This window comes from Micromonospora siamensis (assembly GCF_900090305.1).
Classification (GTDB): Bacteria; Actinomycetota; Actinomycetes; order Mycobacteriales; family Micromonosporaceae; genus Micromonospora; species Micromonospora siamensis.
Genome location: NZ_LT607751.1, coordinates 1,075,344 through 1,130,655 on the forward strand (window position 1 = coordinate 1,075,344; position 55,312 = coordinate 1,130,655).

A 55,312-nucleotide genomic window follows, 5' to 3' on the forward strand; every position below is an offset into this window, starting at 1 on the left:
GCGCGGCGACGGCCCGCAGCTGGTCGGCGGCGAGCGCCTTGGTCGGCGCCAGGTAGAGCACGGTGGCCCGGGGGTCGGCGAGCAGGGTGGCCAGCGCCGGGAGCTGGTAGGCCAGCGACTTGCCGGACGCCGTCCCGGTGGCGACCACCACGTGCCGCCCGGCGTACGCGAGCTCGGCGGCCTCGGCCTGGTGCCGCCACGGCGTGACGACGCCGCGCCGGTCGAGCGCCGCGCGCAGCTCGTCGGGGGTCCAGGCCGGCCAGGGCGCGGTGACCCCGGCCCGGGCGGGCACCCGCTCGACGTGGGTGACCGGGTCGGCGGTGGACCGGGCGCGCAGCCGGCGCAGCAGGTCGGCCGGCGCGCTCTGCGGGCTCCGACCTGCGGCTGACGACGGCTTCTGGGCGCTGCGCGGCGGCAGCCGCGCCGCGCTGAAGCTGTCGAGGTTCACGTCCTGCACTCTCGCGCTGGTGTTCGGGATGAAACCCCGGGGCCCGGGGTAAGGGGTTGGCTCGGCCGGTGACCTTCGGGCTCGTCCCACCCGGGATGGTTAGATGCCCAGGAGAGTTTACGGCTCTTGCGAGGGAGGAGACCGATGGAGCTGTCGCTGGCGACCCGCACCGTGGGGGAGCACACGGTGCTCGAGGTCGGCGGTGAGGTGGACGTCTACACCGCCCCCCGCCTGCGCGAACGGCTCCTGGAGTTGATCGACGGTGGGGCCCGGAAGGTCGTCGTCGACCTGGGCCGGGTGGACTTCCTCGACTCGACCGGTCTCGGCGTGCTGGTCGGCGCGCTCAAGCGCCTGCGTACCGCCGGGGGAACCTTCGCCCTGGTCTGCGACAAGGAGCCGCTGCTCAAGATCTTCCGGATCACCGCCCTGGACCAGGTCTTCCCGCTGCACCCGACGGTCGACGCGGCGGTCGGCGCCGATTCGACCGGCTCGGGCGCGTGATGGCGACGGTCCGACTCTCCTTCTCGCCGGCGCCGGTGCACGTGCGTACCGCCCGGCTCGTCGGGGTGGCGGTGGCCCGCCGCGCCGGCGTACGCGAGGACCTGCTGGACGAGGTCCGGCTGGCCATCGGTGAGGCGTGCACCCGCGCGGTCGCCCTGCACCGGCAGTACGACGTGCCCGACCCGGTGCTGGTGGAGATGGACGACGCCGGCTCGTACACGGTCCGGGTGATCGACCGGGCGCCGATCGAGGCGAGCATCGGCCTGGCCGCGCTGGACGCCGACCAGCTGGCCAACGAGTCGTTGAACGAGGACGACCTGACCACCGGGGTGGGCTTCGCCCTGCTCGCCGGTTTCGTCGAGGATCTCCAGGTGCGCCCGGTGGTGGAGGGCGTCGGCACCGAGGTCCGGATGGTCTGGCCGGTCGGCCGTTGATCCGCTAGCTGTCGTCAAGGCCCACAGGCCACGTCCCGAGCAGGGGGCGTGGCCTTGTCGTGTTGGTGGCCCTCTATATCAGATTTTTCCTCATAACACAGCGACGAAGATCATCGGGACACGGTGGGCCCTGCGTGTGACCTCTGACACTGCGGAGGGCTACAGTACCCGGGTTGTCAGCAAGTGACCCGTCCCGCAGCCAGCGGGAACGGGTGTTCATCGCTGGTCCGCCGGGGTGGGTTGGCGCGCGCTTGCGAGTCCGCATCCAGGCGTCGGCCCGTGCGTCTCCACGAGTCGGCGCGAGTGTTCGGTATCAGGAGGACATAGATGTCCGGGACCTTGGCCGCCGACGGCGGCGCACTGTCCCTTACCGGAGCCAACGTGACGTACGTCGTCATCGCCGCGGTCATCGCGCTGGTGGCGCTCGTCTTCGCCGCCGCCTTGACCAAGGCCGTGCTGGCAGCCGGTAAGGGCACCACCAACATGCAGGAGATCTCCGGGGCGGTGCAGGAGGGCGCGTCGGCGTACCTGCTCCGGCAGTTCCGGACCCTGGCCATCTTCGTGGTCATCGCCGTCGTACTGCTCTTCCTGCTGCCGGTGCACGACACCGACGGCAGCGAGATCGCGGTGAAGATCGGCCGGTCCGCCTTCTTCGTGGTGGGCGCCCTGTTCAGCGCGTTCATCGGCGGCGCCGGCATGTGGCTGGCCACCCGCGCCAACCTGCGGGTCGCCGCGGCGGCCCGGGAACGCCAGGGTGGCCGCGAGGCCGCCATGCGGATCGCCTTCCGCACCGGCGGCGTGGTCGGCTTCCTCACCGTCGGCCTGGGCCTGTTCGGGGCGGCGCTGGTGGTGCTGCTCTTCCGCGGCGACGCCCCGACCGTGCTTGAGGGCTTCGGCTTCGGCGCCGCGCTGCTCGCCATGTTCATGCGGGTCGGCGGCGGCATCTTCACCAAGGCCGCCGACGTCGGCGCCGACCTGGTCGGCAAGGTCGAGCAGGGCATCCCCGAGGACGACCCGCGCAACGCCGCCACCATCGCCGACAACGTGGGCGACAACGTCGGTGACTGCGCCGGCATGGCCGCCGACCTGTTCGAGTCGTACGCGGTCACCCTGGTCGCCGCGCTGATCCTGGGCCGGGCCGCGTTCGGCGTGGACGGCCTGGTCTTCCCGCTGGTGATCTCCACCATCGGCGTGCTGGTCGCCATCGTCGGCGTCTTCATCACCCGGCTTCGGGCCAGTGACCGCAACGGCCTGACCGCGATCAACCGGGCCTTCTACGTCTCCGCGCTGATCTCGGCGGTGCTGGTGGCGGTCGCCGCGTTCGCGTACCTGCCGGCGACCTTCGCCGAGCTGGAGGGCGGGCTGACCGGCGTCGACCGCAACCCGCGGCTGGTGGCCATCGGCGCGGTGGTGATCGGCATCGTGCTGGCCGCCGCGATCCAGGCGCTGACCGGCTACTTCACCGAGACCAACAAGCGCCCGGTGCAGGACATCGGCAAGAGCTCGCAGACCGGCGCGGCCACCGTCATCCTCGCCGGCATCAGTGTCGGCCTGGAGTCGGCGGTCTACTCGGCGCTGCTGATCGGCGCCGGCGTCTTCGGCGCGTTCCTGCTCGGCGGCAGCTCCATCACGCTGTCGCTGTTCGCGGTGGCGCTGGCCGGCACCGGCCTGCTCACCACCGTCGGCGTGATCGTCGCGATGGACACCTTCGGGCCGATCTCCGACAACGCCCAGGGCGTCGCGGAGATGTCCGGCGACATCGACGAGCACGGCGCGCGGACGCTCACCGAGCTGGACGCGGTCGGCAACACCACCAAGGCGATCACCAAGGGCATCGCGATCGCCACCGCGGTGCTGGCCGCGACCGCGCTGTTCGGCTCGTACACCGACACGCTGACCACCGCGTACGGCGACGCGAAGGTGCCGAACGTTGAGGCCGCCATCGCGGACCTGCTGAACGTGGCGAACCCGCGCAACCTGGTCGGCCTGATCATCGGTGCCGCCGTGGTCTTCCTCTTCTCCGGCCTCGCCATCAACGCGGTCTCCCGTTCGGCGGGCGCTGTGGTGATGGAGGTCCGCCGGCAGTTCCGCGAGCTGCCCGGGATCATGGACCGGACCCAGCGCCCGGAGTACGGCAAGGTCGTCGACATCTGCACCCGGGACGCGCAGCGCGAGCTGATGACCCCCGGCCTGCTGGCGATCATGGCGCCGATCGCGGTCGGCTTCGGCCTCGGGCCCGGCGCGCTGGCGTCGTACCTGGCCGGGGCGATCGGGGCCGGCACGCTGATGGCGGTCTTCCTGGCCAACTCCGGTGGCGCCTGGGACAACGCGAAGAAGCTGGTCGAGGACGGCGCGTACGGCGGCAAGGGCTCCGAGTCGCACTCCGCCACGGTCATCGGTGACACCGTCGGTGACCCGTTCAAGGACACCGCCGGCCCGGCGATCAACCCGCTGATCAAGGTGATGAACCTGGTCTCGCTGCTGATCGCGCCGGCCGTGGTGGCCTGGAACGTCGGCGAGGACGCCAACACCCCGCTGCGGGTGGCGGTCGCCGTGGTGGCGGCGCTGATCATCGTCGCCGCGGTGGTGTGGAGCAAGCGCAAGGGCGTGGCGATGGAGTCCGACGCCGGGGCGAACACCCCCGACCAGCGGCCCGAGACGATCAACGCCTGACCCGTTCGACGGTCCACGGTCCCGGTCGGCGCCCGCCGGCCGGGACCGTCCCGTGGACGAAACCTGACCGGTGGCGGTTCGCCCGGAAGGCCGTACGCTGCAACGCATGCGTACGTGCCGGGCGTCTGCCGCCGGAAAGCTCACGGTGGTCCTGGCCACGCTCCTGCTCACGGTGACCGCCTGCGGTGGCGGCGGTCCCAGCCCTCGGGCCTGGGCCGCCTCGGTCTGCGAGGCGCTCACCCCGTGGCGGGCCGAGATCAGCAAGCTGACCAGCAGCACCCGTCAGCAGATGACCGCGCAGACCACCCCGGCGCAGGCCAGGGAGAACCTGGTCCGGCTCTTCGACGGGGCCCGGCAGGCCAGCGAGACGGCCCGCCGGGAGGTGGAGCGGGCCGGGGTGCCGGAGACCACCGGCGGCGACCAGATCTCGGCCGGGTTCCGCGGCTCGCTGAGCCGGATGCGGGACGCGTACGGCCGGGCTCGGGACACCATCCGCGGGCTCGACACCAGCCAGCCGGCCACCTTCTACGACGGCGTGCAGACCGCGGTGGAGAGCCTGAACAAGGAGTACGACGCGAGCGCGCTGGACACCAGCCGGCTCAGCTCCACAGAGCTCAAGGCCGCCTTCGACGAGGTCCCGGAGTGTCGCTGAGCCCACCCCACCCACCCCCCGACCCGGGCCGGCAGCTGTCGCTGTTCGGCACCGAGGCGGCCGACCCGTCCGTGGCGGACCTGGCCGGCCTGCTCGCCGGGCCGGGGGAGGTGGTCCGGATGGGCGGCACGGCGCGGCTGTCGGTGGTGGTGGACGCCGGCTGGCGGGTGCACGTGCTGGTGGCGGAGCTGACCGCGCGGGGGTTGCCGCCGACCTGGGAGGCGGTCGGGGAGCCGGACGGCCCGCGGCGGCACCTGATCCGCACCGCGTACGCCAGCACCCTGGCGCCGCTGGCCCGGGCCTGGGCGCGGGGGCCGGTGAAGCGGCCACCGGCCGGCTTCCACCTCAACGGCCGGCGGCTGCGGATCTGGTTGGCCGCGGCGGGCCGCGCCGACCCGTCGGGTTTCCTGCTCGGGCTGGGCGACGGCGACAGCGAGTGCTGGGGGCCGGTGGGCCGGGCGCTCGCGGCGGTCGGCCTCGCCGGGGCGTTGCTGGAGGCGGGGGCGGGCGGGCCGGCGTACCGGATCTCGGGCCGGCGGCGGCTGGCCCGGCTCGCGGAGCTGGTGGGTGACCGGCCCGCCGCCGCGCCGGCGGCCGACTGGCCGGGGAGCCCCTGACGACCCACCGGGTGTCCGATCGCGGACAGCTCGCGTGGACGCCCGGTTGCGGAAAACGGCTCGATCAACCCTCCACCGAGGGTGCGCCATCGTCACAGTGACCCACTTCCCGGCCTACCCACGGTGTACGGTGGCGCCGTCCGGCACAACCGCCAGCGCGCGGGCCGCCCCCGGAGCGCCGCGCCGGGGCCGTCCGCCGACCATGCCACCGTGAGAAGCGGGGCGGCGCGTTACGTTGGACATCCGGACCGCCGCCGGTCCGGCCGGTGCGACACGGCCGGAAACGGGCATGGAGCAGGAGTGGGGTCGAAGAGAGACGTGCCGAGCAAAGCTGGAACCACCCGTCTGGTCATCGTCGAGTCTCCGGCGAAGGCCAAGACGATCTCGGGCTACCTCGGCCCGGGGTACGTCGTGGAGGCCAGCTTCGGCCACGTCCGGGACCTCCCGCGCAACGCCGCCGACGTGCCGGCGAAGTACAAGGGCGAGCCGTGGGCCCGGCTCGGGGTGGACGTCGACAACGGCTTCCACGCCCTCTACGTGGTCTCCGCCGACCGTAGGCAGCAGATCAGCAAGCTGGTGAAGCTGGCCAAGGAGGTCGACGAGATCTTCCTGGCGACGGACGAGGACCGCGAGGGCGAGGCCATCGCCTGGCACCTGGTCGAGACGCTGAAGCCCAAGGTGCCGGTCAAGCGGATGGTCTTCCACGAGATCACCAAGCCGGCCATCCAGGCCGCCGTGGCCAACCCGCGCGAGATCGACCGGGACCTGGTCGACGCCCAGGAGGCCCGGCGCATCCTCGACCGGCTGTACGGCTACGAGGTCTCCCCGGTGCTGTGGAAGAAGGTCATGCCGAAGCTCTCGGCGGGCCGGGTGCAGTCCGTGGCGACCCGGATCGTGGTCGAGCGGGAGCGCCAGCGGATGGCGTTCCGCACCGCCGAGTACTGGGACATCCTGGCCACCCTGGCCGTGGCGAACCCGGGCGAGGGGCCGCGCGCCTTCAACTCCACCCTGGTCGCGCTGAACGGCGACCGGATCGCCTCCGGCAAGGACTTCGAGCCGACCACCGGCCGGGTGAAGCCCGGCGCCGGCGTGGTGCACCTCGACGAGAGCGGTGCGCGGGGTCTGGCCGCCCGCCTTCAGGGGCGGCCGTTCGCCGTCACCCGGGTCGAGGAGAAGCCCTACCGTCGCCGCCCGTACGCGCCGTTCATCACCTCCACCCTCCAGCAGGAGGCGGCCCGTAAGCTGCGCTTCTCGTCGCAGCAGACGATGCGTACCGCGCAGCGCCTGTACGAGAACGGCTACATCACCTACATGCGTACCGACTCGGTGAACCTGTCGGAGACCGCCATCGCGGCGGCCCGTCGGCAGATCGTCGAGCTGTACGGCGAGCGCAGCGTGCCGCCGGAGCCGCGCCGCTACACCGGCAAGGTGAAGAACGCGCAGGAGGCGCACGAGGCGATCCGTCCCGCCGGGGACAACTTCCGCACCCCGGGCGACGTGGCCAAGGAGTTGTCGGCCGAGGAGTTCAAGCTCTACGAGCTGATCTGGCGGCGGACCATCGCCTCGCAGATGACCGACGCGGTCGGCTCCAGCGTCTCGGTGCGGATCCGGGCGACCTCCACCGCCGGGGAGGAGGCCGACTTCGGCTCCACCGGCAAGACGATCACCGACCCGGGCTTCCTGCGGGCGTACGTCGAGTCGTCCGACGACGAGAACGCCGAGGCGGAGGACGCCGAGCGGCGGCTGCCGACCCTGGTCAAGGGGCAGCCGCTGACCGCCGACGAGCTGGCCGCGCAGGGGCACCACACCCAGCCGCCGTCGCGCTACACCGAGGCGTCGCTGGTGAAGGCCCTGGAGGAGCTGGGCATCGGCCGCCCGTCGACGTACGCGTCGATCATGCAGACCATCCAGGACCGCGGTTACGTGGTCAAGCGCGGTCAGGCGATGATCCCGTCGTTCCTGGCGTTCGCGGTGATCGGGCTGATGGAGCGGCACTACCCCCGCCTGATCGACTACGACTTCACCGCCAGCATGGAGAACGAGCTGGACGAGATCGCCGGTGGTGACCACGCCGCCGTCGACTTCCTCACCTCCTTCTACTTCGGCAGCGCCAACGGCACCGGCGACCAGGCGATCGCCCACGCCGGTGGGCTGAAGAAGCTGGTGACCGAGAACCTCAGCGAGATCGACGCGCGCAGCGTCAACTCGATCCCGCTGCACACCGACGACGAGGGCCGCGAGGTCGTCGTCCGGGTCGGCCGGTTCGGTCCCTACCTTCAGCGGGCGCTCCCGGGTGAGCAGCCGGCCCCGAAGGCCGAGGGCGAGGAGGGCGGCGCCCAGGGCGACCGGGCGCCGATCCCCGAGGGGCTGGCGCCGGACGAGCTCACCCCGGAGAAGGTGCACGAGCTGTTCCTCGGTGGCGGGGGCGAGCGCAAGCTCGGTGACGACCCGGCGACCGGCGAGCCGATCGTGCTGAAGTCCGGCCGGTTCGGCCCGTACGTGTCCAGCGGCGAGCGCAAGTCGTCGCTGTTGAAGTCCCAGTCGCCCGACTCGCTCACCTTCGACGAGGCGTTGAAGCTGCTCAGCCTGCCCCGGGTGGTCGGGGTGGGCCCGGACGGCGCCGAGGTGGTGGCCAAGAACGGCCGCTACGGCCCGTACGTCCAGCGGGGCGAGGAGTCCCGGTCGCTGGACTCCGAGGAGAAGCTCTTCACGGTCACGCTGGACGAGGCGTTGGCCCTGCTGGCCGCCCCGAAGACCCGCCAGAGTCGGGCCGCCGCGCCGCCGCTGCGGGAGATGGGCGTCGACCCGCTGACCGAGAAGCCGCTGGTGATCAAGGACGGCCGGTTCGGGCCGTACGTGACCGACGGGGAGTTCAACGCGTCGCTGCGGCGCGGGCAGACCCCGGAGGAGCTGACCATCGAGCAGGCCTCGGAGATGCTGGCGGAGAAGCGGGCGAAGGGTCCGGCGCCGAAGAAGAAGGCGGCGGCGAAGAAGGCCCCGGCCAAGAAGGCGACGGCGGCGAAGAAGACCGCCGCCGCGAAGTCCACCGTGGCCAAGAAGACCACCACCGCCAAGGCCACCACGGCGAAGAAGGCTCCGGCCAGGAAGGCCGCCCCGCGCAAGGCCACCGCGAGTCGCGGCACCGAGGAGTGATCACCCGTTAAGGGGTGATTGTCCGATCGGGGCATCCGGGCCGGCCCGGGCTGCCTAACGTGAGGGCATGTCAGATCCCGCGCTCTCGCGGCGCCGTCGGATGCTGTTCGGCGCGGCGGGGGTGGCCCTGCTGACGGCCGCCGCCGTGCTGGGCTTCCGGGTGGTGGAGCCGGGCGGCGGCACTCCGGCCGCCGTCGACGCCTCACCGTCCCGGCCGGCGTCGGTCGGGCCCACCACGGGGAACGGCGGGGCCGCCGGGCTCGCGCCGACCGCCGGCGCCACGTCGCACCGCGACCCGTCCGGCCGGCGCACCCTGCGGCTGGTCGCCGCGGGCGACGTCCTGGTCCATCCCGAGGTCACCGCGCAGGCGCGCCGGGACGCCACCCGCACCGGCCGGTCGGGTGGCCTGGACTTCGCCCCGATGTTCGCCGGGGTCGCGCCGACCGTGGCCGCCGCCGACCTGGCGCTGTGCCACCTGGAGACGCCGCTGGCCGAGCCGGGCGGGCCGTTCGCCGGCTACCCGTCGTTCAACGCGCCCCCGCAGGTGCTCGACGGGATCCGGTCGGCCGGGTTCGACGGCTGCTCGACCGCCTCCAACCACACCCTCGACCAGGGTGCCGAGGGCGTGACCCGGACCGTCGAGGCGCTCGACGCGGCCGGTCTCGGGCACACCGGCAGCGCCCGCAGCGCGGCCGAGGCGGCCACCACCCGGATCTACCGGGTCGGTGACGTCCGGGTCGCGCACCTGGCGTACAGCCTGAACTTCAACGGGCTGGACCGCCCCGCCGGCAAGCAGTGGCTGGCCAACCTGATCGACCCGCCGGAGATCCTGGCCGCCGCGCACCGGGCCCGCGCCGCCGGCGCCGACATCGTCGTGCTCAGCCTGCACTGGGGTACGGAGTACCAGCACCTGCCCGACGCCGACCAGCGGGACTGGTCCCGGCAGCTGATCGCCTCGCCCGACGTGGACCTGATCCTCGGCCACCACGCCCACGCCGTGCAGCCGTTCCAGCGGGTCGGGGACAAGTGGGTGGTCTACGGGATGGGCAACGAGCTGGCCCGGCACGCCGACCCGATCGACGACAACCGGGAGGGCGTGATGGCCCGGGCCACCTTCACCCAGGTGACGCCCGGGCGGTGGTCGGTGACCCGGATGGAGCCGCTGCCCACCTGGACCGACCTCTCACCCGACCTGCGGCTGGTGGACCTGACGGCGGCCCTCGCCGACCCGGCCACCGCCCGGCCGGAGTACCGGGCGGCGTACGACCGGGTGCTGGGTCACGTGCGGGCGCTCGGGGCTGCCTGAGGATCAGCCGGCGCCGCCGAGCACCCGGTCCAGGTAGGGGTTGGCGAGGAGCCGGTCGGGGTCGAGGCGGTCGCGGACCGCCAGGAAGTCGGCGAAGCGCGGGTACGCGGGCGCCAGCGACGCGGCGTCCCGCCAGTGCAGCTTGCCCCAGTGCGGCCGGCCGCCCAGCCCCGCGGCGACCTGCTCGAAGGCCCGGAAGTACGGCTCGTACGGCAGGCCGACGTACTGGTGGACGGCGAGGTACGCGGACTCCCGGCCGTACCCGTGCGACAACCAGATGTCGTCGGGGGCGGTGAACCGCACCTCGACCGGGAAGAGCACCTTGAAGGGCAGCCCGTCGACGATCCGCCGCAGCGCGTCGAGCGCGTCGGGGAGGGCGGCGCGTGGGAGGGCGTACTCCATCTCCACGAAGCGGACCCGGCGCGGGGTGCAGAAGACCGTGTCGGAGCGGCCGGTGTACGTCCGTTCGGTGAGCGCCCGGGCCGAGACGGCGCTGATGGTCGGGGCGAGCGCCGGCACGGCGCGGCCCAGCCGGCAGGCCCCGGCGAAGACGGTGTTGGCGAGGAACTCGTCGTCCAGCCAGCCGCGCCAGCGGGGCAGCGGCCGGTCGTCGGCGGGCACCCGGTCGTTGGTCTTCACCTGCACCCGGGCGGTGTACGGGAACCAGTAGAACTCGACGTGGTCGTGCCCGGCGACCAGTTCGGGCAGGTCGGCGAGCACCTCGGCGAGCGGGGCCGGCCGCTCGTGCGCGCGGAGGGTGAAGGCGTCGACGCAGCGCAGGGTCACCTCGACCAGCACGCCGAGCGCGCCGAGCCCGACCCGGGCGGCGGCGAAGATGTCCGGGTGCTCGTCGGCGGAGCAGCGCAGCACCTCGCCGGTGCCGGTGACCAGGGTCAACGCCTCGACGAAGGTGGAGAGGCAGCCGAGGTTGGCGCCGGTGCCGTGGGTGCCGGTGGAGATCGCCCCGGCCACGGTCTGCGCGTCGATGTCGCCCAGGTTGGGCAGGGCCAGCCCGTGCGCGGTGAGCAGCGCGTTGAGCGCTCGCAGGGTGGTGCCGGCCGGCACGGTGACCAGCCGGTCGGTCCGGTTGACCCGGATGTCGGTGCGCAGGGCGTCCAGGTTGAGCTGCCGTCCGGCGGGTAGGGCGATCGGGGTGAAGGAGTGGCCGCTGCCGACGGGGCGGATCCGTTCGCCGGCGGCGGCGGCGGCCCGGACCGCCTCGACGACGCCGTCGACGGTCTCGGGGCGACCGACGGCGGTCGGGGTGGCCTGCTGGTTGCCGGCCCAGTTGGTCCAGCCGGGCACCCGCGGCGCGGTGGGGGCCATGCACCCTCCTCGATCCGGATGTGAACTGACTTCATATCAGGAACGTTGTGCCTGGTAAATACCGCAATCGGGGTCCGATCGTTAGTACCGGTAGTCACGAACTCGTGACGTGCAGATATGTTCATCCGTCGAAGGGGGGTGGCGCCGAGTGTCCACACCAGCCGCCACGACCGGACCGCTGCGCCGCGTTCCGGTGCAGGGTCGAAGTGTCGCGCGGGTCCAGCGGATGCTGGACGCCTGCGCCGAGCTCGTCGACGAGGTCGGGTACGAGGGACTGACCACGACGCTGCTCGCCGAACGGGCCGAGGTGGCGATCGGATCGGTCTACCAGTTCTTCCCGGACAAGCGGGCCATCGTGCAGGCGTTGACCCTGCGCACGATGGAGTCCTACCTCCAGCGGCTCGACGAGCGGTTCGCCTCCGACGAGATGACCCACTGGTGGGACGGCGTCGACGCGGGCATCGACGAGTACATCACGATGCACCGCACCGTCCCCGGGTTCCGTACCCTGCACTTCGGCGACGTGGTCGACCTGCACCTGCTCGATGAGCAGCGGGACAACAACGGCGTGATCGCCGACCAGCTGGCCCGGGTGCTCACCGAGCGGTTCGGCCTGAGCGACGTGCCCGACCTGCGGTTCCACCTGGAGATCGCGGTGGAGGCGGCCGACGCCCTGATCAAGCTCGCGTTCCGCCGCCGCCCCGAGGGGGACGACCGGGTGCTGGTCGAGGCGAAGGCGCTGATCCGCGAATACCTCTACCGCCAGGTCGACGTACGGACCGAGGCCGGCCAGCCGGGCTGACCGGCGTCGGCCGCGAGCAGGGACGACGCCCGGGGTGCGACCGGGCGACTCCACGGCGGGCACCCGCGAGGCACGCGGGGGCCCGCCGGCTCACAGGAAGGCGTGGCCCTCGCCCCGGTACGTCGGCACCGTCGCCACGACGGCGTCCCCCTGCACCAGGTGCAGCTCGTTGACGTGCTCGCAGAGTTCGCCGGCCTTGGCGTGGCGGAACCAGACCCGGTCCCCGACCCGCAGCTCGTCGGCGGCCGGGCCGGCCAGGGGGGTCTGCACCTCGCCGGCCCCCTCGGCGCCGAGCAGCTTCAGTCCGGCCGGCAGCCACGGCCGGGGCAGCCGGCTGTCCGCGGCCGGACCGGAGGCGATCCAGCCGCCGCCGAGGACGGTGGCCAGGGCGGGGGCCGGGCGGCGGACCACCGAGCAGGCGAAGAAGGCGGCCGGGGCGGGTCGCCAGGCCCGGTAGGCGTCGAAGAGCGTCGGCCCGTACAGGCCCGATCCCGCGGTGACCTCGGTGACCGCGGGATCCGCGCTGGTGGCGGCCACGCTGCCGGTGCCGCCGCCGTTGACGAACTCCAGGTCGGCGTGTTCGCGTACCGCGGCGACCGCAGCGCCCCGGCGGGCCAGCAGTTCCCGGTACGACCCGCGCTGGGCGATCCGGATCGCCGTGGCGTACGCGGCCTGCCCGGGCGGGGCGTCGCCGAGCCCGGCGATCTGTGCCTCGTACGCCATCAGGCCGACCAGCCGGAAGCCCGGCCGGCCGGCGACGGTGGCGGCCAGCGCGCCGGCGGCCCGGGCGCTGTGCACCGGTGAGCGGCGCACGCCGACGTGCAACCGCCCGCCCAGCGGTCGCCAGGAGGCGTCCAGGTCGAGACAGACCCGCAGTTCCGGCCGGCGCTGCGGGGCGCAGACGGCGTCGATCAGGTCGAGCTGCTCGGGCGCGTCCACCATCAGGGTGATCCGGCCCGCCAGCGTCGGGTCGGCGGCCAGCCGGTCGAGCGCTCCCCGGTCGGCCGTGGGGTACGCCACCAGGACGTCCTCGGTCCCGCCGGACCCGGCCAGCCAGATCGCCTCGGGCAGGGTGAACGCCATCACCCCGCGCCAGCCCGGCCGGGCCAGCGCGCGGGCGATCAGCTCCCGGGAGCGGACCGACTTGCTGGCGACCCGGACCGGCTTGCCGGCGGCCCGGTCGGCCAGGGCGGTGGCGTTGGTGTCGAAGGCGTCCAGGTCGACCACCGCGTACGGCGGGTCGAGGTGGGCGGTCGCCCGGTCCAGGCGCTGCCGGAGTTGTTCGCTGTGGGTCGCCACGTCTGCACGCTAACTGTCTGGGAGTGAATGCGAAATACCCTCGCGTCTGTCCGAGCTGCGCCGGCTGGCGGCGGCGGCCTAGGCTCGGCGCGCAGGATGTGGCAGGTCGGGGCGAGCCCGCCCGCGCGACTAGAGTGTTTCACCGGGGATGCCCAACGTTGGGCCGGCACGTGGAGGTACGGCCATCGAAAGCCAGCAGAACGGCGAGTCGTCCGGTGTGTCGCCAACCGGCCCGCAGCCCGGAGCCCACGGCCCGCAGCCCGGAGCCGCCGACCTGGGACCGGACGGGCCCGGCCCGGCGCACGTTGCCCGTGACCGGCGCGCCGACGGCGCCGACCGGCGACCGGCCGCGCCCGCCGACCCGGCCGGCGCCTCCGCCGACCCGGCCGCCACGCCCGGCGCGCAGCGGGACGCCGACAGCGGCCCGGCCGGCTCCCCGGCGGACCGCTCCGGCGCCGCGGCGATCCGCTCGGTGCTGCGCATCCGGCCGTTCCGCCGGCTCTGGATCGTGCTCGGCGCGGCCTCCTTCGGCGACTGGCTCGGCCTGCTCGCCACCTCCGTCTTCGCCGCCGGGCAGGTGCAGGGCAGCACCGCCAAGGGTGCCGCGTTCGGCACCACGATCGCCATCCGGCTGCTGCCCGCGCTGGTGCTCGGCCCGCTGGCCGGCGTCTTCGCCGACCGGTTCGACCGGCGCTGGACGATGGTCATCTGCGACCTGCTGCGCTTCGTGCTCTTCGCCTCCATCCCGCTCTACGCCCTGACCGGCGCCGCGGGTGGCCTGGTGGTCGGCTGGGCGCTGATCGCCACCTTCCTGATCGAGTCGGTCACCCTGCTGTGGATCCCGGCCAAGGAAGCCGCGGTCCCCAACCTCATCCCCCGTGCCCGGCTCGAGGCGGCCAACCAGCTCACCCTGATCACCACTTACGGCCTGACCCCGGTCGCCGCCGCCATCGGCCTGGCCGTGCTCGACCGCGGGGTCCGGGGCGCCGTCGGCGGCGACCTGCCCGCCTGGGCCGAGCCGGCCCAGCTGGCGCTCTGGTTGAACGCCTTCTCCCGGCTGGCCACCGCGCTGGTGGTGGCGTTCGGCATCAAGGAGATCAGCCACGCCCAGCGCGGCGAGGGCGAGCGCGCCGAGCAGAGCATGTTCCGGCAGTTCGCCGACGGCTGGAAGTACATCGGCCAGACCCCGCTGGTCCGCGGCCTGGTGCTCGGCATCTTCGGCGCGTTCGCCGGCGGCGGCATCGTGATCGGTACGGCCAAGTTCTTCGCCGCCTCGCTCGGCGCCGGTGACGCCGCCTTCTACATGCTCTTCGGCGCGATCTTCATCGGCCTGGCGCTCGGCATCGGGCTCGGCCCGATGATCGTCCGGGAGATGTCCCGGCGACGCTGGTTCGGCATGAGCATCGTGCTGGCCAGCGCCTCGGTCATGGTGCTGGCGTTCGCCATCCACCTGTCCATGGCGATCCTCGGCGCGATCCTGGTCGGCGCGGGCGCCGGGATGGCCTTCCTGGCCGGCACCACGCTGCTCGGCGGCGAGGTCGCCGACGAGGTCCGCGGCCGGGTCTTCGCCGTGGTCCAGATCGGCACCCGGCTGGTGCTGATCCTCGCCATCGCGCTGAGCAGCCTCCTGGTCGGCGTCGGCGGGTCGCGCCAGCTGACCATCGCCGACCTCGGCATCTCGGTCTCCTCCACCCGCCTGCTGCTGCTGGCGGCGGGCGCCGCCGGCATCTTCGCCGGGATCAGCGCCTTCGGCCAGATGGACGACAAGAAGGGCGTACCGGTCCTGGCGGACCTCTGGGGCTCGATCCGGGGCCGCCCGCTGATGCCGGCCGAGCCGTTCGTCTCCGCCGGGCTCTTCGTGGTCTTCGAGGGCGGCGAGGGCGCCGGCAAGTCCACCCAGCTGGCGGCGCTCGCCGCCCGGCTGCGCGGGCAGGGCCGCGACGTGGTGGTGACCCGGGAACCGGGCGCCACCGACGTCGGCGCGAAGATCCGCTCGCTGGTGCTGGAGAAGTCGGCGCCCGACGCGCCGTCGCCGCGCGCCGAGGCGCTGCTCTACGCCGCCGACCGGGCCCACCACGTCGCCACCGTGGTCCGGCCGGCGCTGATCCGGGGCGCGGTCGTGGTCAGCGACCGGTACGTCGACTCGTCCCTGGCCTACCAGGGCGCCGGCCGTACGCTGCCGGTCGACGAGGTCTCCTGGCTCTCCTCGTGGGCCACCGGTGGGCTCAAGCCCGACCTGGTGGTCCTCCTGGACGTGGACCCGCGCACCGGCCTGTCCCGGGTCGAGTCCCGCAACGAGGGCACCGACCGGCTGGAGGCCGAGTCGGTCGCCTTCCACGAGCGGGTCCGGTACGCCTTCCTCGACCTCGCCGCCAACGACCCGAAGCGCTACCTGGTGCTCGACGCGTCCCGCCCGGCGGAGGAGATCGCCGGCCTGGTGGCCCGCCGGGTGGAGGAGTTCCTCGCCGACCCGGCCGGCATCGTGCACCCCCGTCCCGCCCAGGGGCCGGACACCTCGGTGCAGCCGGAGTTATCCGACGCGGAGCTGGTGACGTTGGAGCACCGGACCTGATGCCGGACGTCTTCGCCGACCTGGTCGGGCAGGAGGAGGCGGTCGACACCCTGCGGCGGGCCGCCGCCTCGGCCGCCGCGGTGCTGCGCGCCGCCGGGCCGCCGGAGGCGGGATCGGGGCCCGACCCGTCGGCCGGGATGACCCACGCCTGGATCTTCACCGGGCCGCCCGGTTCGGGCCGCTCGGTGGCCGCCCGGGCCTTCGCCGCCGCGTTGCAGTGCGTGCACGGCACCGGCTGCGGCGAGTGTCCCGGCTGCCACACCACGATGACCGGCACCCACGCCGACGTCCGGCTGGTGGTGCCGGAGGGGCTCTCCATCTCCGTCGGCGAGATGCGCTCCCTGGTGCTGCGCGCCGCGAGCACACCGAGCGGCGGCCGGTGGCAGGTCGTGATCATCGAGGACGCGGACCGGCTCACCGAGGCGGCGGGCAACGCGCTGCTCAAGGCGATCGAGGAGCCGCCGCCGCGGACCGTCTTCCTGCTCTGCGCCCCGTCCACCCACCCCGACGACGTCTCGGTGACCATCCGGTCGCGCTGTCGGCTCGTACCCCTGCGGCAGCCGCCGCCCGAGGCGGTGGCCGAGGTGCTGGTCCGCCGGGACGGCGTCGCGCCGGACGTCGCGGCCTGGGCCGGCGCGGCAGCCCAGGGGCACGTCGGGCGGGCCCGGCGGCTGGCCCGCGACCCGGAGGCCCGCACGCGGCGGGACGCGGTGCTCGCCGTGCCGCGCCGGCTGACCGGGGTGGGCGCGGCCTTCGACGCGGCGTCGGCGCTGATCGAGGCGGCCGAGGCGGAGGCCGCGGCGTCCGTGGCCGAGGCCGACGAGGCCGAGCGGGCCGCGCTCCAGACGGCGCTGGGTGCCGGCGGCACCGGCCGGGGCGCGGCCGGCGCGATCCGGGGCGCCGCCGGGCAGCTCAAGGAGCTGGAGAAGCGGCAGAAGTCGCGAGCCACCCGGGCGCAGCGGGACGCGCTGGACCGGGCCCTGGTCGACCTGGCCGGCTTCTACCGGGACGCGCTGACCACGGCGCTGCGTGCCCCGGTGGCCCCCGTGCACACCGACACCGCCGCGCTGGCCGCCGCCGGGGCGCAGAAGTGGGCGGCCGAGGGGGCGCTGCGCCGGCTGGAGGCGGTGCTGGAGTGCCGGTCGGCGATCGAGGCGAACGTCAAGCCGCGGATCGCCGTGGAAGCGATGATGCTCGCTCTCTGGCGGGGCTGACCCCTCCCCGTCCACAGGCATCGACAGGCGCGATTCGGGTGCGGTACGGTCCGGTGACGCCATGGTGACCATGGTGGGACGCTCAGTGAGGACCTGTCGGGGAGGAGTCCGCCGATGCCGCGCGCGGAGATCGACGAGGCCTGGATCGAGGAGGCGGTGCGGCGCTACCGCCGCATCGAGTCCCTGCAGGCCGAGTTCGACCAGGCGGTGTCGACGGTCGAGGTCACCGTCCGCTCGCCCGACGGGCTGGTCGAGGTGGTGGTGACCGCCGGTGGCCGGATCACCGACGTCCGCTTCCTCGGCCCCCTGCACAACCGCCACCCCCGGGACGTGGCCGGCTCGGTGCAGGCCGCGGTCACGGCCGCCGCCGACGCCGCCCAGTGGGCCCGGGAGAAGCTGCACAACGAGACCTTCGCCGCCTACCGGCCGCTCGCGGGGGCCTGAGATGGACCGGCTGCACACCCTCGCCGCCCGGCTCGACGAGGCCAGCGACACCCTGGCCGCCCTGGCGCACACCGTCACCGCCACCGACCCCGCCCACCCGGTCTTCGGCGCCGACGCGCCGGGGCGTCCCGGCGAGATCGGCCGGGCCCTGCACCGGCGCTGGACCGAGGCCACCGGTGACCGGGCCCGGGAGGCGGCCGCCGCCGCGGCCCGGCTCGCCGCCGCCGCGGCCGCCGTCCGCAGCGCCGCCGACCGCTACGCCGACGTCGACCACGCGGCCCGCCGCCGGCTCACCAGGGAGGCCTGATGGACGCCCTGGACCGGCTCGCCGAGCCGGGTCTGGACCTGCTGCGCCGGGTGGACACGCTGCTCGCGGCCGGCGCGCCGGAGGGGCATCAGGTCTGGCCGCTGCTGCGTCGGATGCAGGTGCTCCCCGGCGACGCGCTGCGCGCCTTCCTCGACCTGCACCCGGCGCCGCTGGCCTCCGCCGGGCACGCGGTGCGCCGGCTCGTCCGGGGGTACGACGACGCCGGCGCCGCCCTCACCGACCCCGGGCTCTGGTCCGGCCCGGCTGCCGGCGCGTACGACCAGGCCCGGTCGGCCCTGCTGCGCCACCTCGACGAGGGGCCGGAGAGCCTGGTGGGCCGGTTGGAGGCGACCGCGGGTTACGCCGACGCGCTCGCCGAGTGGGTGCAGGGCAGCCGGCTGGCGGTGGCCCGGGTGCTGGGCGACGTGCTCGGCTGCACCGAGGCGGTGGCGGTGGTCGCGGCGACCTCGGGCGGCGGCGCCACCCCGTCCGGCGGCGCCGGGGTGGCCGAGGCCGCGGAGATCGCGGCCCGGGTGCTGGCGGTGCTCGGCGTGGCGTACGACGGGGCCGAGACCCTGCTGCGCCAGTGGTCGCCGAGCCTGGCCGAGTCGACCTGGCGGCCGTCGGTGGAGAGCGCGCCCCGGTGGGGCGGCGCCGGCACCCGCATCGGCCACTGAGCAACCGCGCGGCGTCCGGCTGCCGGTACGGCACACGGCGCCGCGCTCGGGAGCCGGCGCGCGCCGGCTCCGGCGCGGCGCCGTGGCCTTTCCCTGCACCCCCCGCAGGTCTTCCTCCACTCAACGCCGCGGGTCCGGCGCTGTCCCGGCCGTTCGCCGCGAATCAACCGTCCGGGCGAGGCGGGTCCGGCCGACGGGACGGGGGCCGTTCCGGCGAGTCGACGATCGTCGACCGCTGCGCGGAGTGATCGTCCGGCGACGGCCGTCGGGCCGGGGCCGGACGCGGGACGTATGGTGAGGGGATGGGCATGCTCTGCGCGGTCAGCTTCAACCGGTACGGGCGCCTCTACTACCTCGACCCGGGCGAGTTGAACCCGCAGGTGGGCGACAAGGTGCTGGTCCCCACCGACGACGGCCCCGAGGTGGCCGAGTGCGTCTGGGCCGCGCAGTGGGTCGGCGAGGACACCGACGGTTTCCCGAAGCTGGTCGGCCTGGCCCGGGAGGACGACCTGCGCCGGGACGAGACGCTGCGGCGGCGCAAGGCGGACGCCAAGGTCGCCGCGAAGCGGCTGATCCGGGAGCACGGCCTGCCGATGAAGGTGGTCGCCGTGGACCACGTCCTCGGCCCCGCCGAGGGCGGCGGTGAGCGGACCACGGTCTACTTCACCGCTCCGCACCGGGTGGACTTCCGGTCGCTGGTCCGGGACCTGGGCGCCACCCTGCACTGCCGGGTCGAGCTGCGCCAGCTCTCCGCGCGGGACTCGGCCCGGGTGCAGGGCGGCATCGGCTCGTGCGGCCGGGACCTGTGCTGCGCCACCTTCCTCAAGGACTTCGAGCCGGTCACCATCCGGATGGCCAAGGACCAGGACCTGCCGCTCAACCCGCTGCGCATCTCCGGGGCGTGCGGCCGGCTGATGTGCTGCCTGAAGTACGAACATCCGCTGTACGCCGAAAGTGGCAGTTACCCATCTCCAGGTCAGCGAATCGAGACCCCTGATGGCCTGGGGAAGGTTGTGTCCCGGCATCCGCCGAGCGAGACCGTCACTGTTCGGCAGATCTCCGGTGGGGAGACCAAGCGGTGTTCCCTCTCCGACGTCTGCGGTTCCCGCCGCGCCTACGACTCGGGGACCAGCTGAGCGACCGCCATCGACCCTTGCTACGACCCGGCAGCCCGTTCGATGGGGGGATCGGGGCGCCGGCCAACCCGCCGAACCCTCACTGCGACCACGCCGGTGAGAACTCAACCTCGATCAAATCGGCCTTCCAGATCGGCTGGCCGTTCTTCGGCCTTCCCTTGCCTCTTTGTCGGATCATGATTGCATCGAAGGCGCTCCGCAGTACCTGGCGCTGCTCGCCAGTCAGGAGAGGGTGATGGGGGGCTCGGCCAGGTGGGGGGTCAGGGGGGTTTCCGGGGTCAGCCAGGAGGCGGTGGGGGACTGGTCGGGGTTGATCTGCCAGTTTCGGGAGACTCGGTCGACCGCGATCGGGTAGATGGTGAGCGTGCCGTCGGGGTCGATGCGCAGGCGGAGGAAGGACTTCGAGTCCTCGATGCCCTGCGCGGCGAAGAGCTCGTTGACGTTCACCCCGAACGCCCCCGCCACCAGCAGGTACGCCGCCACCAGCTCGGCGGCGACGAAGCCGATCACCGGCCCGTACACGACCGCGGCGGCGACCGCCGGCAGCGGCCAGGGCCACCCGTAGAACGGCAGCATCAGCCACACCCAGGTGCCGACGGCGGCCAGCGCCAGGTGCGCCAGGCCGTGGCTGACGCCGAGGATCCAGTGCCGGGCGTGCCGTTTGCCGCCGGCGCTGGGGGGCTTGGCGAAGAAGGCGGCGCCGAGCAGCGTCACCACCAGCATGATCATCAACGGTACGCTGAACAGTCGCTGCTCCGTCGTGCCGGCCCGGTCGTTGGCCACCCCGGCCATCGCCAGCATCAGCAACGTGTGCAGGGTGCCGAGCAGGGTGGTGAAGCCCGGGTTGCGGAACGGCAGCCGGGCGAAGATCCCCCAGCCGTACCGCCGTGAGCGGGCCTTCTCCGGGAACCGGGCGACCAGGTCGTACTCGCGGGTGACGCTGGCCCGCCGGGCGAGGGTGTCCCGCGGCGGCACCTCGATCCGCTCCGGCAGCATGTGCGTGGGGTAGAGGTACGCGCCGCCGCCACCGCAGGTGATCAGCTGCCGCTCCGGGCCGGCGTACCGGGCGTAGTGGTGCAGGTCGCCGGAGAGCAGCAGCCGCACCTGCGCCCCGGTCGGGGCGACGATGGTCCGCACGAAGTAGTCGATCGAGTCGTACGCCGTGGGGTGGTCGACGGCCTTGACCCAGGTCGGCGCCGGCACCGCCAGGATCACCCGGCTCTGCGCGGTCAGCTTCTCCGCCACCTCGTCGAAGTAGCTGAGCTGCGGGTCGTCCAGGTACGAGCCGGACTGGTCGTCCAGCCCCAGCAGCCACCAGTCGGCCGGCAGCTCGATCGCGAAGTACGACCGGGACTGGCCGGTGCCCCAGCCGCCGAAGTGCCGGTCCCGGGACCGGACGAAGAGCCGCAGGAACGCGGTCAGGCCGTCGTACCAGTCGTGGTTGCCGGGCACCGCGAACAGCGTCGGCCGGTCGGGCGGGCTGGCCGGCAGCGCCGCCTGGTACGGCCCCTTGCAGCGGTCCTCGTAGGCCGCGTAGCTGGCCGACGGGTAGACCTGGTCGCCTCCCATCACCAGGGTCTGCGCCCGGGGCAGCCGCTGCCCGTCCACCGTCAGCTCCGGCTGGGCCAGCAGATAGGCGATCGAGTAGGTGGCGTTGAAACCGTCACCCAGGTCGGCCACGTAGTCCAGCCACAGACCGCCGTCCGGCCCGACCTGCTTGGAGATCTTCGCGTCCAGCGCGTTCTGCAGCTCCCGCTTGTCCAGGTACGCCCCGAAGAGCATCGCCAGCAGCGTTCGGATGCCGGTGCTGATCAGCAGGAACGGCGCCAGCCACGGCACCGGCTTGCGGGGCGTGAAGCCCAGCTCCAGCGGATCGGTGCTGCGCGGCCGATGAGCGGCCCGAGGCAGCTCGCTGCGCTCGGGCCCGGCCGGTGCGTCGGGCTGGTCGGGGTTCCCGGCCGGTACGCGATCGTCGGTCACGGGCGGGAGCGTACGCCCGGATCGCGGGGGAGCGCTGTCCGCCGGGCGACCGAACGTGCCTCGATGTCCGGATCCCGGGGTTGGGGTATCCGGTTCGGCTGTCCGGGGTGGGGTGCCGTACACTTGACGATCGTTGCCGCCTTAGCTCAGTCGGCTAGAGCGACGCACTCGTAATGCGTAGGTCGACGGTTCGATTCCGTCAGGCGGCTCGGTACGGAAGCCCAGGTCAATGACCTGGGCTTCGCCGTTTCCCGAGGTCGACAACACCGTCGCGGTCCGCAACCAGTCCCGCATCCCGCGCCGCGACCGCCTCGTCCAGCCGGGTGGCGACCGCGTCCAGGTCGTCACCGAGGAGGCCCCCGTACGCGTCCAGCGTCATCGACGCCGAGGCGTGCCCGAGCATCCGCTGCACCGCCTTGACGTTGGCGCCCGCCGCCACGGCCAGACTCGCCGCCGTGTGCCACAGGTCGTGCGGAGTCAGGCCCGCCAGCCGCACGATCAGCAGTCCAGCACGGCAGTCGCATTGTCCTCGATCTGCACCACGTCGGGGTCCCGGCGCAGAGCTTGAACCTGAGCGTCAGTCATGTCGGCGGAGAAGCTGTTGATGAAGTCGAACACTCTGCTCGGGGAGACCCCGGCTCGCGCGGCGACGGTGAGCGGATCACCGCTGCAACGAACGCCAACTATGTACTCGCCATCGACGCGCCGTTCCTGTGGGGCACGGAAATGCGGTGCAAGCCGCTCGGGGTCGGGCTCGATGCGATCGATGTCGGGGTCTTCGGAAAGTGCCGGCCCCCCGGCCCTCGGCGACTGTTCCAACTGCAGGCCGGTCAGCCTGACGCCGAATCCCCACGAGGCGACGATGCGGTACAAGCCGTCGGGCGAGAGCTGGTGCCGACTGAGTATCTGATACAGATCGACTCCCGGCTTGACGATGACGAGGTAGTCGTTCTCAGCGGAGCGCCTCGCATACAGCGCCTCCAACGAGTGCGGCTCGGGTTTCGACTCGTTTTCGATGGCGTTCAGCATGGCGGTGGGGTCGTAGCCTCGCTCGCGCGCCTTGATGGCGAGATGCGCCGGAGGGCGGCGGCGCAGCTGCGCGGACGCCTGCGTCCCCCTCGACTTGTGCATGCCTTCGAGGCTCAATTCGTCGAAGGGGTGCCAGGGCTGATAGGCGTTGGGATATTCGGCCCGCAACGAGTCGTGGTCTGCCGGCAGATCCTGCACCGCGACCCTGATCGAACGCACCGAGCGCGTCGGCAGACTCGCCGACCCGCCAGCCGGATCACGGACGAAGACGAAGTCCGGTGTCATCGTCACGAAATGAGCCGGATACGACCGAACCTCGCCATCTTCCTGCTCGATCTCCACCATGTACGGCAGATACACCGTCGGATCCGGCCACTCCGTCATCAGTGCCTCCCCTGTGAATCCCATTACGACCGGTTGCCGGTAGTGATCAGGAGCTTGCCGGTCACCCCGACCACGGCGAGGACGACGGCGACGGCGAGCAGGTGGAGACGCGGCCGGGGCGCCCGCACGACGTACGTCAGCAGACCGCAGGCTCCGCTGAGGACCGCCATCGCGTACCACTGGAGAGTCGTCGGGGTGACCCGCCCGATGAAGAGCATCCAAGTGGCCATTTCGGCGCCTCTCCGGCGGTAGTCGAGGGTCAGCGGAGGAAGCTGAAGACCACCTCCGTGGCGTCCAGCGGCCGGGGCGCGCCCTCCAGCCGGTGAACGCCCACCGAGAACCGTACGCCGTCGGGAGCGTGGAAGGCCTCCTCCACGAAGCCGGCCTCGCGGAGCCAGGCCCGGATGGCGGGGTTCAGGTCGGGTGCGCGACGTGCCCTGGTCCAGATCACGGTGGCGCCGGCCGCACACAGTTGGGGCAGGGCGGCGACCGTTCGTCGTACGTCGGAGTCGGAGATGTTGCCGAAGACCCCGACCATGAGCACGAGATCCGCGGGAACCGCCCCGACATACGACGAGAGGTCTCCGGCGTCCGCCTGCCTGACCGCGAGGTTCGACAGCCCGGCCCGGTCGGCGGCGGACCGGGCCGCGCCCACGTTGCGCTGGTCGTACTCGATGAGGGTGCACCGGACGCGACGGGCGTCCGGGCGTGCGGCCAGGACGCCCACGAGGTCGTGGCCCTGCCCCGCGCACGCGCTCACCACGGTCAGCCGCTCCTCGGAGCGCTGGTCCAGCCACGAGGCGATGTGCTGCTGGACCAGCCGCAGCCGACGCGACAGTGGAGAGTCCGGGTCGGCGTAGGGCTCGTGCCACGCCTGCCAGTCGGTTCGGGCGGTCATCCGGCTCACCCTGCCAGAAGGAGGCCGCCGACGATGCCCGTCCGGGCCGGGGGAACCATCGGTCGGGTCCAGGGCCCTCAATAAGGTATGGGCTTGCTTCGCAGGGCGGAACCCGACGGCTACGAGGAGTTCGTCGCCGGCCGGTACCGGGAGATCGTCCGATTCGGCGCACTGCTGGCCGGTGACACACGGTTGGGTGAGGATCTCGCCCAGGAGGGCCTGATCGCGGCCTACCGGTCGTGGCATCGGCTGGACGTGCCCCAGGGGCGACCGGAGGCGTACGTCCGGCAGGTGATGGTCCGTACCGCGATGCGTGCCAGGCGCCGGCGCTGGCGGGGCGAGGTCCGACCGGGGAGTTGCCGGACCGGTCCGGGCGGGACTTCGCGGATCAGTCGGATCTCAGTGTGCTGGTGCTGGCCAGTCTGCGCTGGCTCCCCGCCGACCAGCAGGCGATCTCGACCGGGGGCGGCCGGGTCCGGGTCCCGGCCGGGCTGGGCCAGTCAAGGGCAGCCGAAAGGCCGTTGACCGGGCGCTGGTCACCTGCTTTGCTGCGTCGCGATTGACCTTGCAGGTCTTTCGCTGACCTCTCACCACTTTGGAGCTGCCATGTCCCCCATTGATGCCGTCAAATCGGTCTTTTCCAATTACGCGAGCTTCGGCGGTCGGGCCCGCCGGTCCGAGTACTGGTGGTTCGCCCTCTTCTCCTGGGTCGTCAGCATTGTCGCCAGCGTCCTTGACGGTGCGTTCGGCACCCAGATGGGTTCGGGTTCGCTCGGCGTGATCGGACTGATCGTCACCCTGGCTCTCCTGCTGCCGAGCATCGCGGTCGCCGTGCGGCGGCTGCACGACACCAACCGCGCGGGCTGGTGGCTGCTGATCGCGCTCATCCCGCTGGTCGGTGCCATCGTCCTGATCGTGTTCTTCGCGATGGAGGGCACCCGTGGCGAGAACCGGTTCGGCGCGGACCCGAAGACGGCCTCCTACGGTGTCGCGCCCGGTATCGCCTGACACGACTGATCGCCTGAGCTGAGTCGGCTCAGGCGCCGGCCGGCGGTGGAGGGGGAAGCCCGTCCACCGCCGGCCACTTTTCGCAACCAATCGTTGCGCATGTGCCGTCGGCTCCCTAGAGTGACAAGCAACCAAAGGTTGCTCTAGTGACGAGGAGAGCCGGGCATGGAGTACGGGAGCATCGAGCGGGAGATCCACGTGGACGCGCCACCGGAAACGGTGTTCGACGTCGTCAGCAACCCCGCCCACATCCGCGACTGGTGGAACGCCGAGACCGACATCGAGCCGGTCGCCGGCAGCACCGGCGAGTTGACCTGGCGCGACGAGGCGACCGGCCGGACGGACGTCGTACCGATCACCGTGGGGGAGGTGCGACCGCCCCGGCTCTTCTCGTTCCGCTGGACGCAGGACGCCGGCCAGGCCGCCACCGCCGGCAACTCGCTGCTCGTGACCTTCGAGCTGACCCCGGCGGGTGACGGCACCCTGCTCCGGCTCACCGAGACCGGTTTCCGCGAGCGCGGCTGGGAGATCGCCGTGCTGGAGAAGGCGTACCACGAGCACGTGACCGGCTGGGACTTCTTCCTGCCGCGGATCGCCGAGCGCGCCGCCCGCGTACCCGGGACGGAGCGCGACGACCGCGAGCCGGTACGGCCGTGACCACCCTCATCGACGACGACCTGTGGTCCGCGGTCGGCGACCCCACTCGCCGTCGCCTGCTGGACCGGCTGCTCAGCGACGGCGCCGGCACGGCCACCAGCCTCAGCGAGCACCTGCCGGTCACCCGGCAGGCGGTCGCCAAACACCTCGACGTCCTCGACCGCGCCGGGCTGGTCCACGCGACGAGCGTCGGGCGGGAGAGGCGCTACCGGGTGGACGACGCCCAGCTCGCCCGCGCGGTCGCCCAGCTCGCCTCGGTCGGTGCGGCCTGGGACGCCCGACTGCGCCGGATCAAGACGATCGCCGAGGCGGTCCACCGCTCCCGGCAGCCCCACCCGCACCCCGACCACGAGAAAGAGGGGAACGACCATGCCTGAGATCCTGCACCGCGTCGGCGCCACCGCTACTCCGGAGAAGGTGTACGACGCACTGACCACCCGGGACGGTCTGGCCGCCTGGTGGACCACCGACACCACGGGGGACGTCGCCGTCGGCGGCACCATCCAGTTCCGCTTCGGCGAGCCGGGCGGATTCGACATGAAGGTGCTCGACCAGCGGCCGAACGAGCGGGTCGAGTGGGAGGTCACCGACGGGCCGGCCGAGTGGATCGGCACCCGGGTGATCTTCGACCTGAAGCGGGCCGGTGACTGGACGATCGTGCTGTTCCGGCACGAGGGCTGGGCCGAGCCGGTCGAGTTCATGTACCACTGCAGCACCAAGTGGGCCACGTTCCTGGTGAGCCTGAAGCAGCTGATGGAGACCGGCATCGGTGCTCCGCACCCGCACGACGTCCGGATCAGCGACTGGCACTGACCCGTCGTCGCCGACCAGTCCTCGGACTACCCGGGCGCTGCGACTTACCGGAGGGCGCGTCCGCGACCCGACAAACCGTCGACGGTACGGGCCGCGGCCGCGCTCCGGTGGGCGACCGCCGATCACAGTGGACCTGCGGGGTAGCACTGCTCCTCTACGGGCGGCTCACAGGACGTACGAGGCGACAAGCTGGCCGAGCTGTCGGATGTCCGAGCTGCCCTTGAACTCGAGGCGTACCTTGCCCAGACCGCTGAACCAGAGGTCGAGTTCAGCGTCGAGGTCGAAGGTGCCGGCGGTCTCGACGGAGAACGCCTGGATCCGGCTGTAGGGCAGGGAAGTGAAGTCCCGCTTCTTGCCCGTGATCCCCTGGACGTTCACCGCGATCAGCCGCTTGTCGGTGAAGACGACGAAATCGCGCGCGGCCTTGAAGCACGAGACCACCCGTTCCTGGGGGATCAGGAGCGGCGCGACCAAGGGGCCGAGTTCGTCGGCGCTGGCCGGGTGAAGCTTGAACACTGAGCCGTTGGAGAAGTCGATCATGAGCGGGGAGTGTAGCCGCCCCGCGTGGGACGTCCGGTAGCCCGCCGGATCGCCCATCGGCCTGCGGACCGCCGGACCGGCCGTCACCGGACGAGCGGAAAAACGTCCGCTCGAGCCGGACCGGACCTCGATACAGTGCGCGGATGTTCTCGATCGCACTAACCGAGGGCGCCGAGTTGCGCCCGCTGGAGCCGTGGCAGGCCGAGGAGTACCTCGCCCACATGGACCGGGCCCGCGCCGCCGTCGACCCGTGGATCCCGTGGGCCAGCCGGGCCACGGACGTGGAGTCGGCGCGAGCCATCCTCCAGCGCTTCGCCGACCTGGCCGCCCGGGACGCCGGCCGGCTCTACGGCATCTGGCTCGACGGCACCCTGGTCGGCGGCACGATGTTCGTCTCCTTCGACGCCGCCGCCGGCACCTGTGAGCTGGGCTGCTGGCTGGAGCCGGCCGGGCAGGGCCGCGGCCTGATCACCCGGGCGGCCGGGCACCTGGTCGACTGGGCGGTGCGGGTGCGCGGCATTCACCGTGTCGAGTGGCACTGCCGCCCGGAGAACGTCGCCAGCAGCAACGTGGCGCGGCGGCTGGGCATGCGGCGCGACGGCGTGCTCCGCGAGGAGTTTCTCCACCAGGGCGTACGCCATGACACGGAGGTGTGGTCGCTGCTGGCGCGGGAGTGGACGGACCGCTGAGCCGGAGACACGCGACCGTCGCGGGACCGCGCGCGTCTCGTCGCTACGGTATCGTCCCATCGGTCAGGTGGTGGACCAGCCGTTCGTTGCTGTCACGGTTCGTCGATCTCTGCCAAACTGCGGTGACCGTCGCCCCACCGGGTCGACCGGTTTTCTCCTTCCCTTATTCACGGGGGTTCTTCTTGGCTCTCCGCCGTTCGGCGGTGGCCGCGCTCGCCCTGGCCGTCACCGGGACCATCGTCCCCTCGGTGGCCGCCGCCCAGGCCGCGCCGTCGCCCGACCACCCGCAGCTCAAGAACATGCAGATCCCGCGGCCGGAGCGTGCCGCCGCGGCTGACAAGCCCGAGTTCGACCCGCACACCGTGCTGGTCAAGTTCAAGTCGGGCACCAGCAAGTCCGCCAAGGACCGGGCGGTGTCCCGGCGCAGCGCGCGCGTCGCGGCCAAGGTGGAGGGCACCGAGTACGTCAAGGTGCGCACCGACGGCTCGGCGCAGGATCTGCTGACCACGCTCCGCAAGGACCCTGCGGTCGTGAAGGCGACCTTGGACTACCGGCGGTACGCCACCACCACGCCGAACGACCCGGCCTACGTCTACGGTGACCAGGGCTACCTGAACACCGTACGGATGGCGGATGCCTGGAGCATCTCCCAGGGCACGACCTCCCAGGTCATCGCGGTGCTCGACACCGGTGTGATGACCACCCACGAGGACCTGCTCGGTCGGGTGGTGAGTGGATGGAACGCCATCTCGCCGGGCTCCTCGTGGAGCGACAACAACGGCCACGGCACCGAGGTGGCGGGCATCGCCGGCGCGGCGACCAACAACGGCATCGGCATCGCCGGCACCGCCTGGTCGAGCAAGATCATGCCGGTGAAGGTGCTGGACGCCGACGGCGGCGGCACCGACTCGACCATCGCCGCAGGCATCAACTGGGCGACCGCCCACGGCGCGAAGATCATCAACCTGTCGCTGGGCGGCACCGAGGACAACCCGGTGCTGCACGACGCGATCAAGGCCGCCACCGCCAAGGGCGTCCTGGTGGTGGCGGCAGCCGGCAACGACGGCGACGACACCCCGCAGTACCCGGCGGCGTACCCGGAGGTCCTCGCGGTCGGTGCCACCGACGGTCGCGGCCGGATCACCGACTTCAGCAGCAGCGGCGACTGGGTGGACGTGGCGGCCCCGGGCTTCCACCTCACCAGCACCGCCTGGCACCCGGCCCACCCGACCGAGAACGACTGGTACGTCATCGGCGACAGCCAGGGCGGGGCCAGCGGCACGTCGTTCTCCGCCCCGATGGTCGCCGGCATCGCCGCGCTGGTGCGTACCCGGAACCCGAAGATGACCCCGGCCCAGGTGCTGGCCCGGATCAAGGCCACGGCTCGGGACGCCGGCCCGCGCGGCATCGACCCGTACTACGGCGCGGGCATCGTCGATGCCAACAACGCGGTCGGCGGCCGGTGGGCGGCCGAGTTCCCCCAACTCACCATCGGCGACTCCAACGAGACCCCGGCTCGGGCCACCGTTCTGCCCAACTACGGGACCTCCACCAACGCGAGCATCGGTGTCGAGGGTGACCTGGACTGGTACCGCATCGACGGTGCTCCCGGTCAGCGGTGGCGGGTGCAGGTCGCCCCGCCGGCCTACAACTCGGTGGCCCCGCAGAGCACCGACCCGGTGGTGGCGCTCTACGACGCCGACCTGAAGCTGATCGACGAGGTCGACGCGTACGGCCCGGGCGCCACCGAGCAGGTCGTCGGCACGCCCGGCACGGGCACCTTCTACATCCGGGTGCGCAACTACAACGGTGCCCGCGACGCGGCGAACTACATCCTCTCCACCTTCCCGGACGGCACCGCCACGCCGTCCACGCCCGGCGCGCAGGAGTGGGTGCGCAACGTGACGCCCACGCCGTACATCAACAGCCAGTCCCTGGCCACCCGGCCGACGGTGACGTTCGCCCGGAACGTGGACCCGGCGTCGGTGACCACCGGCACGGTGAAGCTGGTCAACGGGCGTACCGGTGCGACGGTGGCGGGCACGCCGACGCTGAGCGGGTCCACCGTGACCTTCACGCCGGCTGCCCCGCTGCTGGACTACACTCCGTACCGGATCGTGGTCGACGGCGTCCGGGACACCGCCGGCAACACCCAGGCGACGCCGTACTCCAGCGTCTTCCGGACCGTCGACACCGTGCCCGGCAAGGTCGGCTCGCTGACCGCCAAGGGCGTCTACCGGGGTGTCAACCTCAGCTGGACGCTGCCGAACATCACCGACCTGGACCACGTCGTCGTCCGGATGTCCCCCGGCCCGTCGGCGCCGGCCGGACCCACGTACGGCACCGGGTTGTACGCCCCCAACAACACGGCCGCCGCCGTCGCCAACCTGGTCCCGGGCCAGACCTACGCGTTCGGCATCTGGGTGGTGGACCGCTCCGGCAAGGTCAGCGGCGTCGCCGGCATCCGCGCCGTCGGCACCGCGACCAGCATCTCCAGCAACACCACCTCGATCGCGTACGGCGGCACGGTGACCGTGACCGGCAAGGTGACCCGCGTGGACACCGGCGCCGGCATCGCGGGCGCCAAGGCGGAGCTGCACGCCCGCCGCAAGGGCACCACCACGTTCGTGGTGGTCGGCACGGCCACCTCCGCCGCCGACGGCACCCTGTCGTTCGCGCACAAGCCGTCGGGGGCGCTGGAGTACAAGTGGGTCTACCGGGGCGGTAACGGCCTGATCGGGGCGGCCAGCGGCCTGCGCGGCGTCTGGGTCGCCACCACGGTGTCGGCGACGCTGTCGGCGACGTCGATCCCGCTGGGCGGCTCGGTGTCGCTGACCGGCAAGGTCGCCCCCAGCCACGCCGGCCAGGCGGTCTACCTGCAGCGGTCGGTCAACGGGGCGTGGCACGACGTGATCGGGGCGAAGCTCTCGGTGACCAGCGCGTACTCGTTCGCCATCAAGCCGACCGCGAAGGGCACCTACACCTACCGGGTGCGCAAGCCGGGTGACACCGACCACGCGATCGGCTACAGCTCGCCGGTCAGCTTCAAGGTGTACTGATCCCATCCGGACTCGCGCCCCCGCCGCAGCTCGCGGCGGGGGCGCGATCCGTTATCCGACCCGGTGCAGTCGCCTTTGAGACAGAGTGCGGCGAGCGCCGTCTCGGATTACGTGGGCAACCTGACCCCGGGTACGACCTACTCGCTCTCCGCCTGGACGTTGGACACCTCCGGCCGGTACAGCCCGCGGGTAACCACCCGCGCGGTCGGCACCCGCACCACCATCTCCAGCAACGTGACGACCCTCTACTACGGCCAGTCGTTCGTGCTGACCGGGCGGTTGACCCGCGTCGACTCCGGAGCCGGGGTGCCGGGGGCCCTGGTGGAGCTGCAGGCCCGGCGCCTGGGCACCACCAGTTTCCAGGTGGTGGCCACGGGGCGTTCCAGCAGCACCGGCGGGCTCTCCGCCAACTTCATTCCGCAGTGGGGCACGGAGTACAAGTGGGTGTACCGGGGGAGTTCGGGCGGTGGTCAGAACTCGTCCGGCGACTCGCTGATCGGCCAGGCCAGTCCGTTGCGCACCATCTCGGTGACCTCCCTGGTCTCCACGTACCTGCCCGTGGACAAGATCACCTTGGGGCAGTCGGCGGTGCTGTCCGGCACCGTCGCGCCGAACCACGCCGGCCAGGCGGTCTACCTCCAGCGCCTGGACAACGGCGCGTGGAAGGACGTGGCGGGCACCAAGCTCTCCTCGACCAGCGCGTACTCGTTCACCCTGAAGCCCTCGGCGAAGGGGACGTACTACTACCGGGTCCGCAAGCCCGGTGACGTGGACCATCTGGTCAGCTACAGCAACCGGCGCACCCTGACGGTGAGCTGACGCGACGACGAAGCCCCCGGCCGCAGCACGCGGTCGGGGGCTTCCGTGTTCCGGTCAGAACGTGCGGCCCGGGTTGCTGCCCGTGATCGGGTGGTCCGGGTCGGCCACTGGCACGACCTCGGTCTCGGTGACCACGTAGTCGGGCTCGCTGACCGTCGTCCGGTCGACGTCCTGGCTGCCGTCGGAGCGGTGCTTCGCGGCGGCGGCGGCGGCGATCCCGGCCGCGGCGGCCGCGGCACCGGCGGCGACCGTCCTGCCGGAGACGCCAGCCTTGCCGCTGTCACCCCGGGACGCGGGGGCGTCCTCGACGCCGGGCGTCCCGACGGAGAGGCCGTCGTTGACCGAGCCACGCCACCCGCCGCTCTCGGCGCCCCGGCTCTCGATGTACGACCGGAACTTCTCCAGATCCGACTCGGCCTGCTTCTCGACGATGTTCAGCGCGTCGCCGGCCTTCTCGACCAGGCCCTCCGGCTCGTACTCCAGGTGCAGCCGCACCGCGGTGCGGCCGGGGCCGAGCGGCTCGAAGTAGACGGCGCCGGCGTTGGTGGCGCCCTCGGTGGCCGCCCAGGCGACCTTCGTGTCCGGCACCTGCTCGAGGATCCGCGCGTCCCACTCACGCTTCACGCCGCCGATCTGGGCGGTCCAGTGCAGCCGCTTGTCGTCGAGCTGGCGGACCTCCTTGACGCCGCCCATGAAGCGGGGGAACTCCTCGAACTGCGTCCACTGGTTGTAGGCGGTGCTGACCGGGACCTGCACCTCGATGGACTTCTCGACCTTCGTGGTCATCGCGATTTTCCTCCCTCGTCAGTCGAACCGCTCTCGGCGGGGTGCCAGAGCCGTCCTCGTCACGGAAATCCGTACCCGCATCCGCCGGAGCAAACCCGAACGACCGAAAAGGACCAGAAGGCGGTCCCCGGGTACGGCGGAGGCCCAGGGCAACGCGCTGACCTGGGCCTCCGGGCCGATGAGGGACGTACGCCTCAGCCGTCCTCGCGGTCCGGGCTCTCCAGCCGGAAGAAGTTGCTCTGTCGCCCGTCGGAGCGCTCCTCCTGGAAGATGAAGTTCAGCCGGCGCGCGTCGAAGGCGCGGAACCACTCGTCCCAGCTGATCTCGGTGAGCCGGCTCTCCCGGCCGCCCGCCGGGAAGTCGAGGCGCAGGACGCCGACGTGCCCGTCGTGCTCGCTGCCCTCCACCGTGCACGGCACGCCCTTGCGCGCCTCGGCCCACTGCCGGATCACGTCGTGATCGGTGGTGACCAGGCTGCGGCCGGGACGTTCCGGCTGGTCGTCGATGGAGGTGATCTCCTGCGAGTACTTCACCGAGCTGGAGGTGTGCGACCCGGTACGCGCGCCGCCGCCGGTGGGCGTCGAGCCGCCGGACGACTTCGCGCTGCCGGACGACTTCGCGCTGCCGGACGACTTCGCGCTGCCGGACGACTTCGCGCTGCCGGACGACTTCGCGCTGCCGGGGGACTTCGCGCCGCCCTTGCCGGAGTGCTCGTCCTTGAGGCTCTTGACCAGCGTCTTCACCAGGTCGTCGTGGTGCATGTCGCGGGTGCCGGAGACGCCACGGCTGCGCAGCCGCTCCCGGAGCTCGTCGACCTTCAGCTTGGCGATCTCGCTCTCGTCGATGTCCGGGGTGTTCGGCGTCTGGTTGCCGGGCGGGTTCTTCGTCCCGGTCGAGCCGCTCTTCGTCGCCATGTGTCGTCATCCCTTTCTCGGCCCCGGTTGGGGGGTGCCGCGCCAGGACGCGGGACGGGCCGATTGCGACCCCATCTGTACCCAGCCCCGCCGGCTGAAACGCCCGACCGCCGGACGAGGGCTCAGCCGTAGAGCGTGCTGAGGTATCCCGGCCCGTAGTGCCGTTCCAGGTCGGCGAGGGTGTCGGCGGGCGCCTCCACCTCCTTGATCAGCTTCGCCCGGGTCGGCAGCACGTCCGGCTGCCAGGTCTCCGGCCGCCACAGCTCGGAGCGGAGGAACGCCTTCGCGCAGTGGTAGAAGATCTGCTCGACGGTGACCTCGACGGCCAGCACCGGGCGGTGTCCCTTGACGACCATCCGGTCGAACCAGGGCGCGTCGCGCAGCAGCCGGGCCCGGCCGTTGATCCGCAGCGTGTCGGTGCGCCCGGGGATCAGGAAGATCAGCCCGACGTGCGGGTTGTCGAGGATGTTGCGGTAGCCGTCCGCGCGCCGGTTGCCCGGCCGCTCCGGGATGGCGATGGTGGTGTCGTCCAGCACGTGGACGAAGCCGGCCGGGTCGCCCTTGGGGGAGACGTCGCAGCTGCCGTCCGCGCCCGCCGTGGCGACCAGGCAGAACGGCGACGCGGCCAGCCACTGCCGGTCCCGCTCGTGCAGGACCGCCCGGTCCTTGGCCACCGTTCGGGGCATCGGGGCCCCCAACAGCTCGCGCAGCTCCTCGTGCGACCCGATCTCTTCCGTCACGTGATCCTCCCCCGTCCGTTGACCATGGTGGCGGAGCCGGTCATGCCGGTGGGCCGCCGGCATCAGCCTAGGAGAGCGCGTCGAACGCGAGGTTTGCCCACGAACGGCATGGGTACCGCCTCACACGCAGCGCGCCCGGACGCGAACCGTGGAGGCCCGAGATGGAGAGCCGACTCAAGGTACTGGGCCACCCCGTGCACCCCATGCTGGTGATGTTCCCGGTCGCCCTCCTGGTGACCGGCACCATCTTCGACATCATCGACATCGCCGGCGGTCCCGACTTCCTCGCCGAGGTGGCGTACTGGAACATCACCGTCGGTCTGATCGGTGGCCTGCTCGCCGCGGTGGCCGGCGCGTTCGACCTGCTCGCCATCCCGGCCGGCACCCGCGCCAAGCGGGTCGGGGTCACCCACGCCGGAGCCAACCTCGCGGTGATCCTGCTCTTCGCCGCCGTCTGGGCGGTCCGGCTCAACGCCGACTCCCGGGCCGCCGGAGGCGCGTTGGTCGCCATCGAGGTGGTCGGCCTGGCGCTGCTCGGCGTCAGCTCCTGGCTCGGCGGGGAACTGGTCGACCGGCTCGGGGTGGGCGTGGACCGCGACGCGCACCTGGACGCGCCCAGCTCACTGCGGCCGACGGCCGCCGGACAGCAGCGGATGGGAGACAGGCGATGACCGAACAGGGCGGTGCCGGGTTCGGCCGCGGGTGGCGGGGCCGGCAGCAGGGTTGGGACCCGATGGGCGAGTTGCAGTCGCTGCGCTCCGAGCTGAGCCGCCTGGTCGGCGGGCGCGGCGGCGGAGCTTCGCCGGACGTCGAGCTGGCCGAGACCACGGACGGCTGGGAGGTGCTGGTCCGGCTGCCCGGGGTGGCGCCGGAGGAGGTCGCCGTCGAGCTCGACGACCGGGAGCTGTGCGTACGGGCCCGCTCCGAGGCGGAGGTCAACGCCGACCAGGGCATCCCCGGCGGCTTCGAGACCCGGGGCTTCGAGTACCGGGTGGACCTGCCGTCCCGGGTCGACCCCGACGCCATCGACGCGGTGATGGACCACGGCCTGCTCCGGGTGCACCTGCCCCGCGCGAAGCGTCCCGCCCCCCGCACCATCACCGTCGGCCGCACCGGCCCGCGTACGAGCCGGGCCGTCTCCCACGCCGACCCGGCCGCCGACCGGGAGCTGCACCACCCCGACACCACCGTCGGCGAGATCGACCGGCCCTGATCCGCATGGTGAACCCCGCCCTGCTCGGGCCGGTCGGCGAGCCCGTGCCCGACGTCGAGCGGATCGCCGTGCTGCGCGCCAACGCCCTCGGCGACTTCATCTTCACGCTGCCCGCGCTGGATTCGCTGCGGGCCGCGTACCCGGAGGCGGAGATCGTGCTGCTCGGCGCGCCGTGGCACGCGAAGCTCCTGCGCGACCGGCCCGGCCCGGTGGACCGGGTGCTGGTGGTGCCCCCGGCGACCGGCATCCGGGCGGCCGACCCGGGCGAGCCGGAGGTCGCGCGGGAGGACTTCCTGACCGTGGCCCGGGCGGAACGCTTCGACCTGGCCCTCCAGATCCACGGCGGCGGCGCCAACTCGAATCCGCTGGTCGCGGGCCTCGGCGCCCGGGTCACCGCCGGGCTGCGGGCCGAGGACGCGCCGCCGCTGGACCGCTGGATCCGGTACGTCTACTACCAGCACGAGGTGATCCGCTACCTGGAGGTGGTGGCGCTGGTCGGCGCCCCGGCCAGCACCGTCATCCCGGCTCTGGCCGTCACCGACGCCGACCGCGCGCAGGCGCGGCAAGTGCTCGGCGAGCCGGACCGGCCCCGGGTGGCGCTGCACCCCGGCGCCACCGACAGCCGCCGCCGCTGGCCCCCCGAGCGCTTCGGCGAGGTGGCCCGCGCGCTGGCCGGCGACGGCTACGACGTGCTGGTCACCGGCACCCCGTCGGAGCGGGAGGTGGTCGACCGGGTGGTCGCCTCGGCCGGGGTGCCGGTCCGGGCGGAGGTCGGCACGCTCGGCCTGGGCGGGCTGGCCGCCGCGTACGAGGGGTGCACGCTGGTGGTCTCCAACGACACCGGGCCGCTGCACCTGGCCGGCGCGGTCGGCACCGCCACCGTCGGCGTCTACTGGGTGGGAAACCTGATCAACGGGGCGACGCCGCTGCGCGCCCGGCACCGGCCGATCGCCTCGTGGACCACCAACTGCCCGGTCTGCGGCGTCGACTGCACCCGGGACATCTACCCGCACCGGCCCGGCGACGGCGGCTGCGAGCACCGCGACTCGTTCGTCGCCGACGTCCCCGTCGTCGAGGTCCTGGAAGCCGCCGCCGACCTGCTCAGCAACCCACCTCGGACTCGGTGAGCACCACCTGCCACGCCTCGACGTCCCGCTCGGTGACCGTGGTCGGGGCCTCCAGGTGGTACGCGCCGCTGGGCAGCACCCCCGCGCCGCCGTACCGGTCGAGCACGGCGAGCTGGGCGGCCACGTCCTCGCCCTGGTGCCGCTCGGGCAGCCGGTGCCAGAAGTCGAAGCCGCCCACGTCGACCAGCTTCGCCCGGTCGTAGAGCACGCAGCCGCCGATCCAGGAGACCTTGTACGCCCGCCACTCCCCGGGCGCCAGGTCCAGTCGCTCGGTCACGTGCAGCAGGTTCGCGGCCGGGTGGATGGTGGCCCGGTCCCACTCCGGGGTGCCGGGTCGCACCCGCTCCGGGACGGGCGGGCCGTCCCACTCCTCGTAGTGCCGGTGGGTCTCCGGGCGCACGTCGTCGGCGTACGACAGGCCGTGCACCGCGTTGCCGACGAAACCGCAGCCCAGCTCGCGGATCGCGTCGACCAGCCGGCGCAGCGTCCCCGGCTCCAGCCAGACGTCGTCGTCGAGGCAGAGGACGTACCGGGCGGCCGAGGCGGCCAGCAGGTAGGCCCGGTGCTCGGCCAGCCCGCGCCGGGGCAGCCGCCGGGTGAGCAGCACCGGGTTGCCGCGGTGGCGCAGCGCCCGGGCCATGGTGGCCGCGGCCGGGGCGGCCCACGCCGGTTCGCCGTCGGACTGGTCGCTGACCACCACCCCGAAGCCGGGTACGTCCTCCTGGGCGGCCAGCCCGGAGAGGGTGACCGCCAGCTCGGCGGGGCGGTTGCGGGTCGGGACCAGCACGTCCAGCAGCCGGGGCACCCGGAACATCTCCGGGTTGCCGGGGTCGAGCGGTCGGTTCACGGTCGGCGCCTGCCCGTCGTCGGGGCGGTGACACCGTCGCGGGCGGCGGCCGGCGAGCCGTCGCGGGCTGCGGAGGGTGAGCCGTCGTGCGCGGCGGCGCGGATCCGGTCGATGATCGCCGAGGTGGAGCGGTCCGGCACGTACCCGAGGGTGCGGACCTGCCCGCCCAGCCGGCGGACCAGCGGCGCCTCCGGCACCATCTCCGGCGGGTAGTCGCCGCCCTTGACGTACACGTCGGGCCGGACGGCCTCGATCAGCGCGGCCGGCGAGTCCTCCTCGAAGACCACCACGTGGTCCACGCAGGAGAGCGCGGCGAGCAGGGTGACCCGGTCCTCGACCGGGTTGACCGGCCGGTCCGGGCCCTTGAGCCGGCGGACGCTGCCGTCGGAGTTGACCGCCACCACCAGCAGGTCACCGAGGGCGCGGGCCTGTTCCAGGTAGCGCACGTGCCCGGGGTGCAGCACGTCGAAGCAGCCGTTGGTGAAGACCACCGAGCGGCCGGCCACCCGGTGCTCGGCGACCAGCGTGGCCAGCTCGTCCGCGTCGACCAGCACCGGGCCGTCCGGGTCGCCACCGGGGTCGCCGAGCGCGGTGAGCAGGTCCTCCCGGCGGCAGACGCAGGTGCCGGTGTCGGAGACGGTGACGGTGGCGGCGAGCTGCGCCAGTTGGGCGGCGGTCGGCAGGGCCGCGTCGGCGGCCAGCGCCAGCGTCATCGCCGCCAGGTACGCGTCCCCGGCGCCCACGGCGTGGCTCGCCGGGACCGGGGTGCTGTGGCTGCGGCGAGGTGTGCCCTCCGCGCCGCCCACCACCGCGCCGTCGGTGTCCAGGGTGACCGCGACGACGTCCGCGCCGGTGTGCGCCCGCAGCTCGGCGAGCCGGGCCTCGGCCAGGACCGCCCGGTCCACCCCGTCCCCGGCGGCGGCGTTCACCGTCACCCCGGTGCCGGTGACGCTGAGCCCGTCCCCGGTCATCGCCACCCGGCTCTCCGCAGGCGTCGGCTCGCCGGTGGGAGCGCCCGCCGCGGCGGCGCCCCAGGGGCCGTTCGGGTCGTACCGGCCGGCGTCGGGGACGAAGCGTTCCCCGGCGCCACCCGGGGCCGCCCCGACGATCAGCTCGGACGGGCCGTCGTCGGCCGGCTCGGCGTCGGCGTGGTTGAGGTGCGGGCGGGCCTGCGGTGGGCTGCCGAAGCCGACGGCGGCCCGGGCCAGCAGGCGGGTGGCCTCGGCGAAGCTGGGGGTGACCACGGTCGGGGAGAGCCCGTGCCAGTCGGCCAGGTCGTGCGCGTCCAGCGCGACCGTGGCGTACCGGTCGCGGTTGGCGACCAGCCAGGCCCGGACCACCTCGGGCAGGGCGCCCAGCCCGTAGTCGCAGACCACCAGCGTGGGTGGCACGCCACCGCCGGCCGCGCGCAGCTCCTCGGTGGCGCACTCCAGCGCCGTGATCAGCCGGGCCACCCCGTCGGAGTCCAGCGGGTCGTCCGGGTCACCGGAGTCCTCCCGGAGCAGGATCTGGTTGCCGGCGAGCATCCGGCGCTTGACCGGCGTGGGCCGGCCCTCCTGGCCCACCGTACGGTCCCAGACGCCCGCCCGGTCCAGGCAGTCGTGCAGTTCGTCGCCGGCCACGTCCGCGCCGACCGGGGCCACCAGCACCGCCCGGCCGCCGAGCGCGGCGACGTTCACCGCCGTGTTGGCGGCTCCGCCCGCGGCGGAGATCCGGCGGCGCAGGGTGAGTACCGGGGCGGGCGCCTCCCGGCAGAGCCGTTCGGACTCGGCGAACCGCCACTCGTCGAGCATGGCGTCGCCGACCACCAGGACGGGACGCCCCAGCCAGCTCTCCACGACGGTCGCGAGCCGGCGCTGCTCCGCTGCTGCTGCTCCTGCCATGCCCCTCCGGGTCCCCGCGCCGGTCCGGATCAAACCTGCGCGCATCGACCGGGGTCGTGAGGTGGCGCCCCCCACCCCGGGCCGGTGTTTCGGGCAAACCGCCCCGGGAACGAATCCAGGATCACCCCGGAGAGGAGTACGAGATGGCCAACGAACTACAGGGCAAGCGGATCGCCTTCCTGGCTGCCGACGGCGTCGAGGAGGTCGAGTACGTCCAGCCGCGCGAGGCGGTGGAGCAGGCCGGAGCGGCGGTCGAGCTGGTCTCGCTGAAGCCCGGCACGATCCAGTCCTTCAACCACCTGGACCAGTCCAAGACGTACGACGTGGACGTGACCGCCGCCGAGGCGGACGGCGGGGCGTACGACGCGCTGGTGCTGCCGGGTGGGGTGGCGAACCCGGACTTCCTGCGGACCGACCCGGAGGCGGTGCGGTTCGTGCGCTCGTTCTTCGACGCCGGCAAGCCGGTCGGCGTGATCTGCCACGGCCCGTGGACCATGATCGAGGCGGACGTGGTCCGGGGGCGCCGGATGACCTCCTGGCCCAGCCTGCGCACCGACCTGACCAACGCCGGCGCGAACTGGGTCGACGAGGAGTGCGTCACCGACAACGGCCTGGTCAGCAGCCGGAAGCCGGACGACCTGCCGGCCTTCTGCGCCAAGATCGTCGAGGAGTTCGCCGAGGGTCGGCACTGACCCTGTCCGGTGCGAACGCCCCGGAACGCGGCATCCCGGTCCGTCCCCAGGTTCGGGCGGCCCGAGTTGCCGCGTCCCGGCCCGTCCTGAGTTCGGGATGGCCCGGGATGCCGCATCCCGAGCGTGCCGCTGCTGGCGGGGCCCGGGGGCGAAGGGTTTTACCGAACCGGGCGCATGTTTCGCCGGGTGCGGGAAAGAAGGCCGGATGACCACGGAAGCTCCCGGCCGCCCGATGTTGACCGCCCGCCAGATCCGCCTGCTGATGTTCGGCCTGATGACCGGCATGCTGCTGGCCGCCCTCGACCAGACCATCGTGGGTACGGCGTTGCCGACCATCGTCGGCGAGCTGGGCGGCATCAACCACTACTCGTGGGTGGTGACCGCGTACCTGCTCGCCTCCACCGCCTCCACCCCGCTGTACGGCAAGATGGCCGACCTGTACGGGCGCCGTCCGGTCTTCCTCTTCTCGATCGGCACGTTCCTGCTCGGCTCGCTGCTGGCCGGGCTGTCGCAGGACATGACCCAGCTGATCCTCACCCGGGGCGTGCAGGGCATCGGCGCGGGTGGTCTGATGACGCTGGCGTTCACCATCATCTCGGACGTGGTCTCACCCCGGGAGCGGGGCCGCTACCAGGGGCTCTTCGGCGCCGTGTTCGGGTTGTCGTCGGTGGCCGGGCCGCTGGTCGGCGGCTACTTCGCGGAGACCAACTGGCGGTGGATCTTCTACATCAACGTGCCGCTGGCGATCCTGGCGATCGTGGTCTGCTACCACGTCATGCGGCTCATCCCGTTCCAGCGGCGCGAGCACGCCATCGACTGGGTGGGCGCCGGGCTGCTGGTCGCCGGGGTGAGCTGCCTGCTGCTCGCGCTGAGCTGGGGCGGCAACGAGTACGCCTGGGGCTCGGGCGTGATCATCGGACTCTTCGTGGCCGGGGCGGTGCTCGGCGCGCTCTTCGTGGCGCAGGAGGCCCGGGTGGCCGAGCCGATCCTGCCGCTGCGGCTGTTCCGCAGCGCCACCTTCGCGCTGGCCAACTCGGCGGGCTTCGTGCTCGGTCTGGTGATGTTCGGGTCGATCATCTTCATCCCGCTCTACCTCCAGATCGTCAAGGGCGCCTCGCCGACCCGCAGCGGTCTGCTGATGCTGCCGATGATGGCCGGCATCATCGTCACCTCGATCCTGACCGGCCGGGCGATGAGCCGGATCGGCCGGTACAAGTGGTTCCCGGTGGTCGGCTCGGCCGTGCTGGTCGCCGGGATGCTGCTGTTCCGGCAGCTCCAGGTGGACACCTCGCTCTGGGCGGCGTTCGGCTACATGGTGGTGATCGGCGTCGGGCTGGGGCTGTGCATGCAGTCGCTGATCCTGGCCGTGCAGAACGCGGTGGACGTGCGGGACCTGGGCGCCGGAACCTCCTCGGCCACCTTCTTCCGCTCGCTGGGCGGCTCGTTCGGCGTGGCGATCCTGGGTGCGGTGCTGTCGTCGCAGCTCACCGGTCAGCTGGCCGACCGGTTGCCGGCCGCGATCGGGCAGCTCCCGCCCGAGCAGCGGGCCGCGGTGGCCGCCGCCGGCGGCACCAACATCTCGATCAACGACCCGGCCAGCATCCTGGCCCTGCCCGCCCCGGTCCGGGCCGCCATCCAGGCCGCCTTCGTGGAGTCGCTGCACCTGGTCTTCCTGACCACCGGGCTGATCGCGATCGTGGCCGTGCTGGTCACCCTTGCCCTGCCGAACAAGGAGCTGCGCGGCGCCGGCCCGCAGGGCGCCACCGGCGGCGCCGACCCGCTCGGCGGCGAGGCCCCCGCACCCGGCGGCAAGCCCCTGACCAAGGAGTCCAAGACCGAAGCCGCCGCCGACATGGAGGCCAAGTCCCAGACCATGCTCTGACCCGGGTGCTCAGCCGGCGAGCAGGTCGAGGATGAGGGCCAGCGGCGGCCAGGCCGCCCGGCCGCGACGGACCACGGCGTACGCCCGCAGCAGCGCCTCCGGCCCGGTCAGCGGCAGCAGGCGTACGCCGGGCACGGTGGGCTGGTCGGCGGGGAGCAGGCCCACCCCGAGTCCGGCGACGATCAGGTCCTGGACCAGCTCCAGGCTGTCGGCGCGGTGCGCGATCCGCGGCTCGAAGCCGGCCATCGAGGCGATGGTGCGGACCACCACCTCGTCGGCCGTGTTCCGGGAGTTGACGATCCAGTCGGCGTCCCGAAACCGGGCGAAGACGGCCGCCGCGTCCGGCGCGGGTGAGCGGTCCCCGTCGGCTGCCGCGTCCCCGCCGGGCGGGGCCGGCAGGGGGTCCCGGGCTGCGGCGGCGCGGGCTGTCGTCAGGTCCTCGGCGGTGGACCTGCCGGGCGTGAGGTTCCCGGCGGGCACGCCGAGGTGCCAGGCGGCCGTCCACAGCCGGGTGGCCTGGACGGCGGGGTCGAACGGCGTCGGCGCCAGGTTGTAGTCGTAGACCAGGGCAAGGTCGACGTCGTCGGTGCCGAGCAGCGCGTACGCCTCGGCGGGTTCGTGCTCGTGGATGCGCAGCCGGACGCCCGGCCGGTCGGCGGCGAGCCGGGCGGTGAGCGGCGGACGGCGGTCGCGAAGCCGGCGACCCGGACCTCACCGGACGGTTCGGCCGCGGGGTCCAGATCCAGCCGGGCGGCATCGACGGCGGCGAGGATCGTCACCGCGTGGTCGGCCAGCCGCCGTCCGGCGGGGGTGAGCCGGACCCGGCACACGTGGACGCGAACGGTCGCCCCGGGCTCTACTGGGGCACATGGGCACCACGACCTCGGCTCGCGCCGGCACCGCCATGGCGGTCGCCTCGATGACCTGTGTGCAACTCGGGCTGGCCGCCTCGGTCGGGCTCTTCGACGCCGTCGGCCCCGAGGGCACCGCCTGGCTGCGCCTGGCCTGGGCCGGCGTGCTGCTGGCCGTGCTGGTCCGCCCCCGCCCCTCGGCCTTCACCCGTTCCGCCCTGCGCGCCTGCCTGGCGCTGGGCGTGGTGACCGCCGCGGTGACCATCCTGTTCATCGCGGCGGTGGCCCGGCTGCCGCTCGGTACGGCCAGCGCGCTGGAGTTCCTCGGCCCGCTCGGCGTCGCCGTGGCCCGGGGACGGGGTCGGGCCCGGCTCTGGGCGGCGCTCGCCGCGGTCGGGGTGCTGCTGCTCACCGAGCCGTGGCACGGCGGAGTCGACCCCGTCGGTGTCGGGTACGCGCTCGGCGCGGCGCTGTGCTGGGCGGCGTACATCCTGCTCACCCAGCGGGTCGGCGACGAGGTCGCCGGGCTGCGCGGCCTGGCGGTCTCCATGCCGGTCGCCGGCGTGGTGGCCACCGTGGCGATCGGGCCGTCGGTGGTCGGCGACCTGACCTGGTCGGTGCTGCTGGCCGGTCTCGGGCTGGCGGTGCTGCTGCCGGTCGTCCCGTTCGCCCTGGAACTGCTGGCGCTGCGCCGGCTGACCACTGCCGCGTTCGGCACCCTGATGAGCCTGGAACCGGCGATCGCCCTGCTGGTCGGCCTGCTCGCGCTCGGGCAGGTGCCCGGGCCGGCCGCGGTGGCCGGGATCGCCTTCGTGGTCGCCGCCGGCATCGGCGCGGAACGCACCGGTGCCCGGCACGAGGTCGTCGGGCCGGTGCCGGCCGCTCCGGCCGAGCCGGCCCGGACTACTTGAGGATCAGGCGGTTGGTCTGCTCGAAGACGTCCAGGTCGGCCAGGGTCTCCAGGACGCTGGCCGAGAGCGGGGCGGGCAGCTCGTCGCGGTGGAAGAAGCCGGCGTCGGTGGTCTCGTCGGTGAACCGGGCCAGCTCGCCGTCCCACTCGTCGATCCGGAACGCGGTGGTGAAGATCTGGTACGTGTGCCCGTACATGTTGGTGTGGGTGCGGTCCGGCCCGGTGTAGAGGGCGAACGCGCTGACCCGCAGCGCCCGCAGCCCGGTCTCCTCGCGGACCTCGCGCACGGCGCAGTCGGCGATCGACTCGCCCAGCTCCATCGCGCCGGCGGGCATCGCCCAGTGGCCGTTGTCGGAACGCTTGATCAACAGAACCCGGGCGGCGTTGTCCCGCAGCACCGCGCGGGCCCCGACGAACATCAACGTGCGGTCGCCGGCCAGGGAACGCAGCTGACCGACGTACGAGTCGGCCCAGGAGATGCTCACCCGGCCAAGATACGGGGGTTCCCAACGCGTGACCGGCGACACTAGCTTGTTACCCATGCGTAGCACGATGATGGACGCCCCTCTCCAGGTCGCTCGGATCCTCGAACACGGCTCCACCGTGCACGGCACGGCGGAGGTCGTCACCTGGACCGGCGCCGAGCCCCGCAGGACGTCGTACGCCGAGGTCGGCCGGGACGCCGCCCGCCTCGCCCATGCCCTCCATGACGAGTTGGGCGTCACCGGCGACGAGCGGGTCGCCACCTTCATGTGGAACAACGCCGAGCACCTGGTGGCCTACTTCGCGGTGCCCAGCATGGGAGCGGTGCTGCACACCCTCAACATCCGGCTCTTCCCCGACCAGGTCACCTACATCGCCAACCACGCGCAGGACCGGGTGGTGATCGTCGACTCGACGCTGATCCCGCTGCTGGCGAAGGCGATCGGCGGGATGACCACGCTGCGGCACGTGGTGGTGGTCGGCGGCGGCGACCCGGCCCCGCTGCTGGCGGCGGCCGGTGGCGGGTTGACCGTGCACCGCTGGGACGAGCTGCTGGCCGGGCGGCCGGACCACTACGACTGGCCGGCCGTGGACGAGCGGGACGCCGCCGCGCTCTGCTACACCTCCGGCACCACCGGCAACCCCAAGGGGGTGGCCTACTCGCACCGCTCCCTCTACCTGCATTCGTTGCAGATCTGCATGCCGGAGGGCTTCGGGCTCGGTCCCACCGACCGGGAGCTGGCCATCGTGCCGATGTTCCACGCCATGTCGTGGGGCCTGCCGTACGCGGCGTTCCTCTCCGGCGCGGCGCTGATCATGCCGGACCGGTTCCTCCAGGCCGCCCCGATCGCGGAGATGATCGCCACCGAGCGGCCCACCCTGGCCGGCGCGGTGCCGACCATCTGGAACGACCTGCTCGCCCACCTGGACAGCCACGACGTGGACACCTCCTCGCTGAAGGAGGCGATCGTCGGTGGTTCGGCCTGCCCGCCCGCGCTGATGCACGCCTTCTCCGAGCGGCACGGCATCGAGGTGGTGCACGCCTGGGGGATGACCGAGATGTCCCCGCTCGGCTCGGTCTCCCGCCCGCCGGCCGGGGCGACCGGCGACGACGCCTGGCGCTACCGCTACACCCAGGGGCGGGTGCCGGCCGGGGTGCAGGCGCGCATCGTCGGCCCGCTGGGCGAGCCGCTGCCCGCCGACGGGACGTCCGTCGGCGAGTTGGAGGTCCGTGGGCCGTGGGTGACCGCCACGTACGTCGGTGACGACGCCCCGGACGAGGAGAAGTTCCGCGACGGCTGGCTGCGTACCGGGGACGTCGGCACCCTCTCTCCGGACGGCTTCATCACGCTGACCGACCGGGCCAAGGACGTGATCAAGTCCGGCGGTGAGTGGATCTCGTCGGTGGAGCTGGAGAACGCGTTGATGGCCCACCCGGACGTGGTGGAGGCCTGCGTGGTGGGGGTGCCGGACGAGCGCTGGGGTGAGCGTCCGCTGGCCACGGTGGTGCTCCGCGAGGGCGCCGAGGTGGGCGTCGAGGAGTTGCGCGAGTTCCTCGCCGGCACGGTCGCCCGGTGGCAGCTGCCGGAGCGCTGGGCGGTCATCGACGCGGTGCCGAAGACCAGCGTCGGCAAGTTCGACAAGAAGGTCGTCCGCTCCCGGTACGCCGACGGAGGGCTGGCCGTCCGGGAGTTGACGACGCCGTAACACTTTTACGGGGTGCGACGCCTCTTGGGCAGGGACGTACTCCTGAGACATCCCTCCCCAGGGGCGGCCCCGGCGTTCGCACCGCGCCGGGGCCGCCCGCTCCTGGGAGGCCCGCCCGGTTTGGCGTGGCGCGCCCCACACGGTCATTCTTGCGAAACTTGTTCGCCTCTGTCCCGGTGACTGCGAAATCCGCTTGCGTACGCCCTGGTCAGGACTCGCTCGTCGAGATCAGCACCTTGCCGACCACCGAGTTCTCCACCGCCTCGTGGGCGGCCCGCGTGGACGCCAACCCGTGGTGGTGCAGCGGCAGGCCGGCCTCCTCGCCGACCCGGACGGCGCCCTGGGCGACCGCGGCGGCCACGTCCACCACGCCCTGCGCCTTGGCGGCCTTCGGCTCGGTGTAGACCAGCACGAACTGCCAGCGGGCGTTCGGCACCATCATCGGCCGGATCGGGATGCTGACCTCGTCACCGCCGTCGTCGGCGTACACGCATACCGCGCCGCCGGCCCGCAGCAGTTGGGCGTCGGCGGCGGCGTTGCGGGCCGCGGAGACCTCGACGATCGTGTGCACCCCGTCGGGTGCGATCTTGCGGACCTCCTCGACCACGTCCTGCTCGCGGTAGTTGACCACGAACGACGCGCCGGCCGCCGCGGCCAGCTGCGCCTTCTCCGGGCTGCTCACCGTGGCGATCACGCACGCGTCCGACCAGCGGGCCAGCTGGATCGCCGCGTTGCCCACCGCACCCGCACCGCCCTGCACCAGCACCGTGTGGTCCGACAGGGCGCCGGCGTGCAGCTTGTCCGGCATGAACTCACCGGCGGTCAGGCAGCGGTGCGCGGTCAGGAACGGGATGCCCAAGCAGGCGCCCAGGTCGAACGAGGCGTCGCCCAGCCGGACCGCCTGCCGCACCGGCACCAGCGTGTACTCCGCAGCCGTGCCCCACGGGCGCTGCCACGCGGCCTCCCACAGCCAGACCCGCTCGCCGATCCACTCCTGGTCCACCCCGCCGCCGACCGCCTCGACCACACCCGCGCCGTCCTGCCCCGGGGTCTGCCAACCGGCCGGCAGCGCCCACTGCCGCCGGGCCTTCCAGTCCGTCGGGTTCACCCCCGACACGGCCACCCGCACCAGCAGCTCACCCGGCCCGGGCTCCGGTACCGGCTTGTCGACCAGTTCGAGCACCGACGGGTCGCCGGTGCGCTCGTACACGATCGCCTTCATCGCCGGTCTCCTCACCTCGACGCCCGGGGGCTGCCCTACCCGTCGGATCGGTGATCATTCCGATCCGGGCCGACCCGGAAACCGTACAACCGGGTAGTCGGGGTCGGGAGGCGGATCATGCGGGACATTGCGGTGACGCGGTCGGCGACGCAGCCGATGGCCGGGTCCGAGCCGACGGCAGCGTCGGAGCCCGGTGCGGCGGCGACCGGTCCGGCCCCGCAGCCCGCCGGCGGCCCCACCCCGCCGGACCGGCCTGCCTCGGACCGCTCTGCCCCGGACCGGCCTGCCCCGGACCGGCCTGCCTCGGGTCGGTCTGCCTCGGCCCGGCCTGCCCCGGACCGCTCTGCCGGGGATCCGGCTGGGTCAGGTCGGCCCTGGCTGCCGCGCTCCAGCCGCAGCCGGTCGATCTGACCCGGAGCCGGGCGTCAAAGCGCCGCCGGAACGGCGGCCAGGGATGGCGCGCGGACGCTACAGACTTGAGAGCGTGGACGACTCGGCCAGCCCTCGCGGCCGGCTCCCCGGCTCGGCCGGCTCCGCCGCTCGGCTCAGCTTCGCGAGCCGGCCGGCCGCCCCGCTCGTTCTGCTCTGCGGTTCGGCCGTCTCCGTTCTCGCCATCAGCTCGCGCCCGGCGCCCTGAGTCGTTTGTGCTCTCAAGTCTGTAGGCGCCGCGACGGTCACCGCCGGTCCGCTCGAGCCCGCCGGGTCGGACGGGTGGTCAATCTTGCGGTCACCGCGACGGTCACCGCCGATCCCCTCGGCGTCGTCCACGCCCGCCGCGTCGACGCGACGGGTCCGGTCAGCCGGCCGCGTCGGCCGCCTTCACGTAGGCGATCAGCTCCGGGCTCGGGCCGCCGTACCGCTGGCTGATCTCGGCGCTGTTCTCCGCCTGCATCCGGTAGAGCGAGTCGCGCAGCCCCGCGTCTCCACCGTGGAACGCCGCCAGCAGCTCCATCCAGCGGCGGGCGAGCGCCCGCACCCGCGGGTCGGTCGGGTCGGTGCCCGCCTCGTGCTCGGCGCGTACCTTCGCGATGAGTTCCGGCCACTCGTCCTGCACCGACCGGACGGCTTCCTCGCCGAGCTGCTCCCGGCGTCGGGCCAGCTCGGTCAGCTGCTCCTCGGTGAAGTAGTTCCTGATCGTGTCGTCCACCCTGGTCACCTCCTGGATCACCGCGAGCAGGTCGACGGGGGTGGCGGTCCGGGCCACCGGCAGCAGCGCGGCCAGCCGGTCCCGCAGCCCGGCCAGCGCGGTGAGCTGCCGCTGCACGTGGGCCAGCTGGTCGCTGAGCAGCTCCGCCAGGTCCGCCCCGCCGCCGTCGAGCACCTCGGTGATGGTCTCCAGCGGCAGGCCCAGCTCGCGCAGCGCCACGATCCGGTAGAGCCGCTCCACGTCCCGCTCGTCGTAGCGGCGGTGCCCCGCCGACGTCCGCGCCGACGGCCGGAGCAGCCCCACGTGGTCCCAGTGGTGCAGCGTCCGCACGGTCAGCCCGGTGTGCCGGCACAGCTCACCGATCGGCCAGGTACGCCCCACGTCGTCGTCCTCTCGCGTCACCGCACCGTGCGGCGACGAGGACGACGCTAGGACCTGACGCCGCGTCAGGAGCAAGCGTGCCTCACGCGGCCGGTTTGAGCACCACCTTCGACCAGCCCTCCTCGCGCCGGTCGAACCGCTGGTACGCCTCCGGAGCGGCGTCCAGCGGCACCTCCTTGCTCACCACGAAGCTCGGCTCCGCCCGCCCGGCCATGATCAGGTTGCGCAGGTACTCGTTGTACGACTTGACGTTGGCCTGCCCGGTCCCCATCCGCAGGCCCTTCTCGAAGAACTTCCCGACCTTGAACAGCAGCTCGCCGCGTCCCGAGTGCTCGTCCGGTGCACCAGGGTCCTCCGCCAGGTAGAGCCCGACCACGCCGATCGAACCGGTCGGCCGAACCACCTCCACCAGGCTGTTCAACACCGACGCCGGCTGCTCCTCGCCACCCTTGCCGGTGGCCTGGTAGCCGACGGCGTCCACGCCCCGGTCGGTGCCCACGCCGTCGGTCTGCTCCTTGATCTGCTCGACCGGATCCCCCTTGCCGAAGTCGACCGGGATCGCGCCGATCGACTCGGCCAGGCGCAGCCGGTCGGGCACCCGGTCCACCACGTAGACCTCCGCCGCCCCCATCAGGACCGCCGAGTACGCCGCCATCAGGCCGACCGGCCCGCCGCCCATCACGGTGATGTTCTCGCCCGGCCGCAGCCCGGTCATCGCCACGCCGTGGTAGCCGGTGGGAAAGATGTCGGCGAGCATCGCGTAGTCGTTCTCGTGTTCCGTGCCGGGCGGCAGCCGCAGGCAGTTGAAGTCGGCGAACGGCACCCGCAGGTATTCGGCCTGGCCACCCCGGTACGGGCCCATCGACACGTACCCGTAGGCGCCGCCGGCGAAGCCCGGGTTGACGGTCAGGCAGAAGCCGGTCTTCTGCTCCCGACAGTTGCGGCAGAACCCGCACGCCACGTTGAACGGCATGGAGACCCGGTCGCCGACCTTGATGTTGACCACGCCGGGGCCGGTCTCGACGACCGTGCCCATGTTCTCGTGGCCGAAGACGATGCCCGGTTCGGCGGCCGTCCGGCCCTCGTACATGTGCAGGTCGGAGCCGCAGATCGCGGTCGTCGTCACCTTCACGACCACGTCGTTCGGATCCTCGATGCGGGGATCGTCGACCTCGTCGACCCGTACGTCGTGCGGCCCCTGGTACACCACTGCCCTCATGCCACCGACGGTATGCCGCTCGGCGGGGCCGGGAAGGTGGTTCAGCCGAGCCGCCGCACCACCTCCGGGGTGAACGCGTCGATCGAGGGCAGCACCACCGCGGCGAGCGCCGCCGCGTCCGGGTCCAGCGGGTACGCGCCGTGCGGCACCGCCACCACCCGCATCCCCGCCGCGGCGGCCGAGCGGACCCCGTTGGAGGAGTCCTCGACGGCGACGCAGCGCCCCGGGTCCACCTCCAGCCGGGTCGCCACGTCCAGGTAGACGTCCGGGGCCGGCTTGCCCCGCGCGGTCTCCTCGGTCGACAGGGTCGCCCCGAACGCGTCGGCCAGGCCCGTCGCGGCCAGCGCCGCCGCGATCAGCCGGGTCGGCGACGAGCTGGCCAGCCCCAGCGGCCACCGCGAGGCCAGCGCGCGGACCACCCGGTCGGCGTCGTCGATCAGGGGTACGTGCTCCGCGTACCGGCGGGACATCTCGGTGACCACCTCGGTGGCGACCTGCTCGGCGCTGCGGTCCACGCCCAGCTCACCGCTGAGGTACGCGGCCCACTCGCCGGTGCTCATCCCCATCAGCCGGCGCTGGGTGTCCGGCTGCCAGGTGCCACCGTGCGCGGCCACGTACGCCCGCCGCACCTGCTCCCAGACCGGCTCGGAGTCCACGATCACGCCGTCCAGGTCGAAGATCACCGCATCGATCACGTACCCATCCTGCCCGACGCCGGTGGTCCTCCGCCGGTCAGCGGGCCGGTGCCGTGGCGGCGCCGCGCTGCGCGGGCAGGCCGATCGGCGCCTGCGCCGGGATGATCGTGCGGCACCGGGTGGCGATCGGTTCGAGCAGCTCACGCAGCCGGTGCGTACGCTCGGCGCCCAGCGCCCGCCACGGCCCGGCCGCCGCCCGGTCGGTGGCCTCCTCGACGGCCCGGAACGTCGCCGTCGCCTGCTCGGTGGGCCGGTGGTCGGCGGTCAGCCAGCCCTTGCCGACCAGCCGCTCCTCGGCGGCGGTCCACTCCTCGTCGGTCCAGCCGCGGGCCGGCTGGTGGAACTGGCGGGACTGGTCCACCCGGCACCGCCAGGCCACCACCTCGACCGGGTCCAGCCCGGTGCCGAGCAGCGCCGCGACGTGCCCGTCACCCCGGTGCTCGCGCAGCGTGGTGGCCGCCTGCCAGAGCCGGGCCAGCGGATATTCGCCGCGGGGCAGCGCGGCGTTGACCGCGCCCAGCACCCGCCCGGCCGGCTCGACCCGCCCGGCCGCCTCCTCCAGCAGCTCCGCCGCCTCCACCAGGTGCGCCTCGGGCAGCTCATAGGTGAACTCGGCGAGCGCCTGCACCGCGCCGGTGAGTCGGGCCCGCAGGGTCTCCGCCGGGGTGGCCAGCCGCCACACCGAGGGCAGCGCGCGGGCCACCATGTCCGGGGCGAAGCTGAAGAAGGCGGCGACCACCGGCGCGGCCGGGACCGCCCCCAGCGGGGCGGCCCGACCGGCGAAGTAGCCCCGCCAGTAGCCGCGCAACCCGACCGCCTCGTACGCGGCGCGGGCGCGCGGATGGAAATAGGTCACGGCGTGGACCGGCTCGAAGTGGGTCCACATGGTCCGGGTCAGGCCCGGGTCGTCGTCCAGCGCCGGCACGTGCACCTCCGCGTCGCGTGGGGCGGTCACCGAGGGCGGTCGGACCGCCCTCGGTGACTGTGAACCTACTGCGCGTGGGTGACGTGGAGGAAGACCGTTGTGACCTACTGCGCGGCGAGGATGTCCACGACGAAGCGCAGCGGGCCGGCCGGACGGCCGCCGGAGGCGTCGGTACCGTACGCCAGCTCGGCCGGGATGTCGAGCTGCACCCGGCTGCCCACCGGCACCCCGACCAGGCCCTGGTCCCAGCCCTTGATGACCTGACCGACGCCGATCGGGAAGCTGACCGGCTGGCCGCCGTTGTCCCAGGAGGCGTCGAACTGCTTGCCGTCGGAGTAGAACACGCCCACGTAGTTGGTGGTGATGGTCTGGCCGGCCTTGACGGCCGGACCCTTGCCCTTGACCAGCGGGGTGACGGTCAGCTTGGTCAGCTCGCCCTTGCCGGCGGCGACCTCGGGCCGCTTGGCCAGCGCCGGGTCGGTGCCCGGGGGCAGCGCGCCCGGGGTCGGCTGCTCCGCTGCCGGGGCGGTGGCCTCGGCGGCGGCCGTCGGGGTGGCGGTGGCGGTGGCCGGCTTGTCGTCGTCCCCGCTGTTGAGCCAGACGATGCCACCGATCAGGGCGGCCACGGCCAGGACACCGACGAAGGCGCCCAGCATCGCCTGGCGCCGCTTGCGCGCCTCGGCGGCCTTCTTCGCGGCCAGCTGGGCGGCGAGCCGCCGCTCCCGCTTGGTGCCCGGGGCGTCGCCCTCCGACCGGTTCTGCACCTTTTCGCTCACGTCGTCGACTCCCTGCCGGTTGGGTGGTGGGGCCCGGGCGACCGGTGCCGGGGCCAGCGCACACGGTACCCGCCGCGGCCGGCCCGCCGCCGCCTGCCTTTCACACCCGTCACTACGGCCACGGCAGCACCAGTCACTGCGGCCACGGCAGCACCGCGAAGTCGGTCACGAAGCAGGCGACCGCGCCGCCCGCGGTGCGGCCGATCCAGGTGCCGTAACAGCCGTCACCCCAGCCCGACCAGACGGTCAGCACGTTCGCCCCCGTCGACTCGTCGATCACCGCGTCGACCAGCCCCGGGACCGGACCGGCGACGGCGTCGTCCTCCTCGGCCACGAAGACCTCGACGATCCGGTCTTCGTCCCAGCTCTCCAGCGCGGCCAGCGCCGCCCGGTCGGCGAGGGTGCCGGTGCCGGTGTCCACGCCGTAGCCGAAGAAGTCGTCGTCGGCGAGGGTGGTCGGGTCCTGGTCGTCGACCAGGGCCGGCTCCCAGCCGGCCACCGGCTCGTCCCGGATGACCAGCTGGAGGGCGGCCACCCGGCGGTCGGTCTCGACGCCGTCGCGGCGTACCGAGGCGACCCAGGCGCGCGCCGGGTAGCGGCCCGGGGGCACGGTCACCGTGTACGGCTCGGCGTCCGCGCCGACGAACGGGTCGCAGCCCACCACCTGCCCGGTGGGCAGCACCACCGTCCCCGCCGGGTACGCCTCGATGACGTACTCGCCGGAGTCGTCGGCGGAGTGCGGACCGGGGGTGAGCAGACGGTCCAACTCGGGCAGGTACGGCATGCGGGTCCTCTCGGCGCGGGTGGCCGGCGGAGCGTACCGGCCGGAGCCGACACGCCGGACCGGCCACCCGCGACGGCGTCCCCAGGAGGTGGGCTTGACCGGCCGGTACAGCCACGCGTCGATGAAGGCGGTCAGGTCCGTTCCGGACTCCCGCGCGGCCAGCGCGACGGCTCGTCGGCCGCCGGCCGGAGGTCAGGCCGTCTTGCGGGGGGCCGCCTTCTTCTCGGCGGTCTTCTTCGCCGGCGCCTTGGCGGCCTTCTTCTCCGCGGTCTTCTTGGCGGCGGCCTTCTTCGCCGGCTCGGTCTTCTTCGCGGGCTCGGCCTTCTTCGCGGCCGTCTTCCTGGCCGGGGCGGCCTTCTTCTCCCCGGTCTTCTTCGCCGGGGTGGCCTTCTTCTGCGCCGACCGGGCCGACGAGATCGGGGTCGGCTGACCCGCGCCGCCCCCCTCGGGCGCCTCGCCCCGGGCCGCCCGGGCCCGGTCCACCGAGGCGCGTAGCGCGGCCATCAGGTCCACCGCCGCGGCCGGCGCGGCCTCTTCCTCCTCCGGCTGGACGACCTCGCGCCCCTCCACCTTCGCGTCGATGACCTCCTGCAACGCCGCCCGGTAGTCGTCGGTGAAGGCGTCCGGCGCGAACTCGCCGGTCATCGAGTCGATCAGCGAGCTGGCCATGGCCAGCTCCGGCGGGCGGACCTTCAGGTCCTCGTCCAGGAACCCGAAGTCGGGGGTACGCACCTCGTCCGGCCAGAGCATCGTGTTGAGCAGCAGCACGCCCTCGCGTACGCGCAGGGTGGCGAGCTGTTCGCGTTGGCGCAGCGCCACCTTGACGATGGCTACCCGCTCCGAGTCGGCGAGCGCGTCGCGCAGCAGCACGTACGGCTTGGTGGCGGTCCCCTCCGGCTCCAGGAAGTAGGCCTTGTTGTAGAGGATCGGGTCCACCTGCTCGGCGGGGACGAACTCCAGCACGTCGATGGCGTGCGAGGTGGTCAGCGGCAGGTCGGCGAAGTCGGAGTCGGTGAGGATGACCATCTCGCCGCCGCCGATGTCGTACCCCTTGGCGATGTCGTCGTAGGTGACCTCCTCGCCGCAGACCGAGCAGGTCCGCTTGTACCGGATGCGACCGCCGTCCTCGCGGTGCACCTGGTGGAAGCGGATGTCCTTCTCCTCGGTGGCCGAGTAGAGCTTCACGCCGATCGAGACCAGCCCGAACGACACGGCGCCTTTCCAGATCGCCCGCATGGCGTGCTCCTCTCCCGGTCCTGACCAGAATCGCAAATGATCGAACGGGGCGCACGCTCTTCCGTGCGCTACTACAGTCGAGAGGTGCCCGGCGCGCCGTTGAAGCCGATGCTCGCGATCACCGGGCAGCTCCCGGCCGGTGCCGGCTGGGCGTACGAGTTCAAATGGGACGGCATCCGGGCCCTCGCCGACATCCAGCAGCACCGCCAGCGCCTGTACGCGCGCAGCGGCGTGGACGTCACCGTCGCGTACCCGGAACTGATCACCCTGGCCGAGCAGGTCGACGACGCGCTGCTCGACGGCGAGGTGGTGCTCTTCACCGACGGTCAGCCGTCGTTCACCGCTCTGGCCGAGCGGATGCACGTGCGCAACGCGGCGAAGGCGGCCCGGCTGGCGGCGACCGTGCCCGTCACGTACATGATCTTCGATCTGCTGCGGTTGCGCGGCGCGGACCTGACCGGGCTTCCCTACCGGGAGCGGCGGGCGGCGCTGGAGTCGCTCGGCCTCGGCGCGGCCCGGTGGGCGGTCCCGCCGGCCTTCGCCGACGGCCCGGCCACCTACGAGGCGGCCGGCGAGCACGGCCTGGAGGGGGTGATGGCCAAGCGGGTCGACTCGACCTACCGGGCTGGGGTGCGCTCGCCGGAGTGGGTGAAGGTCAAGCTGGAGGTGACCGGGGACTTCGTGGTCGGCGGCTGGCGGCCGGGCGCGCGGAAGATCGGCGGCCTCCTGGTCGGGGTGCCCGGCCCGGACGGCCGGCTCACCTACCGGGGCCGGGTCGGCGGGGGCATCGGCGCGGCGATCGAACGCGAGCTGCTGCGCGAGCTGGAACCGCTGCGCTCGCCGGGGTCACCCTTCGCCGGGGACGTGCCGCGCGAGGATGCCCGGGGGGCGATCTGGGTACGTCCGCAGGTGGTGGTCGAGGTGAAGTACGGGCAGCGCACCCCGGACGGGCGGCTGCGGTTTCCCCGGATCCTGCGGCTGCGCCCGGACAAGCCGGCGGAGGAGGTGGCCGACGATGCCTGAGCGGCTCAAGGTCGAGGTCGAGGGACGCTCGCTGGAGCTGTCCAACCTGGACAAGGTGCTCTTCCCGAAGGCCGGCTTCACCAAGGGCGAGGTGATCGACTACTACACCCGGATCGCCCCGGTGCTGCTGCCGCACCTGGCCGACCGGGCGCTCACCCGGATCCGCTTTCCCAACGGCGTCGATGGCGGCTCGTTCTTCGAGAAGAACGCCCCGGCCGCGACCCCTTCATGGGTACGCACCGAGAACCTGCCCGCCCCGGGGTCCAGCAAGGGCCGGGAGACCATCGACTACGTGGTCGCCGACGACCTGCCCACCCTGGTCTGGCTGGCGAACCTCGCCGCGTTGGAGCTGCACACGCCGCAGTGGAAGGTGGGCGAGCACCCGGACATGATGGTGGTCGACCTGGACCCGGGCGCCCCGGCGGCGCTGAA

Annotated in this window: 53 protein-coding genes, 1 tRNA gene and 2 pseudogenes (2 of these 56 only partly in view); 32 read left to right on the top strand and 24 right to left on the bottom strand. The window is 73.0% G+C overall.

The genetic code is table 11. From position 1 onward, the window contains the following. Positions 1-418 carry the start of a DEAD/DEAH box helicase gene (locus GA0074704_RS05015; protein WP_231926878.1) on the bottom strand. 2,063 nt of this gene lie to the left of the window's left edge, so the window shows 418 of its 2,481 coding nt (coding positions 1-418); it begins with the start codon at positions 416-418; its stop codon lies off the left edge, out of view. Positions 419-592: 174 nt separating this feature from the next. On the opposite strand from GA0074704_RS05015, the gene GA0074704_RS05020 reads away from it, so the two are divergent. The 7 genes from GA0074704_RS05020 (at position 593) to GA0074704_RS05050 (ending at position 9,784) form a co-directional block, all read left to right on the top strand. Then, positions 593-949, top strand: coding sequence for an STAS domain-containing protein (locus tag GA0074704_RS05020; RefSeq protein WP_088969410.1), 357 nt, complete (start codon positions 593-595; stop codon positions 947-949). Next, positions 946-1,383 (top strand): ATP-binding protein, encoded by a 438-nt coding sequence (locus tag GA0074704_RS05025; RefSeq protein WP_088969411.1) that lies wholly within the window; start codon positions 946-948, stop codon positions 1,381-1,383. The genes GA0074704_RS05020 and GA0074704_RS05025 overlap by 4 nt, the downstream gene beginning before the upstream one ends. 327 nt (positions 1,384-1,710) lie before the next feature. Continuing rightward, a complete protein-coding gene (locus GA0074704_RS05030) occupies positions 1,711-4,056 on the top strand; it encodes a sodium-translocating pyrophosphatase (protein ID WP_088969412.1) in 2,346 nt (781 codons plus the stop codon). 106 nt (positions 4,057-4,162) lie between these two features. Then, positions 4,163-4,708 (top strand): hypothetical protein, encoded by a 546-nt coding sequence (locus GA0074704_RS05035; RefSeq protein ID WP_088969413.1) that lies wholly within the window; start codon positions 4,163-4,165, stop codon positions 4,706-4,708. After that, the gene (locus GA0074704_RS05040) at positions 4,699-5,325 is read left to right on the top strand and encodes a hypothetical protein (protein ID WP_088969414.1); all 627 of its coding nucleotides are present in this window, start codon (positions 4,699-4,701) and stop codon (positions 5,323-5,325) included. Before GA0074704_RS05035 ends, GA0074704_RS05040 begins: the two co-directional genes overlap by 10 nt. Positions 5,326-5,643: 318 nt before the next feature. After that, positions 5,644-8,478 (top strand): type I DNA topoisomerase, encoded by a 2,835-nt coding sequence (gene topA, locus GA0074704_RS05045; RefSeq protein ID WP_088969415.1) that lies wholly within the window; start codon positions 5,644-5,646, stop codon positions 8,476-8,478. Between the two features lie 67 nt (positions 8,479-8,545). After that, entirely contained in the window at positions 8,546-9,784 is a 1,239-nt protein-coding gene (locus tag GA0074704_RS05050) for a CapA family protein (protein WP_231926760.1), read from the top strand. A gap of 3 nt (positions 9,785-9,787) precedes the next feature. Here GA0074704_RS05050 and GA0074704_RS05055 read toward each other — a convergent pair whose 3' ends face one another. Further along, positions 9,788-11,110 (bottom strand): D-arabinono-1,4-lactone oxidase, encoded by a 1,323-nt coding sequence (locus tag GA0074704_RS05055; protein ID WP_088969416.1) that lies wholly within the window; start codon positions 11,108-11,110, stop codon positions 9,788-9,790. A gap of 226 nt (positions 11,111-11,336) precedes the next feature. Here GA0074704_RS05055 and GA0074704_RS05060 point away from each other — a divergent pair, with 226 nt between their 5' ends. Next, positions 11,337-11,912: a TetR family transcriptional regulator gene (locus GA0074704_RS05060; protein WP_088969417.1), complete on the top strand. Its 576-nt coding sequence runs from the start codon at positions 11,337-11,339 to the stop codon at positions 11,910-11,912. A gap of 90 nt (positions 11,913-12,002) precedes the next feature. On the opposite strand, the gene GA0074704_RS05065 is transcribed toward GA0074704_RS05060, so the two are convergent. Continuing rightward, positions 12,003-13,211 (bottom strand): amino acid deaminase/aldolase, encoded by a 1,209-nt coding sequence (locus tag GA0074704_RS05065; RefSeq protein ID WP_088969418.1) that lies wholly within the window; start codon positions 13,209-13,211, stop codon positions 12,003-12,005. Between the two features lie 148 nt (positions 13,212-13,359). Between GA0074704_RS05065 and tmk the strand changes: the two genes are divergently transcribed. The 6 genes from tmk (at position 13,360) to GA0074704_RS05100 (ending at position 19,561) form a co-directional block, all read left to right on the top strand. Further along, positions 13,360-15,783 (top strand): dTMP kinase, encoded by a 2,424-nt coding sequence (tmk, locus tag GA0074704_RS05075; protein WP_377471281.1) that lies wholly within the window; start codon positions 13,360-13,362, stop codon positions 15,781-15,783. Continuing rightward, positions 15,783-16,997, top strand: a complete 1,215-nt coding sequence (locus GA0074704_RS05080) for a DNA polymerase III subunit delta' (protein WP_088969421.1) — start codon at positions 15,783-15,785, stop codon at positions 16,995-16,997. The genes tmk and GA0074704_RS05080 overlap by 1 nt, the downstream gene beginning before the upstream one ends. Positions 16,998-17,111: 114 nt before the next feature. Continuing rightward, positions 17,112-17,441, top strand: coding sequence for a YbaB/EbfC family nucleoid-associated protein (locus GA0074704_RS05085; protein ID WP_088969422.1), 330 nt, complete (start codon positions 17,112-17,114; stop codon positions 17,439-17,441). Between the two features lies 1 nt (position 17,442). Then, positions 17,443-17,748, top strand: a complete 306-nt coding sequence (locus tag GA0074704_RS05090; protein ID WP_088969423.1) for a hypothetical protein — start codon at positions 17,443-17,445, stop codon at positions 17,746-17,748. Further along, positions 17,748-18,425, top strand: a complete 678-nt coding sequence (locus tag GA0074704_RS05095) for a hypothetical protein (RefSeq protein WP_088969424.1) — start codon at positions 17,748-17,750, stop codon at positions 18,423-18,425. The genes GA0074704_RS05090 and GA0074704_RS05095 overlap by 1 nt, the downstream gene beginning before the upstream one ends. Positions 18,426-18,727: 302 nt before the next feature. Continuing rightward, on the top strand, positions 18,728-19,561 hold the full coding sequence (locus GA0074704_RS05100) for a PSP1 domain-containing protein (protein ID WP_088969425.1): 834 nt from the start codon (positions 18,728-18,730) through the stop codon (positions 19,559-19,561). Between the two features lie 222 nt (positions 19,562-19,783). Here the strand turns inward: GA0074704_RS05100 and GA0074704_RS05105 are convergent, their stop codons facing one another. Continuing rightward, on the bottom strand, positions 19,784-21,664 hold the full coding sequence (locus GA0074704_RS05105; protein ID WP_377471278.1) for a metallophosphoesterase family protein: 1,881 nt from the start codon (positions 21,662-21,664) through the stop codon (positions 19,784-19,786). Between the two features lie 12 nt (positions 21,665-21,676). Here GA0074704_RS05105 and GA0074704_RS05110 point away from each other — a divergent pair. Continuing rightward, positions 21,677-21,750: transfer RNA gene (locus tag GA0074704_RS05110), tRNA-Thr, on the top strand. 17 nt (positions 21,751-21,767) lie between these two features. Here GA0074704_RS05110 and GA0074704_RS05115 read toward each other — a convergent pair. From GA0074704_RS05115 to GA0074704_RS05130, 4 genes are read right to left on the bottom strand one after another with little or no spacing between them, the layout of a single operon-like run. Beyond that, complete coding sequence (locus tag GA0074704_RS05115; RefSeq protein WP_231926761.1) at positions 21,768-22,037, bottom strand: tyrosine-type recombinase/integrase; 270 nt, start codon at positions 22,035-22,037, stop codon at positions 21,768-21,770. Positions 22,038-22,039: 2 nt separating this feature from the next. Continuing rightward, on the bottom strand, positions 22,040-22,954 hold the full coding sequence (locus GA0074704_RS05120) for a protease inhibitor I9 family protein (protein ID WP_157743597.1): 915 nt from the start codon (positions 22,952-22,954) through the stop codon (positions 22,040-22,042). A gap of 23 nt (positions 22,955-22,977) precedes the next feature. Then, on the bottom strand, positions 22,978-23,184 hold the full coding sequence (locus GA0074704_RS05125) for a hypothetical protein (RefSeq protein ID WP_157743598.1): 207 nt from the start codon (positions 23,182-23,184) through the stop codon (positions 22,978-22,980). A gap of 29 nt (positions 23,185-23,213) precedes the next feature. Continuing rightward, entirely contained in the window at positions 23,214-23,852 is a 639-nt protein-coding gene (locus GA0074704_RS05130; protein ID WP_088969429.1) for a class I SAM-dependent methyltransferase, read from the bottom strand. Between the two features lie 87 nt (positions 23,853-23,939). Here GA0074704_RS05130 and GA0074704_RS29845 point away from each other — a divergent pair, with 87 nt between their 5' ends. The 5 genes from GA0074704_RS29845 to GA0074704_RS05155 all read left to right on the top strand — a co-directional run bounded on the left by GA0074704_RS29845 (position 23,940) and on the right by GA0074704_RS05155 (position 26,330). Next, positions 23,940-24,377 (top strand): sigma factor, encoded by a 438-nt coding sequence (locus tag GA0074704_RS29845; RefSeq protein WP_088969430.1) that lies wholly within the window; start codon positions 23,940-23,942, stop codon positions 24,375-24,377. Between the two features lie 81 nt (positions 24,378-24,458). Next, the gene (locus GA0074704_RS05140; protein WP_088969431.1) at positions 24,459-24,860 is read left to right on the top strand and encodes a DUF805 domain-containing protein; all 402 of its coding nucleotides are present in this window, start codon (positions 24,459-24,461) and stop codon (positions 24,858-24,860) included. A gap of 165 nt (positions 24,861-25,025) precedes the next feature. Continuing rightward, complete coding sequence (locus GA0074704_RS05145) at positions 25,026-25,517, top strand: SRPBCC domain-containing protein (RefSeq protein ID WP_088969432.1); 492 nt, start codon at positions 25,026-25,028, stop codon at positions 25,515-25,517. Next, positions 25,514-25,894: an ArsR/SmtB family transcription factor gene (locus tag GA0074704_RS05150; RefSeq protein ID WP_088969433.1), complete on the top strand. Its 381-nt coding sequence runs from the start codon at positions 25,514-25,516 to the stop codon at positions 25,892-25,894. Before GA0074704_RS05145 ends, GA0074704_RS05150 begins: the two co-directional genes overlap by 4 nt. After that, a complete protein-coding gene (locus tag GA0074704_RS05155; RefSeq protein WP_088969434.1) occupies positions 25,887-26,330 on the top strand; it encodes an SRPBCC family protein in 444 nt (147 codons plus the stop codon). The genes GA0074704_RS05150 and GA0074704_RS05155 overlap by 8 nt, the downstream gene beginning before the upstream one ends. 165 nt (positions 26,331-26,495) lie before the next feature. Here the strand turns inward: GA0074704_RS05155 and GA0074704_RS05160 are convergent, their stop codons facing one another. After that, entirely contained in the window at positions 26,496-26,870 is a 375-nt protein-coding gene (locus GA0074704_RS05160) for a PH domain-containing protein (RefSeq protein WP_088969435.1), read from the bottom strand. Positions 26,871-27,013: 143 nt separating this feature from the next. Here GA0074704_RS05160 and GA0074704_RS05165 point away from each other — a divergent pair, with 143 nt between their 5' ends. The 3 genes from GA0074704_RS05165 (at position 27,014) to GA0074704_RS05175 (ending at position 31,437) form a co-directional block, all read left to right on the top strand. After that, entirely contained in the window at positions 27,014-27,559 is a 546-nt protein-coding gene (locus GA0074704_RS05165; RefSeq protein ID WP_088969436.1) for a GNAT family N-acetyltransferase, read from the top strand. Between the two features lie 182 nt (positions 27,560-27,741). Then, complete coding sequence (locus GA0074704_RS05170; RefSeq protein WP_157743600.1) at positions 27,742-30,618, top strand: S8 family serine peptidase; 2,877 nt, start codon at positions 27,742-27,744, stop codon at positions 30,616-30,618. A 111-nt stretch (positions 30,619-30,729) separates the two neighbouring features. Beyond that, positions 30,730-31,437: a hypothetical protein gene (locus GA0074704_RS05175; RefSeq protein WP_088969438.1), complete on the top strand. Its 708-nt coding sequence runs from the start codon at positions 30,730-30,732 to the stop codon at positions 31,435-31,437. A 336-nt stretch (positions 31,438-31,773) separates the two neighbouring features. Here GA0074704_RS05175 and GA0074704_RS29325 read toward each other — a convergent pair. From GA0074704_RS29325 to GA0074704_RS05190, 3 genes and pseudogenes are all read right to left on the bottom strand, one after another. Continuing rightward, positions 31,774-32,223 (bottom strand): annotated as a pseudogene (locus GA0074704_RS29325) (SRPBCC family protein); the annotation flags it as partial. 194 nt (positions 32,224-32,417) lie between these two features. Next, positions 32,418-33,137 (bottom strand): SAP domain-containing protein, encoded by a 720-nt coding sequence (locus tag GA0074704_RS05185; protein WP_088969440.1) that lies wholly within the window; start codon positions 33,135-33,137, stop codon positions 32,418-32,420. Between the two features lie 122 nt (positions 33,138-33,259). Next, complete coding sequence (locus GA0074704_RS05190) at positions 33,260-33,877, bottom strand: pyridoxamine 5'-phosphate oxidase family protein (RefSeq protein ID WP_172880422.1); 618 nt, start codon at positions 33,875-33,877, stop codon at positions 33,260-33,262. A 161-nt stretch (positions 33,878-34,038) separates the two neighbouring features. Here GA0074704_RS05190 and GA0074704_RS05195 point away from each other — a divergent pair, with 161 nt between their 5' ends. From GA0074704_RS05195 to GA0074704_RS05205, 3 genes are read left to right on the top strand one after another with little or no spacing between them, the layout of a single operon-like run. Next, a complete protein-coding gene (locus GA0074704_RS05195; RefSeq protein ID WP_088969442.1) occupies positions 34,039-34,548 on the top strand; it encodes a DUF2231 domain-containing protein in 510 nt (169 codons plus the stop codon). Continuing rightward, entirely contained in the window at positions 34,545-35,090 is a 546-nt protein-coding gene (locus GA0074704_RS05200) for an Hsp20/alpha crystallin family protein (protein WP_088969443.1), read from the top strand. The genes GA0074704_RS05195 and GA0074704_RS05200 overlap by 4 nt, the downstream gene beginning before the upstream one ends. A 5-nt stretch (positions 35,091-35,095) precedes the next feature. Further along, positions 35,096-36,217 (top strand): glycosyltransferase family 9 protein, encoded by a 1,122-nt coding sequence (locus tag GA0074704_RS05205; protein ID WP_088969444.1) that lies wholly within the window; start codon positions 35,096-35,098, stop codon positions 36,215-36,217. Here GA0074704_RS05205 and GA0074704_RS05210 read toward each other — a convergent pair. Both GA0074704_RS05210 and rfaE2 read right to left on the bottom strand, forming a co-directional pair. After that, complete coding sequence (locus tag GA0074704_RS05210; RefSeq protein ID WP_088969445.1) at positions 36,192-37,064, bottom strand: glycosyltransferase family 2 protein; 873 nt, start codon at positions 37,062-37,064, stop codon at positions 36,192-36,194. The two genes, GA0074704_RS05205 and GA0074704_RS05210, sit on opposite strands and share 26 nt — an antisense overlap. After that, positions 37,061-38,947 (bottom strand): D-glycero-beta-D-manno-heptose 1-phosphate adenylyltransferase, encoded by a 1,887-nt coding sequence (gene rfaE2, locus GA0074704_RS05215; RefSeq protein WP_088969446.1) that lies wholly within the window; start codon positions 38,945-38,947, stop codon positions 37,061-37,063. The genes GA0074704_RS05210 and rfaE2 overlap by 4 nt, the downstream gene beginning before the upstream one ends. A gap of 143 nt (positions 38,948-39,090) precedes the next feature. On the opposite strand from rfaE2, the gene GA0074704_RS05220 reads away from it, so the two are divergent. Further along, a complete protein-coding gene (locus GA0074704_RS05220) occupies positions 39,091-39,639 on the top strand; it encodes a type 1 glutamine amidotransferase domain-containing protein (protein ID WP_088969447.1) in 549 nt (182 codons plus the stop codon). Between the two features lie 205 nt (positions 39,640-39,844). Further along, positions 39,845-41,521: an MDR family MFS transporter gene (locus GA0074704_RS05225; protein WP_088969448.1), complete on the top strand. Its 1,677-nt coding sequence runs from the start codon at positions 39,845-39,847 to the stop codon at positions 41,519-41,521. Between the two features lie 9 nt (positions 41,522-41,530). On the opposite strand, the pseudogene GA0074704_RS05230 reads toward GA0074704_RS05225, so the two are convergent. Continuing rightward, positions 41,531-42,190, bottom strand: a pseudogene (locus GA0074704_RS05230) (LysR substrate-binding domain-containing protein); the annotation flags it as partial. A gap of 199 nt (positions 42,191-42,389) precedes the next feature. On the opposite strand from GA0074704_RS05230, the gene GA0074704_RS05235 reads away from it, so the two are divergent. Beyond that, on the top strand, positions 42,390-43,283 hold the full coding sequence (locus GA0074704_RS05235; RefSeq protein ID WP_197697596.1) for an EamA family transporter: 894 nt from the start codon (positions 42,390-42,392) through the stop codon (positions 43,281-43,283). Here the strand turns inward: GA0074704_RS05235 and GA0074704_RS05240 are convergent. After that, entirely contained in the window at positions 43,276-43,767 is a 492-nt protein-coding gene (locus GA0074704_RS05240; RefSeq protein ID WP_088969449.1) for an NUDIX domain-containing protein, read from the bottom strand. The two genes, GA0074704_RS05235 and GA0074704_RS05240, sit on opposite strands and share 8 nt — an antisense overlap. A gap of 70 nt (positions 43,768-43,837) precedes the next feature. Here GA0074704_RS05240 and GA0074704_RS05245 point away from each other — a divergent pair, with 70 nt between their 5' ends. Then, positions 43,838-45,472, top strand: a complete 1,635-nt coding sequence (locus GA0074704_RS05245) for a fatty acid--CoA ligase (RefSeq protein ID WP_172880864.1) — start codon at positions 43,838-43,840, stop codon at positions 45,470-45,472. A gap of 208 nt (positions 45,473-45,680) precedes the next feature. Here the strand turns inward: GA0074704_RS05245 and GA0074704_RS05250 are convergent, their stop codons facing one another. The 8 genes from GA0074704_RS05250 to ku all read right to left on the bottom strand — a co-directional run bounded on the left by GA0074704_RS05250 (position 45,681) and on the right by ku (position 53,857). Continuing rightward, complete coding sequence (locus tag GA0074704_RS05250) at positions 45,681-46,694, bottom strand: NADPH:quinone reductase (protein ID WP_088969451.1); 1,014 nt, start codon at positions 46,692-46,694, stop codon at positions 45,681-45,683. Between the two features lie 796 nt (positions 46,695-47,490). Continuing rightward, a complete protein-coding gene (locus tag GA0074704_RS05260) occupies positions 47,491-48,243 on the bottom strand; it encodes a MerR family transcriptional regulator (RefSeq protein WP_197697597.1) in 753 nt (250 codons plus the stop codon). 61 nt (positions 48,244-48,304) lie between these two features. After that, positions 48,305-49,441: a glutathione-independent formaldehyde dehydrogenase gene (locus tag GA0074704_RS05265; RefSeq protein ID WP_172880425.1), complete on the bottom strand. Its 1,137-nt coding sequence runs from the start codon at positions 49,439-49,441 to the stop codon at positions 48,305-48,307. Between the two features lie 41 nt (positions 49,442-49,482). Then, positions 49,483-50,136 (bottom strand): HAD family hydrolase, encoded by a 654-nt coding sequence (locus GA0074704_RS05270; protein WP_088969453.1) that lies wholly within the window; start codon positions 50,134-50,136, stop codon positions 49,483-49,485. A 37-nt stretch (positions 50,137-50,173) separates the two neighbouring features. Further along, complete coding sequence (locus GA0074704_RS05275) at positions 50,174-51,022, bottom strand: SCO6745 family protein (protein ID WP_088973462.1); 849 nt, start codon at positions 51,020-51,022, stop codon at positions 50,174-50,176. Positions 51,023-51,165: 143 nt separating this feature from the next. Continuing rightward, on the bottom strand, positions 51,166-51,837 hold the full coding sequence (locus tag GA0074704_RS05280; protein WP_157743601.1) for an FKBP-type peptidyl-prolyl cis-trans isomerase: 672 nt from the start codon (positions 51,835-51,837) through the stop codon (positions 51,166-51,168). 133 nt (positions 51,838-51,970) lie between these two features. Continuing rightward, positions 51,971-52,621 carry a DUF4241 domain-containing protein gene (locus GA0074704_RS05285; protein ID WP_088969455.1) on the bottom strand — a complete coding sequence of 217 codons (651 nt, stop codon included), beginning with the start codon at positions 52,619-52,621 and terminating at the stop codon, positions 51,971-51,973. 192 nt (positions 52,622-52,813) lie between these two features. Then, positions 52,814-53,857: a non-homologous end joining protein Ku gene (ku, locus tag GA0074704_RS05290; protein ID WP_088969456.1), complete on the bottom strand. Its 1,044-nt coding sequence runs from the start codon at positions 53,855-53,857 to the stop codon at positions 52,814-52,816. Between the two features lie 84 nt (positions 53,858-53,941). Between ku and ligD (GA0074704_RS05295) the strand changes: the two genes are divergently transcribed. Together ligD (GA0074704_RS05295) and ligD (GA0074704_RS05300) are read left to right on the top strand one after the other, a co-directional pair. Further along, positions 53,942-54,880 carry a non-homologous end-joining DNA ligase gene (gene ligD / locus GA0074704_RS05295; protein WP_088973463.1) on the top strand — a complete coding sequence of 313 codons (939 nt, stop codon included), beginning with the start codon at positions 53,942-53,944 and terminating at the stop codon, positions 54,878-54,880. Beyond that, positions 54,873-55,312: the 5' end (the start) of a non-homologous end-joining DNA ligase gene (gene ligD, locus GA0074704_RS05300; RefSeq protein WP_088969457.1), read on the top strand. It continues 472 nt past the right edge of the window; only the first 440 of its 912 coding nucleotides appear in the window; the start codon lies at positions 54,873-54,875; its stop codon lies beyond the right edge, outside the window. The genes ligD (GA0074704_RS05295) and ligD (GA0074704_RS05300) overlap by 8 nt, the downstream gene beginning before the upstream one ends.

Coding starts and splice junctions, on each gene's coding strand:
- GA0074704_RS05130 (WP_088969429.1), bottom strand. CDS start 23,852: ATGACCGCCCGAACCGACTGGCAGGCGTGGCACGAGCCCTACGCCGAC.
- GA0074704_RS05275 (WP_088973462.1), bottom strand. CDS start 51,022: ATGTGGACCCACTTCGAGCCGGTCCACGCCGTGACCTATTTCCATCCG.
- GA0074704_RS05145 (WP_088969432.1), top strand. CDS start 25,026: ATGGAGTACGGGAGCATCGAGCGGGAGATCCACGTGGACGCGCCACCG.
- GA0074704_RS05235 (WP_197697596.1), top strand. CDS start 42,390: ATGGGCACCACGACCTCGGCTCGCGCCGGCACCGCCATGGCGGTCGCC.
- GA0074704_RS05160 (WP_088969435.1), bottom strand. CDS start 26,870: ATGATCGACTTCTCCAACGGCTCAGTGTTCAAGCTTCACCCGGCCAGC.
- GA0074704_RS05090 (WP_088969423.1), top strand. CDS start 17,443: ATGGACCGGCTGCACACCCTCGCCGCCCGGCTCGACGAGGCCAGCGAC.
- GA0074704_RS05245 (WP_172880864.1), top strand. CDS start 43,838: ATGGACGCCCCTCTCCAGGTCGCTCGGATCCTCGAACACGGCTCCACC.
- GA0074704_RS05080 (WP_088969421.1), top strand. CDS start 15,783: ATGCCGGACGTCTTCGCCGACCTGGTCGGGCAGGAGGAGGCGGTCGAC.
- GA0074704_RS05055 (WP_088969416.1), bottom strand. CDS start 11,110: ATGGCCCCCACCGCGCCGCGGGTGCCCGGCTGGACCAACTGGGCCGGC.
- GA0074704_RS05060 (WP_088969417.1), top strand. CDS start 11,337: ATGCTGGACGCCTGCGCCGAGCTCGTCGACGAGGTCGGGTACGAGGGA.
- GA0074704_RS05205 (WP_088969444.1), top strand. CDS start 35,096: ATGGTGAACCCCGCCCTGCTCGGGCCGGTCGGCGAGCCCGTGCCCGAC.
- GA0074704_RS05185 (WP_088969440.1), bottom strand. CDS start 33,137: ATGGCGACGAAGAGCGGCTCGACCGGGACGAAGAACCCGCCCGGCAAC.
- GA0074704_RS05125 (WP_157743598.1), bottom strand. CDS start 23,184: ATGGCCACTTGGATGCTCTTCATCGGGCGGGTCACCCCGACGACTCTC.
- GA0074704_RS05250 (WP_088969451.1), bottom strand. CDS start 46,694: ATGAAGGCGATCGTGTACGAGCGCACCGGCGACCCGTCGGTGCTCGAA.
- tmk (WP_377471281.1), top strand. CDS start 13,360: ATGCCCAACGTTGGGCCGGCACGTGGAGGTACGGCCATCGAAAGCCAG.
- GA0074704_RS05225 (WP_088969448.1), top strand. CDS start 39,845: ATGACCACGGAAGCTCCCGGCCGCCCGATGTTGACCGCCCGCCAGATC.
- GA0074704_RS05155 (WP_088969434.1), top strand. CDS start 25,887: ATGCCTGAGATCCTGCACCGCGTCGGCGCCACCGCTACTCCGGAGAAG.
- GA0074704_RS05285 (WP_088969455.1), bottom strand. CDS start 52,621: ATGCCGTACCTGCCCGAGTTGGACCGTCTGCTCACCCCCGGTCCGCAC.
- rfaE2 (WP_088969446.1), bottom strand. CDS start 38,947: ATGGCAGGAGCAGCAGCAGCGGAGCAGCGCCGGCTCGCGACCGTCGTG.
- GA0074704_RS05030 (WP_088969412.1), top strand. CDS start 1,711: ATGTCCGGGACCTTGGCCGCCGACGGCGGCGCACTGTCCCTTACCGGA.
- GA0074704_RS05095 (WP_088969424.1), top strand. CDS start 17,748: ATGGACGCCCTGGACCGGCTCGCCGAGCCGGGTCTGGACCTGCTGCGC.
- ku (WP_088969456.1), bottom strand. CDS start 53,857: ATGCGGGCGATCTGGAAAGGCGCCGTGTCGTTCGGGCTGGTCTCGATC.
- GA0074704_RS05100 (WP_088969425.1), top strand. CDS start 18,728: ATGGGCATGCTCTGCGCGGTCAGCTTCAACCGGTACGGGCGCCTCTAC.
- GA0074704_RS05220 (WP_088969447.1), top strand. CDS start 39,091: ATGGCCAACGAACTACAGGGCAAGCGGATCGCCTTCCTGGCTGCCGAC.
- GA0074704_RS05200 (WP_088969443.1), top strand. CDS start 34,545: ATGACCGAACAGGGCGGTGCCGGGTTCGGCCGCGGGTGGCGGGGCCGG.
- GA0074704_RS05165 (WP_088969436.1), top strand. CDS start 27,014: ATGTTCTCGATCGCACTAACCGAGGGCGCCGAGTTGCGCCCGCTGGAG.
- GA0074704_RS05020 (WP_088969410.1), top strand. CDS start 593: ATGGAGCTGTCGCTGGCGACCCGCACCGTGGGGGAGCACACGGTGCTC.
- GA0074704_RS05085 (WP_088969422.1), top strand. CDS start 17,112: ATGCCGCGCGCGGAGATCGACGAGGCCTGGATCGAGGAGGCGGTGCGG.
- GA0074704_RS05195 (WP_088969442.1), top strand. CDS start 34,039: ATGGAGAGCCGACTCAAGGTACTGGGCCACCCCGTGCACCCCATGCTG.
- GA0074704_RS05050 (WP_231926760.1), top strand. CDS start 8,546: ATGTCAGATCCCGCGCTCTCGCGGCGCCGTCGGATGCTGTTCGGCGCG.
- GA0074704_RS05120 (WP_157743597.1), bottom strand. CDS start 22,954: ATGACGGAGTGGCCGGATCCGACGGTGTATCTGCCGTACATGGTGGAG.
- GA0074704_RS29845 (WP_088969430.1), top strand. CDS start 23,940: ATGGGCTTGCTTCGCAGGGCGGAACCCGACGGCTACGAGGAGTTCGTC.
- GA0074704_RS05265 (WP_172880425.1), bottom strand. CDS start 49,441: ATGAGGGCAGTGGTGTACCAGGGGCCGCACGACGTACGGGTCGACGAG.
- GA0074704_RS05140 (WP_088969431.1), top strand. CDS start 24,459: ATGTCCCCCATTGATGCCGTCAAATCGGTCTTTTCCAATTACGCGAGC.
- GA0074704_RS05035 (WP_088969413.1), top strand. CDS start 4,163: ATGCGTACGTGCCGGGCGTCTGCCGCCGGAAAGCTCACGGTGGTCCTG.